The organism is Terriglobus albidus, from assembly GCF_025685425.1.
GTDB lineage: Bacteria > Acidobacteriota > Terriglobia > Terriglobales > Acidobacteriaceae > Terriglobus > Terriglobus albidus.
In genome coordinates this window covers 115344-173014 of the sequence record NZ_JAGTAS010000056.1, presented here as the reverse complement: position 1 = coordinate 173014, position 57671 = coordinate 115344, and the positions used below count along the sequence as shown (strand labels likewise).

The window sequence follows — 57671 nt, the reverse complement described above, 5'->3', positions numbered from 1 at the left end:
TACAGCCACTTCTATAACTCGCTCGGTCTGCTTTCTGCATTTACGACGGACGTTGTGACCGGTCTGCAGATTCCAGGACTGTCCGGCGGTCCGTCTTCGACATGGGGCATTCCGTTCATCAGCTTCGGAACGATCCGAAGCGGAACGACGAACTTCTGGAGTAACTTCGGCGATACGCAGGATGGACCGTATGTTGTTGATGACCCGGCCTGGCAGATCGTCGACAATGTTTCGTGGACAAAGGGCAAGCACTCCCTGCGCATGGGCATGGAGTACAGCCGCCAGCAGTTCAATCAGCTGGGTAACCAGTTCTCCCGTGGACAGTTCAACTTCGCTCCGAACACAACTGCCTTCGTGAGCACCAATTCCTCGGGATCGAATGTTTACTCTGGTGGCGATGCGTTCGCCGAATTCCTTCTCGGCAACATCCAGCAGTCTTCCGTAGCGGTCGCCGTCGCAAACGCGCAGTACCGCCGCAATGTCTGGGCTGCGTACATCGACGACACGTTCAAGTTCACCCCGAAGCTGACCCTGTCACTCGGACTTCGGTACGAACTCACTCCTCCATGGGTAGATGCCTTGAACGACCAGTTCACTGTATACGTGCCGAACGCGCCTACCTTCGGCTCGGGTACGCAGCCGCAGGCTCAGTGGCCATTCTTTGTCCGCCAAGGCAACTGCAGCGACCCATATCAGGGCCTTTCGATCTACTGGACGGACAGCACGGGCAAGGCGGGTACACGCGCTAATCCAGCGGCGCGCTGCAGCAATGGCCTACTGCCGGATGCGTTGGTCAATACGGCAAAGATGAACTGGGCGCCGCGCTTTTCACTGTCCTACTCACCGGTCAACGGCATGGTAATCCGTGCTGGCTACGGCATCTTCTACAACCAGGATGTTGGCAATGCCTACTTTGACATGGCGCGCAACATTGCAGGCCGCGTCACGGTAAACGCGAACACCAGCACTCCGGCTGGAACAGCAGACCTGTTCTGGAACAATGCCCTGCCGGGCGGTACCGGCGCGGTGGCGGCAATTCCGGGAACCACCGGCTTGTATGCTTACGCGAACGCAGTCTCACATAAGACCAGTTACACGGAACAGTTCCTGTTGAATCTGCAGCAACAGTTCGGCAAAGACTGGGTTCTGGAGGCTGGGTACCTGGGCAGCGTGAGCCGTCATCTCTATGGCTTCCTGAACATGAACCAGCCAACGCCCTACGGATATATCGGAAACGGTGCTCAGACCTCGGTAGCATCCCGTCTTCCCTTCCTGAATTACGGCGTGATCCAGCTGGTTCATGATCAGGGATCGGCCAGCTACCACGGCGGAGCAGCGAAGGTTACCCGGCGCTTCAGCAATGGTTTGAACATTATTGCTTCGTACACCTATTCCAAGTCGCTGGACAACGGTTCCGGTATTCGAAACCAGGGCAACGACCTGCTCTTCCCGCAGAACAGCTACTGCCTGCGCTGCGAGTACGGTCCATCGGCCTTCGACGTAACGCATCGGCTATCGGGCTCTATCCTCTACGATCTACCGATCGGTCCTGGAAAGCTGGTCAACGTGAAGGGCTTCATGGATGCCCTGATCGGTGGATGGCAGCTCGGAACGATCTTCACGGAGCAGACTGGTCAACCGATTACCCCGAGCGTTGGAGCGGACAACTCGTCGATCGGTAATTCGAACGGGACCTTTGACCGCCCAGATCCGACCGGAATCAGTCCTTATCTGTCCTCGTCCGCTCGTACATTCAGCGTATGGGCGAATAAGGCGGCCTTCAAAAACAACGCTCCGGGATTCTTTGGATCTGTAGCCAGAGGCAGCTACCGCGCTCCTGGTCTGATCAACACCGATGCTTCACTTCACAAGAACTTCAAGATGCCCTATAGCGAGAAGCATCAGCTCTCGATCCGGTTTGAAGCGTTCAACGTCCTGAATCACATGAACGTGGGCGCTCCGAACATGAACATCAACTCGGCCACCTTTGGCCGCGTTGGGTCGACAGGTAATATGCGCCAGCTGCAACTTGCCGCCAAATACAGCTTCTAGCACTTACCTGATTCGATCTGAGTCAACAACCCGTCGCCTCGAAGAGCTCAAGAGGATAGCCTTCGAGGCGACGATCTGCATAAACCCAAAAACTCATATAGCAAAAGAGGAGCACTATGAAGCCACAGATCCTATTGATGGCCCTGCTAGCAGGTGGCACGACACTCGCCCAGCCTCCGGCGGACTGCAAACCCTCGGCACTCAATATTCCCGGCGCGCCCTATCCGTGCATTCGTCCCGACCGCACGGTAATGTTCCGCGTGTCCGCCCCCGACGCACAGAAGGTGCAGGTAAAAACAGCTGGTGGCGTCGAGATGACCAAGAAAGAAGACGGTCTCTGGTACGCCACAACGCCCCCGTTAGTCGAGGGATTCCACTATTACATGATCTCGGTGGATGGAGCTTCGGTCTCTGATCCTTCTACACGGACGTACTTCGGTGGCGGGCAGTGGAGCAGCGCTGTCGAGGTACCGGCGCCGGATGCTGACTTCTACGCTCGCAAGGCTGTTCCGCATGGCGTGGTCCGCGAACAGGATTACTTTTCGACTGTGACGCAGCAGTGGCGCCGCGCAATGATCTACACGCCACCGGACTATGATGCCAACTCAAAGATCCGCTACCCGGTTCTCTACCTGATGCACGGGTGGGGAGAGAACGAGGTTGGCTGGACAGCGCAAGGTCACGTTGAGTTAATCATGGACAACCTGATAGCCGCCAACAAAGCAAAGCCAATGATCATCGTCATGGATAACCTCAACGCTGCCAAGCCGGGTGAAGATGCATCCATCTACAACGCCCGTTCCGTCCTCACTCAGGCGGTCCCCGTACCACCTCCGCCGCCGGGAGCTACACCCGCGCCGCGAGGCATGCCCCGTATGAGCACCACCTTTACTGAGATGATGTTCGCGGACTTAATTCCAATGGTGGAGAAAAAATACCGAGTTGCGCCCGGTCGCGAGAACCGCGCCATGGCTGGGCTCTCCATGGGAGGATTTCAGACCTTCAACACGGGGTTGACACATTTGGACGATTTCTCGTATTTGGGCGGATTCAGCGGCAATTGTGGGAGTGGAGGAAACTTCGATCCGAAGACAAGCTGCAGTGGAGCGTTTGAAAAGCCCGCAGAATTCAACAAGAAGATCAAGCTGCTCTATCTCTCAACCGGATCCATGGAAGGACCTCGCGTCAAGCAGTTTAGCGAACTGTTGAAAAAGACCGGCGTAGAGAACGTCTACTACGAGTCTCCTGGCACAGCGCATGAGTGGCTGACGTGGCGCCGCTCCTTCTATGACTTCGCGCCTCGCCTGTTCCGGTAACTCTATTAACGAAGCCTGAAAAGAGAAGAGCCTCCGGTAATCGGAGGCTCTTTCTTGTGCCGGGATAATCATCCGCACGCGCCCCCCGACTTGCCCGGCAACCGCCCAAATAAATAATCACATGAAAAATGAGTCCATCAGATTACGCATATCATCCTATATCCGAAGAAACGCTTCTAATGGTGTATTGCCGTTGAAGCCACACCGCTTAAAGACAGTACTGCCGCGATCTCGGTGATGTTTACGTCTTCTTTGAGGACGGCTAGGCAAGCTGTTGTATGTCGTTTGTTATTGCATCCACAGGGCAACAGGTAGTTGCCTTCACAACTCACAATAACCTGAGAGGAGCGCTCGCTTATGGCTGACCAACCCCACACGTCAACTCAAACGTCTACCGCGGCAACTATCGGGGTGTTTGCTTTGCTAAAAGCAAAGCCCGGTGTAACGCGCGAGCAGGTCATGGCCATCATGCCTGCTGAGATACGCGCGACGGTCCAACTTTACCTCGATGGGAAGGTTCGCGAATGGTACTCGCGAGAAGATGGTAGAGGAGCGATTTTCCTCTTAAACGCCCGAGACGTTGCGGAGGCGGATTCCATCATGGAGTCTTTGCCCCTTGCTAAAGAGAACCTTCTCGATCACGAGTACATTCCAGTCGGACCGCTGATGTCGTTACGCCTTTTAGTGGGGAACCAGGCAGCTACGCAGTAACCCCCATTCGGTGAAGAAGCGCTTGGATGACCATCCTGTCCGTAAATTCACGCGGCTCGATGGTTATATCCAAGTGTCCATAGGCTGTGAAGGAAATCAAATCGTAGCCATTCAGCAAGAGCAAATGTCTTGGCTACCCCACAGGCATGCGGACGGTAACGCATAGTTGCTGAAAAACATACGTTGCCAAGTAATGATGTGCCAACGGTCCAGGCCGGCACGCCCCCCTAATAGATGATCCAGCGCCACTGGCCGCCCTTATTACTGAGACGAATTATCTGATCATCAAACTGCGATATCATGTTCCAACTAAAATATTCGCTAGTCAGGCGAAGTAAGCGTCGCGATGTCGGCACTCGGTCAGGGAGTTTTGGGTGGTACAAAAGAAGGGCATAGGAAAGTCCCAGCGGCAGACGCCGACAATTCGTGAAGTTGCAAGAGTTGCCGGGGTTGGCGTAATGACCGTCTCACGCGTCATCAATGACCATCCGGCAGTCAAGCCAAAAACAAAGAAGAAAGTCCTCACCGCGATCCAGCAACTGGGATATGAACGGAACGAGGCGGCCGGCCTACTCAAGGGGCAAAGAGCAATGATGATCGGACTGATCGTGCCCGATCTATCAGATATCTTCTTCGCACATTGTGCGAACACTATCGAGAAGCTCGCGCGCGAAAGCGGTTATCTGACTTTGATTGTGTCATCTGGGCACGATGTCGAGTTGGAGACCCAGCAGGCTGAACTGATGGCCCGTCGAAAGCTATCGGGCTTGCTTTTGGTCACTTCTGGAACCCTCGATGTAAACCGCATTCAGCGTGTCATCGAGGGTGGGCTTCCAATCGTAGCCTTCGATCGGCCCCTGGAAGGACTTGGAACGGATGCTGTGCTGATTGAGAACCGGGCCGGGGCCGAAGAAGCGGTGGAGCATTTGATCTCTCATGGCCACAAACGGATTGCCTGCGTTGGTTTCGACAGCGAAGCCTATCCTGTTGCGGAACGCGTAAAAGGCTACCGAAGCGCAATGTCGGCGCACGGGCTTCGTCCGTACCTCTCCATGAAGGTCGACTGTTTAGAAGCTGCCATGAATTGGGTTGACAGTGCCCGCCTGAAACAAGACGCTCCCACGGCGGTGTTTTCTACCAATTACCGGACTACCGTTCATCTTTTACGAGCTTTTTCGGAGCGAAAAGTAAAGATCCCCTCCGAAGTGGCGATTATAGGATTCGATGATTTCGAACTGGCACCGGTGATCGCGCCGCCAGTTACTACCGTCGGACAGTCTGCGGTGGATCTGGCACGGCGAGCCTTCCGCCTTCTGCTGGATCGGATTGAGATTACCGGAAGCGACGTTGGCCGTTCGCCGGAGAAAATACTCTTGCCGGCTACCCTTATTGTGCGCGAGTCTTGCGGGGCTCATCCGCGCTCCAAGAAGACCGCCGAGCCGGTATAACCGCATTTTTCCGACTGCGCTGAGATCGTCTGGAAACGACTCGATTTGCTCTCGCGAAGCCTGCATCGTCCGATACTCTCTCATCGACAAAGAGCATCCGATCCATCGCTGTTGTCATGGTGAGCAAGACCGTGTCCCTCTGCCAGATTCGTTGGTTCATTTCCGCTCCTCTTCTAGTGTTCGAAAGGAGTCTCAAAGAGATGGAATGTCCCGTCAATGTTCGGAACAGTTCAGTCGCCGCCCCTTAGCCGCGATCCTTTATTATCAGATAGTTAAAAGCAGCAAATATAACGTTACGCGCACGTTATGACCCGTTAAACCAGCCGTGGGGTCGAAATAGAAATGCGTCAAACGTCGGCGGAAATCGTTAGAGGACACAACTAATAGCGGCGGTCGCCGTTTCGGCCATTCCGGACAATTCCCCGAAGGAATCTTTCATTGACTTCCTCTGTGTTGTTTTGAAGCGTAAGCTCAGCCACGCGGCGAAAGCATCGGCGGAACGCCCATTTCCGCAAGTAGTTCTTGGCGGCGCCGACTCTCACGGCCCTGTTACAGGCGTGACTTTCGCTGCTTCTTCCGTCGTTATGAAAGTGATGTCTTCCACATGATCGCCAACAAAGATTTCAGCCATATCTGCGGTCTTGTAGTACGGCGGCTTGCCAGCCATGTGATCTGAGATCACATTCCCTCCGATGCGGAGATTTTCGAACTTAATGCTGCGGACCATATGGCTCTCGTCATACCCATTGATAATCGAAAGCCCGGGACTCCCCTCTGAATAGCTAAGATCTTTTATGTATACATCTTCAATGCCCCGGCCGGGTGCTTTTGCGTACTTCCGGTTGAACGTGACGCGCACGTTCAACAACTGTCCGTTCTCGATACTCTCGACTCTCATCCCGTCCACGAATACGTGACGGATCAGGTTTCCATCTGAGGCGTTCAGAGCGAGGCAACCCTGGTAGTCGATCTGCGGCTCGTTTTGTTGAAGGACGTCGATGTTCCGGAACGTCAGGTGCTCGATGATCTCCGGATTTTCCGAATCGCCATGTGTCCCGGCCAGAATAGGGTGTGCGACGTCCGCCCACAGCGTGGAATTAGAGACAGTAATGTCATCGGTATCACCATAGTAGTTCCAACGGTGGCCGTAGATCGCGATCGCGTCATCGGAGTTGCGCATGAAGACGCCGTCCACAAGAATGTGCTTGCTGGTGAAGATGTCTATGCCATCTCCCCAACCCTTGCTGCTGAAGGACTTCATATTGCGAACAGTCACATCCGATGAATTGCCGATCAGGACCGAATAATGGTCGGGATTCATGACCGTTACACCTTCCACGAGCACATGCTTCGAATCGTCAATACGGATCCCGTCCTTGGCGTGCCAAAGAATCCCTTTTCCAAAAATGTGCACGTTGCTGACGTGGTCGCAGACGACGCTCGTTACGACAACTGCTCCTGGTGCGAGATAGAGACTTTCGCCACTCTTGAGACGCAGAACATCACCCGGATGGTGCAAACCGGGGCCGAAGTAGTGGACACCGTCGTCCGTCTTTTCCGGCACCGAGGTATTGGGCGAACCGGCGAAGAGATGCAGATTATGGTGTGTGTCTCCGTTCAACTCAATGGATAAATTTGCCGGATGAGCCAATTCGAACTCAATCCGTCGTCCCCGCACCAAAGCGTTTACACCGAGAGAAGCAGGCCGCACCCGTACTGCGTGAACCTCGTACGCCACATCGATGGAGACGCGGACTTTCCCTGTAAAGTCAAATGCTGCCATTGCTGCCCTGGCGGGGGAACGCATATCAACTTCCGGCTCATAGCAGTCGACGCGACGCCATGCTTCCTTCGATGTCTTGACCTGGATGACGTAGTTCTTGTTTTGAGGCATACCGGCAGGCACCGCCGCGGTCAGAATCTCTCCGGGAGAAGGTATGCAGAAAAATATAAAACACAAAATGATGAACAGAGGCTGATATCCCACCAAAATCTCCGGGCAGGTCGATGAGGATTGAGGCCGGCGGCAGCGTTCGGCTGCCGCCGTGATGCCATTAGAAGTTGATCCTTCCAGTAATCTGAAGGATTCGATTGCTGATGTTCCCACCCGCTGCTGTGCCCATTTGATAGGTACCAAAGTTCGCATCTCCGGCAGTGGTGTTATAGCCCGAGGATAACTGGGTAACGTGATTGGCCGCATTGAACGCGTCCAGGCGAAGTTGTGCCGCGACACGCTCGTAGATATGGAAGTTCTTGCTGATGTTTGCGTCAATGTTGACGAACTGCTGCAGCCTGATTCCGGTATAAACGATGTTCGGGACGGCGCCATAAGTCCCAATGGAAATGAAGTTCGCACCCGTGCATCCAGCCGTAACAGAGTACGCCTGCAGTGTGACGACGCCCGTATTGGGATCACGGGTTCCAACACAAGGCTTGAATGCCTGCACATACGAATTGCTGTTCGCCTGAGTGTGGTACGGATTCGGTTGACCGGGGTAGAAGCGCTGCCTCGGCAGAATGTAACCGCCGTTAGCCGTAGGGTCGATCTCGTATCCAGTGATGTTGAAAGGCAGACCAGACTGATACGTCATAATGCTACTGACCTGCCATCCACCCACGATGTAGTCCAAATACCGGTTCAGGTTCGGAAAAATCCCGCGGCCACGCTCGATCGGAAGCTGATAGACGCCTGAGATCGAAATCCTGTGAGGGATATCCGTTCCTGAAATAGTACGCGAAGGAATTCGATTGACGAAGTCAATGGATCCCGACGCTCCGCTAGTGAATCCCGCTGCGCTAATGGCTTTGGAATAGGTGTAGGTAGCATGCAGGGTCAGCCCTAACGATGTCCGATGGTTATAGGTTGCTTCCAAAGCGTTGTAGTAGAACTCGCCTCCGTTGAGAAGTGTCTCGGTCACATTGGTGAATTGCGGGAATGGCCGTGTAAAGTTGATGCGTTGAATCGTAGACGCGGTATAGTACGCCGTGCCGGCAAACGCAGGAATCCCTTTGAAGGGATTGTTGATATATCCCACGGTGCCATTGCTCGCGCCGTTCGTGCAATTGGTGCCCACGCCACCACGCTCTGGATCGCAAGCTGCCTGAGCTGCAGCGCTAATATGGTTCAGATCGTCAGAGTACGTTAAGCCATAGGTACGGTTTCCAGCGTAGGAAATTTCCAGCGTGTCCCACTTGGTCAACTGCTGTTGGACGCCCAATGCAGACATCAGGACCAGAGGCGGGCGATAGTTCGGATTGATGAAGGAGAGACCTTGTCCCGCGTTGGTTGTCAGGCAGGCACTCGCATCTCCGCCACAATTGCCGACTGAGTTTTGGAATGATGGGAACGGATTGGAAAGGTTCTGCAGCGGTGTAGCGCCCCCGTCAAACGAGCCTACATAGTTCGTTGTTGTCGCGAAGCCGGTCTGGGGGGCTGCATACTGATTTCCGGAACCGGTCTGCTGATAATACACGCCAATGCCACCGCGAACCACCAAGTTGCGATGAGCCGTGTAAGCGAATGCAGCCCTGGGACCAAACTGCGATAGCGCAGCCTCGAACGGTGCACGAGGACGTCCATTCACGCCGGCAAACGTGATTCCACCAAGGAGCGTCGAAATCGGCAGTCCGGAGAAATTGACTTGGCTGCTGATCGGGTTGGTAGAGGTGGTATCAAATGCGGATATGGTGCGATTGTGACGATCAACGGGGGCGCCGAGGCTCTCCCACCGCAAGCCGAGATTCAAGGTGAGATTTGGCCGAATCTTCCAGTCATCCTGTACAAACGCAGCGTAGTAGTGCGAGGAAAAATAGTTGTCGGGCTGAGAGCCCGCACTGCCGGAGTCCAACGTTCCCGTCAGGAGTGATGCGAGAGCGTTGCCGCTATAACCCGCCGGGGTCGAAATGTTGGTCGCACCTCCGGTCACAACTGTGTTCCACTGCTGAGTCCAGGCCTTACTCTCGTTGAACGTAAGACCGCTTCCTGCCGCATTAGACGACCTCTGGCTATATTGAATGGGACGAAGATCTGCACCAAAATGAATGGAATGGTTACCGCGCACCAGATTCACAACATCGGTGAATTGAAGCTCGTTGTCACCGCGATTGAGACCGGCGATTGAACCTAGCCCGTTATATCCGGTCAAGTTCACGAGCGGAAACCGGTTGAAATAGTTTGGATTGGCAGCGGCGATGCTGGCGGGAAGTCCAAGACCGCTCGGGTTGAAACCATTACCTGGTCCTGTACTGTCAGTCTGATTGGTCACAAGAATAGAAACTTTGACGTTGTTGACCAGATGAGGGCTAAAGGTGTGCGTCCAGGCCACAGTGCCCGACGGGTTCTTATAGCGACTGAGGTAGTGGGCAACACTTGCGGCGTAGTTCAGCCCGGGGTGAGCGGCATTTACATCGTTGCGAGGAAATGCGCCATTCGCCGTATTGTTGTCCGTCCAGAGCTTGAGCGTGACGTTCGCCGTATCTTTGTCACCGATATTCTGGTCGATCTTGATCAGATACAAACGCTGCAGAGCAGTACCAGGAGTCGTACCGAGATAGTTGTTAGAGAAATTGTTAGCTGTGGTCGGTGTAGGAGAAATATTAGGTGCTGGAAACCAGGAAAGAATCGCCTGGCCTACCGGATTCAGGCGGCCTGCGGGAATGACGTTCGCACGCCCGGTAAGGACAGGATTCCCCTGCGGCCCTGGCCCGCCTCCAGGCCCATACCCAAACTGGTAGCGGCAGGTATGAGGCTTCCCGTTCGAGTAAGTTCCATTATCGGTATTGTTCGCCGTGCAGGATGCTTCGGATGCGGGGTCATAAATGGGCTGGTTATAGGTAGCTCCATTTGCGGTCAGCAACGAACTGAAATCACCATTGATCATGGCAGGTAGAGGAACAGAAGCGGACGCATTCCCAATTCCCCTGAGGTAAAACCTCTCATACGAAATGGTGAAGAAGGTCTTCTTTTCCGGTCCCCAAAGCCTGGGAATGATGACAGGACCATCGACCTCGAAGCCGTACTGATCCTGTGATGAGGCAGGCTTGTTGTACTGCGCAGTCGGCTTCCCAGCGGCCAACGCCTGCTGAATGAAAGCGCCATTTGTCGAGGTATTGGCGTTCATGAAGGCGCGTTGAAGGATTTCGTAGACGGTGCCATGGAGCTTTTGCGTGCCCGATTTGAGGGTCATATCGATTGATCCTCCCGGAGCTCGTCCAGAAGAAGCGTCAAACGCATTGGTTGTGATGTTGAATTCTTGAACAGTTGCGGTGGGCGGCGGAAAGGCATAGTTTTGGCCGCCGGTCAGACTGTAGTTGGTGACTCCATCGATATTGAACTCGACAGTAGCGCCATGGATCAACAGCGACTGCGCGCTCTGGTTGTCGTAGCGCTGTCCCGTCGTGGTGGAGGTCACACCGGCGCTCAGGGTGGCGAGATTGAACGTGTTTCCAGTATTGACCGGAAGCTCCGCGATGCGCTTTGCTTCGATCAAGTCACCACGGTCGGCTTTGTCATAGTCCAGGACCTGAGCTGAGGAATCCACATTGATCGTTTCTGTGACTGCGCCTGGCTGCAGGCGGAAGCTCACGTCAAGAACCTGATTGGTGGTAAGCGTTAGGTTCGTCTGCTGTGATATTTGAAACCCAACGGCATTTACGCGAACCTCATACCTGCCCACGGGAAGAAACGGCACTGAATATTCGCCAGCCCCCGTTGTCTCCGTCTGCTTGTCAACACCTGTGTCCACATTGCGCACTATGACTTGTGTATGAGGAACTACCGCACCCGATGGATCAACAACCCTACCGCGTATCCCGGACGATGATTGTCCGAACGTCACGACGGTGGCTGCCAGCAATACTAACGTTCCGGCGAAGAATCTTTGGAAGGAGTTTGCCAGCCTCACCAGACCAGCACGTAAGCCTAAATTTGCATGTTTGTTATCCATATCGCGTCACTTTCCGGGCGGCAAGACTCCATCGCCCCAATGCTCCTGCACTGGCAACCTCAAATTCAATCTTTTGTATTCAAAAATGATGATCGTTATCTATATGGCAGCTGAATTTAGTCAACCCGGAGCAGGGTTGTCAATGGAAAATACGGGAGGCAATCCCGACAAGAATTCTTGTGATCGTTCCCAACGTGAGAAGACCGGGGAATCGAGCCGGTTTATCCCGGCAAAAAAATAGCGGCCTCGACATCCTCGAGTCCGCTTCGACGTGGGTTCCTGCTAGGCCGTTCTCTTCTTTTTCGCTACCTTTTGACGCGCAATACCCTTCGCTGCCAGCTTCTTCCCTGCCGGCTTCGCATCGTCCTGCTCGGGAACGAAGACAGCTTCTGCTCCTCCGGAAGATCATCCCAAGGGATGCCGACACGCTTGGTCACAGGTTCCGCAAGAGGCCAACTCAATCAGGAGTTCGATGACCGGAATTGAATTCTGAGCTTCTTCCTTCGCGATCCAAGTGGCAGCGGTAAGATCGTGCACTCGGCGATTTGTGATAAGTCGAGCATTCGCCAACTCCTGACTGGTATTCAGTGCGTTGGCGCGAGCGGCTAGATCAATCGATGAATTGCTGGACAAGATCGGTTGCGATCATTCCGCCACGGTTGTTCAGATGAATACCGTCACTCAACGAAGAGCAGCCGTCTCAACAGAACTGGCTCTCGATTGTCTTGACCAGCGAGTACAGGCAATGCGATGCAATCGTGGAATGGAATTCGTAGAAAACGATGGTCGGCTCGATCACGCTTCAATGAACGCCAGCAGATCGGAGAGGAATCGTTCTCGGTGAGTGAGAATGATGGCATGAGGGGCGCCGGGATAGACGATCAACCTGGAATTCGGAATGAGCCGCGCAGTTCGAGCGCCGGTCATCGCAAGAGGAGCACTGACATCTTTGTCTCCATGGGCAATCAGCGTGGGGCAGGAAATTTTTGCCAGATCTGGACGAACATCCGCGGCTGAGGTTGCTGCTCGCGTCGCTAAAGCAACAGGCAATGAAACGTTCATCATCATGTTCTTGATCCAGGTCCGGGTCTCCTGAGATGTATCGGGCGTGAAGAAGGGTTCCTCATTTTCTCCAATCCATCGTGGAAAGTCTTTTACGATGAGTTGGGTCTGCGCTTCAATTCCCTCTTTTGGCCATCCCTCGGGGTTATCGGCGGTTCTGGTTGAAAACGGAGTTGACGGCGCCGCCAAGACAAGTCGCGCGATGCGATGTGCTCCCCCCGTCGCGAGATAGCGGACTGCTTCGAAGGCTCCCATGGAGTGGGCCACGAGCACGGCATCTCGCAGATCGAGCTGATCCATGATCTTGGATACATCATCGACCAGAGTATCCAGGTCGTACCCCGTGTTTGGTGCGTCTGAACGGCCATGCCCCCGGCGATCTGGAGCTACACAGCGGAACCCATGCGCGGTAAGAGCCGCCATGTGGCTGCCCCAGACATTTGATTGAAAGGTCCAGGCGCTAAGGAAGATGATTGGGCGCCCCGATCCCCAATCCTGAATGAAGAGCCTCGTTCCATCACGCGCGGGTACGAATGTCTGTGGATTCGCTGCCCCTCGCTGATTACCGGAGACAGATTGGGACGGAATGGGACTCGCTTGCATGAGCGCCGCAGTACCCCACGCAGCACTTCGGATGATTTGCCGGCGATCGAGTTTGAACATTATGATCAGCTCCTTCGTTGTGAGTTTTCCTGCAACTCCGATCGTGTGATAAAACGAGAAGCCGAGCAATTACTTGTGAGGTAATTGAACCTGAGCAGGCGAACTCATACGATGGGGCACATGGCCGGTGCAGCTCAAACCGTGGGCGAAATCATGCGTTCTTGGCGCGAACTCAGACGATTCAGCCAACTCGAACTTGCTATTGAAGCTGAGATTTCTCAAAGGCATTTGAGCTTTATCGAAAGCGGACGCGCAGTTCCCTCACGGGAGATGGTTTTACATTTGGCGGAGCACCTGGACGTCCCGTTGAGGGAACGAAATGTGATGCTTCTCGCCGCGGGCTACTCGCCCATCTACGGCAATCGCTCGTTGCAGGATCCCACCTTGACTCACGCCATGGCCGCTCTCGAAAGCCTGTTAAGAGCCCATGAACCACATCCTGCGTTGATCGTGGACCGGCACTGGAACATTGTCGCTACAAATCGAGCCCTTGCGCCGTTGCTGGATGGGGTTGACCCGGAGCTGCTGAAGCCGCCTGCCAACGCACTGCGAATCAGCCTTCATCCTCGCGGGCTCGCTCCCAATATTGTTAACCTCGGTGAGTGGCGACACCATTTGCTCGATCGCCTTCGGCGCCAGTTTCGGATCTCTCGCGACCCCGCACTGGAGGTTCTTCTTAGCGAGTTGACCGGTTATCCTTCCAAATCCAGCGTGCAGTCGAATCATTCCGGCGACAATCTGGTCCATGAAGTTGCCATTCCTCTTCGAGTGAGAACGCCGAACGGAGTGCTTTCGTTCCTTAGTACTGTGACCATATTTGGAACGCCGGTGGAGATCGAACTGTCGGAGGTGACACTGGAAGCGTTTTATCCGGCAGATCAAGAGACCGCAGAAATTCTGGGAGCACTCAAATAAACAGGTTGAGTTGCTCTCTTCAATTTCGAGAACCAACCCTCGCAGCCGGCGTGCGGCACCCGTCCACCCCAAATCAGATGAACCGAGCCAGGTTACGGTAGCCAATTGCTTGGCACGATTACGCTTGCGGAGACAACGTTCTATGCATTACTTCGCGAGGGGGCCCACCTCAATGCCGGAAGCCGAGGAAAAAGATGATCCAACGGTGGCAATTACCGCCGTCTTGCGGTTGAGTCCGAGCTCTTCCCGCAGCCGAAATGTAGCTTCAACACCGGTGCAGTGAGCTGCTAATAGGTTTGCCGTCTGAAACTCTCGTAGCTTGGACGCTGTCCAGGCCAGAACTTCATCAGTAGAGGCAAACAGATGCAAGCCACCGACGACGCCATAGATGGGCCGATTGCCAAAATGCTTCTCGGCATACGTTGCGATATTCACTATTCCGGCGTGCCCGCATCCGGTAATGATCACCAAGCCTTTTGACGAATTGAGCACAACAGATGAATCTTCCGGAATGTTGTCTTCCACCAGTCCTGAAGCAGTCAAAATCTTCCCTGAACTGGTCCAGTTGTGTTCCGGGTAGATGCGAGGGATCGGTCCCGTAAACCAAACGCCAGGAATCAACTCCGCACCAGACGAGTGCACGACGAATCGGCCACCCGTGGCCTCGTACTCCTTCCGAAGGGCGATCATCTGATTACGCTCGCCGTTTTCCGAAGGGCGGCTGCTAAAGATGTCCTCTGAAGCGTGGATCACGGAGAGCGCGTTCCGATTTTCTTTCATTAGTTCGCGACGAAGCGTCAACACGCCACTAACATGATCCCAGTGATTGTGCGTCAGAATCAGCTCCTGCACTCCAGACAAATCGACGTGCAGGTCATGAGCGTTTCTAATCACGGTATCTGGATGAGCTCCGGTGTCGATAAGGATCTTATGACCATCCACGTCGAGCAGAGCGGCAAACCCCCATTCGCCTATACCGTTCGTATCGCCGACCAACATCGTGGAGAGGATAGTGACTTTGAATCCCTGGACTTGAGGCCGCGAACTCTGCGCTTCGGCTTTTCCAAGAAACCCAAAGGCCAGCGCGAGAACCGTGATTGGGATCGAGATCCAGCTTCCCCAGGCGATGATTGTCTTTCGAGTCATTGTCGTGACCGCTTTCTGGCCCATGTAGAGAACACCGGTTCAATCGCGGGAGCCATGATGATTGTTGTTACGAGCAAATATGTAACTCCAAGGAGTGAGCTACCTCAAAAACGTGTGGTGAGCGTCGTCAGCCATGCCGGCGAATGCTGAACAAGCCAGCCCTCCACCTGCCTGTCTTTGCCGGAAAGAGTAGCAATGGCAATGAGAAACATCGCAGAACCGAGTGCAAGTTTGCCGACTCTTCCGGCGTGTTGGAGTTTTCCTCGGACACTCAGCATGGCCGAGCGTGAGATATATGCGAGGATCACAATTGGGAATGCCGCGCCAAAGCTGAAGAAGGTCATGAGCAATGCAGAGTCTGCTAGATGTTTTCCTTGACTCGCCAAGACGATGGTTGCGCCAAGGGTAGGTCCGACGCACGGACTCCAGATCATCCCAAGAACAAGTCCGACGACGAACTGCCCATATAGCCCGTTTAGGTGAAGGCGCGCCAGGAGCCGATTTCCAGTGTTACCGAAACCTGAGATTACGGCTGCAAAGCGCTGCTGAAGTGTGCTCGATAGGATGATCAGGGCGAACAACGCGAGAAACACCGCGCCAAGTCGGCGTAGAAGCTCCGAGTTCAATCCAAGCGCCGCGCCTGCCCACGCAAGTGTCGTGCCGATGGTTCCGTAAGAGACCGCTAATCCAGCCGCAAGGGCGATCGGCGCGCGGCGATGTGCATTCATTGCGGAACTCAGCAGAATCGGGACAATGGGCAAAACGCACGGCGACAACGTCGAGAGTAATCCTGCTAAAAAACCGAAGCCGTAAGACGTCAGGGTCGAAACCATTTCTGTACTCCCCAGTCAGCTAGAGCATTTTTTCTGTAGGTGTAGTCCGGAGCATCCGCATCTATGATGCTTTTCCGCAATGAAAACGCCGCTGCATTCCTTCCGGGGTACCCAGCAATAGGGGAAATCCTCTAATGGGTGACGTTCAGTGTGCGACCTCGCGGCCCAACGATCCTGCAGAGGAGCACGCCAATGATCTCTTCAGGGAATCCATATACACCTGCGCTGCTGCCAGGTTAGAAACGTGGTTTTGTTCCAGAAGATCACGCAGGCCAATGTTCCTGATGTCGAGCAGATATGCTGCCATCAGCTCGTAACCAAGGTATTCACGGTTGGTTTGATACGAACAATCTTCAAATTTTCTTTGAAGATGCAGAAGGGAATCGTGACCTTTCCCGACGTAATCGGCATAGCCCTCTCTCAACCATTTAGGAAGGCTATGGTAGCGCCAAACGCCGATATAGGAAACGGTTAGGCTGTGTGTGACCTCATGAGCCATGTAGTAAACCAGAGTCCGGTCGTCCATCACCTTGAGCCCTGAATAATTGGTCAAGCGGTTCTGACGAATGTCGGACGGCCGCAGGAAGATGTTGCGATTGAGGTAAACATAAGTGAGCCCACTCGATTTGACGGCAAAGTTTGTGAAGAACGCAAATCCTGCAGCGCTTCCGCAGATAAAGATGCGTTGTTCAACGCTGCCATCGTAGGCAGGCGATGTTGCAAGTCGTGTTTGTACTTCTTTCAGAAGGAATACAGCGTTGGGCGGTATCGGGGCGGTTGAATACAGGCGAATGTTGTCGTGCCAAACGGAATATCGAAAGAACGGCTGCGGATAACAAATGACGAGAAGATAGAGGATAAGAAGTGTCACAACTGCGCCCAGAAGTGACACTCCCGGTACGAACGGCTTTGTTTGCCTCATAGCGAATAAGTTCACGGGTTGAGTTCGCTTCAATGGATCACGACGCTCAGCAAACGCTCGATACCCTGCCTGCTTGTATCACCGACCGACCGACCCGTCTCGTGCTTTCCTTTCAAGACGATCAACGTGCTCTGAACCTCCACATGGTAAGCAAGCAGGAGCGCCGCGTCGGTGTCGAAGTTAATCGTGAAGGTCGTCAGGTCCTTGTATTTGCTTTGCGCCATCAAGTCCCGGATCACAGGCGCCTGTGCAGCACAAGTCGTACACCAATCTGCGCGAATATCGAGGAGTATAGGTTTGCCTTCGGCGGCAAGCTTATTGAAATCAGCGGTGTTATAGGGCTTAATATCGCCTGCAAATGCAGCCCGGGTAAATATTGAAAAGAGAAACAGGGCTACCAACACAACCGCTCCCATGTAACGCCTGTTTCCCTTCCCTGGATTGTTAGAACGATCTCTTCTGTCTACTCCGGCGAGGACGGGTTTGATGGCGGCTGTGGCGGAGCCGCCGCTGTGCAACAGACAATCGCTACCGGAGAGAAAACCGTTTGATGCAATCATGATCGACTCCTATGCCGTTTGGTGTTGCCCTGCTACTGAGCCGCTGGAGGTTGTTGCTGGGCACTCGGACTCATCAGAGCTCTCAGTGGCATCAGGGGCCCGACAGGAATGTACTCGCTATCCATAAGCTTTTGTTTCGCAAGAGGCAGTGTTTCCATAAATTCCCGTGCCTCATCTGCGCTCTTCGCATCGACCAGGAAGATGACTCCTTTGCCATCACCACGCGAATACCACTCCCGGATTTTTCCATCGAGATAAAGTTTGACGGTCGCCCGGACCTCTAAAGGCATGACAGCCATTACCTGTTGGAAAGTGACGCCCTCTTTGGGGGACTCGATCACGAGAACAGCGGTGGTAGCAGGGACTGCCACGCTCGGCAGAGCCGTAGGAGTCGTTGATTGTGACTGCGCCAGGGAAGCTGTCGTCAGCACCCCGAGAAGAATAGTGACTATGCGTTTCATCCGTTTACCTTTCGATTCAGTGGAGATATGTGGAACGGGAAAGAGTACGATCGTACTCTTTTCGGGGCAAAAAAATTATTCCGTGAAGCTCCTTATAAAGAAATCCCTGGCTTCCCTCAGTCTCTGCTCCCGCACTTGACGATCCGAAGTGATTCGAACCATCATCATCACTCCGGCCATACTGGAGAACAAAACTCTGCATTTCGCGAGTCTTTCTTCTCGCGTAGAACCGGGGACAAACGGTAACAGCCGTTCTCGATAGGCATCTAACGATGCCTCGACCCTTCTTCTTACGGCCAATGGCTTTCGTGCGAGTTCCGGCCCCAAGGCGGAGAGGACGCAACCTGTCCCCGGCGAATTTGCATGATTCCTACTCAAATAACGTTCAATCATAGCCCGCAGAGCCTGACCTTTTGGCGCGGACTCGGCAGCTTCCACCATGCCATTTCCCATTTCCTGAAATGCGCGAGTCACCGCCTCCACGAACAGATCGTCTTTGCTGTCAAAATGACGATAGAACCCCCCTTTCGTCAGGCCAACCTTTTTCATGACGGTACCGATGCCGCTGATATCGGCACCGTGCTCGCGGAAGGAACGAGCAGCTACCGAAAGGATATTCTCGTGGTTCTTCGCTTTGTGCTCTTGGGAGTACCGCATAACGAATAGAGTACGCTCATAATCTATTAAGTCAAATCAATATGAGTGACCGGCATTCACTCAGGAAGGATATCCGGGTTGTGCCCAGTGGGCTGAGCGACTCTAAGAGGCGATCGTGAGGCCATCGTCGGAGAGAGCCATCGCACGCTGAGGGAGCAACATTAAATAAACTGCGGCGACGTGCGTGATAGTCAATAAGGGTACGAAGAGAATTGGGATGGCGTACGCAGCCCCCATCTGTCCAGCGATGGAAGGAAGATTGACCCGGACCGCATGGTAGTAGGTAAGGATGAGGTCAAGTATTCCAACCAGATTGAAGGTGACGACGAAAAACCAAAAGAGCGGGCGAATTCGTACGGTAATCAACACAAAGATGGCTAACAATCCGCTCACGAGATCCCAACTGCCGGCGACCGAAGCCAGGCTCAGAGGCAGATGGTCGCCGACGATGCCTGGAACCATCACAACAAGCCCAATGAAGCGAAAACTGTGCAACGTAGCAATTGCGCGTTGTGCAGCAATGCGGTCCATCAATTTAAGCTTCGGTAGAACATAGGTATTAAAGCAAAGCAGCCATGCAAGGTAACTCATGACAGATTGAACAGCGAAGATGATCGGAGTCGACATGATGGTTTCCTTTCAGAAATTACCTTCCATGCGGAGGGGCCTGCAGCAAACTGCTGGTCAGGAATGAATCTCCAGGACGGATGAATCAGGAAGCCACTGCATTGCGGACGATTGCACCAGCCGTCTTCCGGCTACGCAACATCAGAGAAAGCGAAATGACGTGCGTGATCATCAACAAAGGCACATAGATGACCACAATGGCATATGTCGATCCCAAGTCGCCCGACACGGCTGGTAGATTGAGCCTGACCCCGTGGTAGTAGTCAACGAGGATATCGATTGCGCCCACTACATTGAACCCGACCACCAGCGGCCAAAAGATGATACGGAACCTGACCGCAAGGAGGGCAAGGATTGCCAGCAATCCAGTTGCGAAATCTCCATATGCAGCGAAAGGCGCGAAGCCTTGCGGCAAGTTGTGGCCAACTACGCCGGGCAGGATAAACACGAGGCCGAAAAACCTAAAACTGTGGAGCGTCGCAATGACTCGCTGGGCATTTACGGGATTCATCTCCTTGAGCTTTGGATGAATATACGCGACTGTGCAAAGTAACCAGGCTACGTAACCCAGCACCAGATGCAAATTGAAAATCAATGAAGGCGACATTTCCCCTCCTTTCAAATGTCAAAACTTTTCCTGCTCACCCGTATAGAGTACAACCGTAATCTTATGATTCAATTTTTTTTTGACCGGACGAATGATCTTCGTCTGAGACGCCACAGTCGAAGGGTTTTCCTATGTGCCATGCCGAAGCGTAACGTTCCGCCCTGGTCGCAGATTTGGGAATGACGAGAATTATCGCGAATCTAAGAGGCTTAGTAACGGAGGCAACATGGCTTTTTCGCTCACTCCATCACGCGCCTGAACCGAAATACCATGCAGAGCCGTAGCATAGAGGTTCCCCAGCGAGTCCGCATCCGTACCGGGAGGCAGCTCACCCTAAACGATGCACACAGCAGAATCGGGATGTTGTTGTTTCAATTGCTCCCATCGTCTCTAACCAATGAGAAGGATCACTTCCTGAGATTGATGGTGTAGCCCTCGACCGGTTTATCGTCGGCATCAAGCAGTCTCGCGCAGAAGTCGGTGGCTCCTCCGCCGTTTACGACCGCAGCGCGGATGATATTTTCGCCCTTCTTCAGGGTGAGGCGTTTGGATACTCCGTCATCAATGACCGTCTGACGATCGCCGTAGATTCCGATAACCTCTTCACCGTTGAGCCACCAGATTGAGGCCGCGTTAGAGCCGATCGCTAGACGCACGTTATTCATCTCGACCGGAGAGTTGACGACCGTGGTCACCCAGAACAAAACATCGGAGGTCGGCTTTGCAAGCGAGCGAGCAAAATGGAAGAGGTTCAGGTTGTAGTTCTTTGTATCCAGGGCGTGCCACGTCAGGTCGGCGCCGCCGACGTTCGTCTTGTCACCGTTCTTCGGAACAACTGTCAGACCTTCGGGAAGGGCGTACTTCCTTACTTCTGCCTGGACTGCATTCTGTGTGAGCCCATTGACAGGGATGGGTTCAAGCACCATCCAGCGCTGGATGAATCCGGCTGGATTCGGAACGGCAGTGGGTGTTGACGGAGTTGTAAGCGTGGACGCAGGGATGGGACCCGTTGGAGCCGCTGCTGGGGCCTGCGCCGCGAGATGAGTTGTGTTGATCGCCAGAAATCCGGCGAGCAAGATTGCCGGTGTTACGGAATGTCTCTGAAACGGATTCATTGATTCAAACCTTTATCTGTGTAGCTTTGTTTTCGACGCAAGGAGTATTTACTGCAGGTGAACCTGCCAGTGCTGCTTGTCGCTAGAGGCGTCGAACTTCGCGAGTGTCACGCCGCCACTGCCAACCGCCGTAAGAGCCATCCCATTCTTTGCGTCCTGTGCAGACTTCGGCATGATTCTCCATGTACCGTCGGCAAGCTGGTCAAACCTCCAAAGCTGTTCGGGGACGCCGGTAAAGGCAGGCACCACGGTCAACTCATCGTTGGCCGTTGCGGCAAGGACCCGTTCAGTGCCGGCAATCATGATGGTGAAATATGGCGATCCAAGATATCCGCCGGCGCCCTTCGCAGGGCTGATCGTCCATTTCTGCTGCGCCTGCGACATGAAATTGGAGAGCCGGACGTCCACATTGCCTGACGGCCAGTTCGAGGAGACCTGAGTGGCCAGCTGCGGCTCGATGACGTGGCCTACGCCGGCAAACATGCCGCCCGGCGGCGGACCAGGCGTTTCACCCGTAGCAGGACGAGGAGCACCGCCCGCAGGTGGCGGGCCTACCGGCCTCTGGCGGACAATTCGGCCGCCGACTGGAGTTCCTTCTACCGCCATCTCAAGGGCATTTCCGACGCGTGCCGATTCAATCTCGAAGGTACCGGCCTTCATGTTGTCTCCGGCGACCGGCCAGCCATCTTTCCAGAGCAGTGGACGGATGTCCAATACGCTCGCGCCGCCCCTCTCCAGATCAGCCTCGTAGTGCAGGGAGAACTTTTGTAACCCCTCGCCGAGATCGATAAGACCGAAGTGCCCCGGCCCGATCAATCGAGACTCTGAACCAAGGAGCAGCTTGCCGCCGCCCTGAATCATGTCGATACCCATGTTGTCGAGGAAAGGCCCTGTGACCTTGCGGGACCTTCCGACGCGGATGTTGTAGCCGGAATCCGCGCCGCGGCAGCAACTTCCGTGCGTTGCCAGCAGATAATACCAACCGTCGTGATAGATCATGTCAGAGGCCTCGCAGTTGATCGCGAGATCGCGAGGCTTCTCATTCTCGTGCAGGCGGAGGCCTGTCTTAGGATCCAGTTCGACCTGGCGAATGAACCCGAAGTAGGAGCCGTAGACCAGCCATAGACGGCCGGTGTTGGGATCGAGGAAGACTCCGGGATCGATCGCGTTCGACTCTTCCACACCATCAGAACTTGCGACCACGCCGCCCTCTTCCCACTTATAGTTGGGAGATGCGGGATCGAGCGCCTTGCTCCAGATCATATTCACGGCGCCTTTGGTGACGCCGGTGTTCCGCGCGACATACATGTAATAGCGGTCACCGATGTGGATGACATCGGGAGCGAGGCCAACACGCGCTGGACGGGCGCCCTGCCGCCATGTCCATCCGTCGTCTGAGACGAGGGACCCGCCGCCAGTACCGTAGACGTAATACTTGCCGTCCGACTGAATGACAGTGGAAGGATCGTGTATGTTGACGACGCCATCCAGAGTCCAGGCACACGGTACCACTGTAAGCACAATGAGCGTGGCTACCTTGCCTGGCTGCCAAAATCTCTTCATCATCACTGTTCGCTCCTTTTACTGATTCACAATCCGACTAATTTCTTCCGAGCACACCGTTGACCATCCTCTGATACCGAGAGGATGGGCGCGCTGGAGTTCTGGAGGCCGCGCAGCGTCGGAAAATTCTGGTAGCAGACGAGCCAACGGCACGTCGCAGATTAGAAAACGTTTCCCTGCCGTTCTTGTTGCGCGGAAAATCATACCCTTGCTGCTTGATTTTCGGCAACCAAACTCGGTCACCTTTACGGGTTATAAACACACGGTGGAGCGACGTGATCGCGTGGCCCCGCCCTCATGCAAACGCGCGGCAGACCGTTGCTTGACATAAGCGAAATTGATTCGTATCTTGCTCTTGGAAAACGTTTCCTCCCATACCTGTATATGGCGGCTGTAAGCACTCCGGATGCAGCTAAGTCCTGCGTCGTGATCCGGAAGAAATACGAGCTATCGCCCTTGAACAATGCCGAAAAATCGCTGAAACAGCATGCCGATCTTCGGCGGCGCTTCTTGTTTATGCTGCCGGCAGTCTTCATTACTTACAGTCTTGCCTATCTGGATCGAGCGAACTTTGGACTGGGTGCCGCTGCGGGGCTGGCCGAGACGCTCCACATCACAGGTGCGCAGACGTCTCTCATCAGCGCCTCTTTCTTTCTCGGCTACTTTCTCTTCCAGATTCCCGGGGCAGCGTTCGCTCGAAAGCACGGCGCCGCAAAACTGGTTTTCACAGCATTGTTCTCCTGGGGTGTACTCGCCTCACTGACCGGTGTCATCCGTTCGTTCTGGCTTCTGGTTCTGGACAGGTTTCTGATCGGCGTTGCCGAGAGCATCATCTTCCCCGTCATTCTCCTTCTGCTCACCCGCTGGTTCACCAAAGGCGAGCGCTCACGCGCCAATACCTTTCTGATTCTTGGTAACCCCATCACTGTTCTGTGGATGTTTGCATTGACCGGGAAGCTCATCGACTCACTCGGGTGGCAGAAGACCTTCATTGTGGAAGGGCTACCTTCCATCATCTGGGCGTTTGTCTGGATCTTGTTCATCAAAGACTTCCCTTCGCAGACCGGCTGGCTGAAGAAAGAATCCGTAGCAACGTTGGACGCTGTACTGCTCGCGGAACAGGCCCAGGTAGCCGAAGTGAAATATGTGCGGCAGGCACTCCTCAGACCGGACGTCGTTCTGCTGGCAGTTCAATATCTGTGTTGGAGCCTCGGAATCTATGGCTTTGTACTCTGGCTTCCGACGATCGTTCGGCAAGGCTCGGGCCTGGGGATGGGTAATACGGGCCTGCTCTCGGCCATACCTTACGCTGTAGCCGCAATCCTGATGTTGGTGGCTTCTTCCATCTCTGACCGAACGATGAAGCGTGCTCCTGTTGTCTGGCCTTTCCTCATGATCTCCGGCCTTGCGATGCTTGGGTCTTATTTCACGTCGGGCAGGAGTTTCACGCTTGCGTTCGTGTGTCTTGTAATTGCGGGCGCAGGAATGTATGCACCTTATGGACCTTACTTTGCCATCATCCCCGAACGCGTTCCGAAGAACGTTACGGGGGAGGTGATGGCGATGATCAACTCTGCAGGCGCACTCGGTGGATTTGCCGGCAGCTATCTTGTCGGTTGGCTTCAGTCGGCTACGGGCGGCCCCAAGGCCGGCTTTCTTCTTATGTCGATCGCAGTCATCCTGTCCTCCCTGTTGATCCTGGCGATTCCAAAGCAGAGGCAGCAGGCTGCGTGAATCACTCCACTCACGAAATAGACAGAAACCGTTAGGCTTTACAACGCAAACGGAAGCCTGCGGATTCAGAGTTAATCGAGGCCTGAGACCTGGCCTCAGACTTCCTGTGGACTTTGCGAACGAGGCTGTTTTTGAGAGACCGGAGCTGAGCGACAAGCAATCGAAACTGCAATCCGTCGATTGCGCGAACTTCTGGATGATGTCCCCGGCGAGCGCGGACAAGCAACTGCGTAAATACGCGGTACTTCAAAGATCGGGATCTTCGGGATTTCACAACACAACAGCCGGGAATCTGCTGAGGTTGAGCCAGTTGAAAAGAATGGCGGCTCACAGAATCTTGATGCCCGGCACGCGTCTCGCCCACTACCGCCTTTTTTGAAACAAAATAACGGCGGCGATGGAGAAGAACCATCGCCGCCGTTATCTTCTGAGTCTCGGGACACTTAGAAGTTGTACCGCATGGTCAGCTCAAGCACGCGACGTCCGAACTTCACGTTCGGAACACCGTACACCCAGTCGGTTCCCGAAGTAGCAAGAACGCCTTTTGTGAAGTTCAGATTGAGGTTGTTGGGGCTGTTCTGGTCGAACGACTTCAGAGCGTGATTGAGGAAGTTCATGCCCGTGAACTTGAACTGCACGTTCTGGTGCTCAGTAATGTTGATCGTGCGGGAAAGTGAGAGGTCGTTTGTGAAGTAGGCGGGCCCGCGGAGATATGGCATGTGGTACTGCCCCTGCCCGCCCAGAGCAGTTAACACACCGTTCCCATCGAACTGGGGCGAGGCCGGCGCGTTGAAGCACTTGGCATTGATGTATGCCCCACCACTAAGACCAGCGGCCGGATTACAGACCAGACTGGGCATCAGGGTGTAATCGGGGGTGCCGAGATAATAAGTACTGTTGATGGTGTTATAGGTGCTCAGGGTATTTGAACCCTGGAACCCAAGATTCATCGAGAAGCTCTGTGGCAACGGGGCGCCACTCTGCAGAGTATCGATACCGGAGATCATCCAGCCGTTGAGTGCCGCGGCTTTGAGTTTGTTATTCCGGAAGCGGTTGCCGAGCTCGTAAGCCCATGACACGTTGAAGGCATGCGTGCGGTCCTGGCCCAGAACGCCGTAATCATTCTGGATGTTGATGGGATCGGCCGGGGTGCTGCCACCTGTGATACCCAGGGTTTTCGACAACGTGTAGTTGAGATTGAAGGTTAGGACGCCCTGTTGCTTGAGCCATGAGGCCTGCAGAGCGTTGTAGTTTGCCCAGGCGCCATGCCGAATCAGATTCATGGACGTGTAATGAGTAAGCGGACGGTAGTCCTGCAACACGGTGCCGGTAATCTTGTCGATCGCGAACCGCTTGCCATAGTCCGCGGACTCGGGATTCGGGTCCGGTTTCATGAAGGAGCCGATCGGAATCTTATTGACGTCGCTCAAATTATTGATCAGGTCCGAGCTCTGACTTCCAGAGTAGGTAAGCTCCAGGATCGACTTCCCGATCAACTGCTGAGAGACAGTGAAGTTGTAGGTGTAGGTATGCGGCTCGACGTGATCGTTGGGGTCCACTGCGGAACCGGACGTCAGACCGCCAAGTGTATTGGCGCACGCAACGTTTTTGCCGCCGTCGACTTGAGAGAGAAATGTCGGAGTTCTGAGGCTGCATTGGGTGCCGCCCTGCGCCATGCTGGTTCCTGAAGAACCACCCAGGCCGTCGCGGTAATAATAGGTGCCGAACCCTCCACGAAAAACAGTCTTGCCATTGCCGTACAGATCGAGGGCGACGCCAAAACGCGGAGCGAAGAAGATAGCGTCCAAGGAGCGTCCCGCCAAAGGAATAGAAGAATCGATCGCATGCCACCGCATGCCGGGAAGCGCCGTGCCTTTGCCAAGGTCGGCGTCGTACCAGGCTCGGGTCCAGGCGGATGCTCCGTACTTTCCGCTGGCGTCTTCCCAAGGCAGATCGTGCGATAAGCGCAGACCGAAATTAATTGTCAGCCGCTTGGTTGCCTTCCATTGATCCTGCCCGTAAAAGCCCCAGCCGGAACCCTTCATGTCGGAAAGGGTCACAGGCAGATAAGAAAAGTTGCTCGGCAGGTCTAACATGAAATCGAGGACAGGGTTGTAGGCAGAGGTAATCTGGCTTCCGCCTGGTCCGTTGTAGTCCCAGACCGGCCCATACGCGGCGGTTCCATTGGGCCCGTCCGACTGTCCCACGTTGGTTCCCCTGTCTGCTGATTGCATCCAGCTGACGCCGAACTTCAGCGTGTGCGTCTTCAGGACCACGGTGAAGTTATCGTCGATGGAAGGCTGCCACTTTCGCTCAAAATAAGAACCACGGCCCGTGTCCATCATCATCGGGATCCCCATATCGTTCGTCCACCAACCGTTCATGATGCTCGGCATGACGCTGGAGGAAGTTGGGGATGCATAGGGATAGTTCAGCGCTTTTCTGTCTACCGCCTTTGAATTCGAGAAGGTGATGGGATCGTACAGGTAGCTCAATCCGGCAATAAACTCGTTCGTCATGGTCGGGGTAAGGACTTTGACGAAGTTACCCGAGATCGTCCGGGACGTCGCCGAGGTGGCCGGACCGCCCGGAGTGTCGATCGAATCGGCGGGGATCCACCACCGCTGCACGGGTGAGCCGTAGAGCTCGTGCTGCTGATTGAAGCTGACATACAGCTTGGTATTGTCGCTGAGGTTGTAATCCGTCTTGGCGTGGAACATGTAGCCGTTGTTGGTGTTAATCAACGGCTTCACCCAGTTATAGTCGGCGGCAGAGGTAGGCGTGTGATTCGGCGCGGGAATCATCTTCATCAATGCCTGAGCCCCCGGTGCGAGATAAGCTGAGACATCGCTGTTCTTGATGCCGCCGACGTAGCCGTTCGCAGTGTCGATTGAGGTGACTGGTTGGCAGCGGTACTGACCGGCAACCCAGCCGGCGATGGCGCTGCACAACGCCGCGTTGTCAGGAAGAGTGGGATCGAAGTGGCCGGCGCGTTCGCTTAGCGTGGGTACCAACGCCTTAAGCAAACCGCCGCTTGTCTGCTCAGGGAAGCTCTGGTTGTAATACTCATACGCAGTAAAGAACACCAGCTTCTTGTGCGTAAATGGCACCGGCCCGCCAATCTGACCGCCGGGATACCAATAGCGATCGTTTGGTCGCTCCTGGATTGGCGTCTGGTGTTTGTAGATCCAGTCGTTCGAGTTCATGGAGTGATCGCGGAAATGCAGGTACGCTGCTCCATGGAATGCGCTGGAACCAGACTTGCCGACCGCCGAAACCACAACCGGACCGGTGGTGCTGTCCGCTCCATATGCTGAAGTTGTCACCTTAACTTCGGAGACCATGTCGGCGTTGATCGTCTGGTTCGCATTGCAGTTGCAGCCTGGGTCCAGGATGTGAGCGCCATCCGAGATCAAATCTGCTCCGCCGGCACGGTCGGGGGCGCCGTTCGCTGTGACACCGCGTCCCACTGCCGAAGCGATGCTCGTAATCTGGGTGTCGTAGCCGGGCTTGTTTTGCACACCGTTATAGCTGGTGTTGACGTTGAACCCGGGCAGGGTCTTCAGTAGCTCGGTAACGTCTCGGCCCTGGAGCGCAAGCTTCTTAATGTTGTTCTCGTACAGCGTGCTGGAAAGATCCCCGGAATCCACCACGATCGAAGACACGGCAACCACGGTGACTGTCGCATCGTTCGTCGCAACGGCCAGCGTAACGTTCAAATTACGGCGATCACCAGGGCCAACGTGAATCCCCGTCTGTTCGGCGCTCCGGAATCCGCGGGACTCAACCTTCACCGTGTAGTCCCCAGCTACCGTGCCAGTGAATACGAAAAACCCTTCAGCATTGGAAGTTGTAGTGCGAATATCCCCGGTTTGCGAATTGGTAAGACTGACTTGGGCTTTTGTGACAATTGCCCCAGTAGGGTCGGCCACCGTACCGACGATGCTTCCCGTCTGCTGACCGAGTGTTGTTATTGAAAGAGCGACCAAGATGGTCAATACAAGGAACGCTCCCGATATTAGTTTACGCATCTGCTGCCTCCGAATCCCTCGATAACGGCCCTGGTTGCCGTCCGTTGCGGCACTACTCAGAAAGTGAATCGAGCGAATCCTGCAAGCGGAGAACAGCGATTGTGAAGTTCCATCTCGCACAAAGTTGTTTAGAGTCTTCGAACGTCGCCATGTCTCTGAAAGGAAGACGTTTAGCCGTTTGTTACATGCAGAGCCAAGCCGTTGTTAATGGCTCAAGAGAAGGACCTATACCTCTGATTTGTTGCAGGGCGGGCTAAACCAGCACCGACTCAGAACAGAGACGATGGGACATTTTGGGGAGAATGAGGTCATTGAAGGCCGGCGCAACAGGTCACCCCGGCTTGCTCCTCAAGACGGCACACATTGTCCAATCCTGGGGTTCTCAAACTCTGGCCGCGAGGCTGACGTCCAGGTAAATAGGGATGCCTAAACGGAACCAAGCCTTTCAAAAGGCTCACAAGGCCGGTATAGACAGTCGGCCTAATGCGTAATCTTTTCAATGCGTTTAACGTTTGTAACGCGACGCTACTCGGCCCCGTCAGCCGTGCGGAAGACTCTTTATCTGATGTGGCAGCAGTTGTACTATGAATTGAATTTGATTTGGAGCACTCCCCATGGGGCAAGTTGCCGACTCAGAATCGGCCTATTCAGAATTAGAAGCGGTGCTCACCGCTCTGGCCCGCAATCCACGTTTGGCCAAGCTCTTGAAATTTGTCTCCGAACGATCTCTACAGGGACGGACCGAGGAGATAAACGAATACTCCATCGCCACGGAGGTCTTCGACAGGTCAAAAGCCACCTTCGACGGTTCCACTGATTCCATCGTTCGCGTCGAGACCTTCCGCCTGAGGAAGAGACTTAAGGAGTATTACGAGACCGAAGGAAAGGATCACGCCGTTGTCATCTCCCTGCCGGTTCGGAGTTACGTGCCGGAGTTCCACTGCCGGAATGTATCTCTTGAGGTGAGCACACCGTCGCCGATTTCCCAGACAACAGATCTCCGGAACACTCCCTTTGATAGCTCGGCTGCAGAGGGTTCTAAGAACCTTGTCGAAACTACGATCCATGTCACCGCTCACCCCCGATCAGTTGATCGGCGTAAGCGGATCTGGCTTTATGGGTTAACAGCCGCTGCGTTCGTGATCCTGCTTGGGTTCGGGGTACGTGAATTCATTCTCAGGATGAGGTCGGCCCATCCAGAGAACCTGGCGGCGGCAAGCCCCCGGAACGACACGCAGTTGGTAACTCCTCCCAATGCCGCTCATGTGCCGTTGCGCTTGCTGGCCGGCTATCAGGGGAGCCCGAAAATCGATAGCTCTGGCGCATATTGGGAAGCCGATCGTTATTTCTCCGGCGGCGCTGCATTCGAACGCCCGCATTTGCCGGTTTCACGGACGAGCGATCCTATGCTGTTCGATCAGTGGCGGACAGGCGAATTTTCCTACGATATTCCCCTCGCGCCAGGCCCCTACGAGCTACATCTCTTCTTCGTTGCATCGCCGCCTGAAGATTTCAAGACGCAATTCTTCAATGTGAGCGCCAACGGCGAGTTACTCCTGAGCAACTTCAATATCAATGCCGACGCGCTCGGGACGAATATCGCCGACGAGAAGATTTTTAAAGACATCCATCCGGACAAAGACGGCTATCTCCATCTGAAGTTTTTTATGGGGCGGTCCGCACCCTCACTGAATGCTATTGAGATTCTGCCCGGGCTACCCCACCGGCAACAGCCGGTGCGTCTGGTCATGCAGCCGACTGCAGTCAGGGACCATAGCGGAAATCTGTGGCATTCGGATAATTATTTCAGTAACGGCGCAACGAACGATCAGCCACGAACGATCAGTGGCACTCCGGACCCGAACCTTTATGCGTGGGAGCGGTATGGCCATTTCACCTACTCCATCCCGGTGGATACTCGAGGCCGTTATACGCTCGTGCTTCACTTCGCGGAACTCTACTGGACCCCAGAGACTTCAGGCTCCGTCGGCGTGGGGAGACGTGTGTTCCGGGTCTATTGCAATGGGTCAACCCTGCTGGACGACTTCGACATCTTCAAGGAAGTCGGCACCCAGCATGCCCTGACCAAGACATTCCATCACTTAAGACCTTCCCAGGAAGGAAAGCTCGACCTGACGTTCGATCCTATCGTCAATTACGCGACGATCTCCGCGATTGAAGTCATCGACGAGTCAGAGTGATGTTCGGCGAAAGCGCAACTTCATCATGGTTTGTACTCTCCCGTATTCCCAACATGGAGAGTCGCCTGAATGGGAAGCTTGTCACTTGATCCTCCGGCAAGTACCCGAATCGGTTCTTTCTCGATGCGCCAGACGTGACCAGCTTCATCCCAATAGGCCAGATCGCGCGGTTTGAGATGGAATACAACATTTCTGGTGGCTCCCGATTGGATATGGATACGCTCAAACGCCTTGAGCTCAAGCAGAGGACGTTCCACTGCCGAACCGAGATGTTGAACATAGATCTGTACCACTTCGTCGCCGGCACGATTGCCCGTATTCTTTACCCTCACACTTACACGGACTTCGCCATCGGCATTCACTTTTTTAGAGCTAAGGCTTAGATCTTCATATGCGAACGTTGTATAGCTCAGTCCGTACCCAAACGCATAAAGCGGTTTTTGCTTCGCGTACATATAGGTGCTGCCGTGCCGAATGTTGTAATCAGTCATCGGAAGTAGTTGCGCATCGCTTGCAGGCCAGGTCTGGTTCAGGCGCCCTGCCGGCGAATATTCGCCGAAGAGTACGTCGGCAAGTCCATGACCTTCCTCTTCACTGTTGTGGGTCATATGCAAAATCGCGGGTACCTTGTCCTGGCTCCAGGTAATCGCATAGGGGAAGCTGGAGCGTAGCACCTCAATGGTATGAGGGTTGGCGGAAAGGATTTGTTTCACCAGGTCCTCTTGTTCCAGGACCAGAGTTTTCCGGTCGATACCTTCTTTGCCATTGGAAGGTATGGGGCAGCGAGCCCATCCAGCATTACAGGTGGGATGATTCCCGACGACGACAATAGCCACATCGGCTTGTCTAGCCAAACTCTGTGCTTCGGCAACATCGGAACCGTCGCTCAATAGAACCCTGGCCCCTGGCGCGGCTTCTTTGATTCCCTGCGCAATGCTCACGCTATACGGTGGCGTTCCACTGTACCAGTCAAGCAGGACTTCATTGGTCCAGGGACCGATGACCGCGATGGTCTTGAGTTTCGCGCGATCCAGTGGCAGCGCGTGATTCTCGTTCTTCAGCAGGACGATCGATTCATCCGTTGCCTGGCGCACCAGTTCCCTACTGGTGGTACGACTCAATGGCGAAGGTTCGGCCTTCTGCTCGCAGCCAATCTTCCCGTAAGGATCAACGCCGGGCGGATCCAACTCTCCCAGGAGAAGATGAACACGCAGCAGGTTTCTGAGCGCCGCATCCATATCAGCCTCAGTCACCAGGCCTTCGTTAAGGGCCTTCGTGAGATTGGGTTGAAAGTCATCAAGGAACCGATTGATACCAGCTTTAACGGCGGCAGCGGAACCATGTTCTTTGTCGGGAAAGCTCTTATGATCTGTGATCAGAAGTCCCAGCGCACCGCCGTCAGTACAAATAATCCCGTCATTACCCCACTCCTTGAGCACAACATCTTTAAGAACAGGGTTGATCATCATGGGGGTACCATTCCAGGAATTGTAGGCAGCCATCACGGCACGGGATCCACCTTGTTCGAAGCCCATACGGAATGGAACGGAATAGTACTCACGGAAAAGACGTTCATCGAAATTCGAGGATGTATAGGATCGGCCATCCTCATTTTCATTCGCAAGAAAGTGTTTCATCAGAGATGCGGCCTGCCAGTGTCTGGGATCAGGCCCCTGTAGCCCATGAATGAATGCCACCGTCATTGCGCCGACAAGATAGGGATCTTCTCCCATTGACTCTTCTGTGCGGCCCCAGCGTGGATCACGGCTCAGATCAGCATTAGGCGCACGCACCACAATTCCACCGAACTCGAATGCGGGGTTCTGATAGTAGTACCGTGCCTCCTCTCCTTCGAGAGCACCGATCTTCTTCATCAGCGCCGGGTCCCATGTCGCACCCAGCCCCTTCTCCTGGGGAAAGGTGGTGGTCGGTAAAGGGGGACGACCGCGTGGGCCCCATCCGCCGGGGCCGCCGAGTGCGAGCCCGTGCAAACCTTCAGCCTCATCGGAAAGGACGAGATGCAGGCGAGGGACCTTCGCATGTCCTCCCATAAGGTCAACCTTTTCCTGCAGGGTCAGACGTTTGAGCAAGTCCGCAATCCGCGCCTCATCCCCTAACTTCGGATCGCGGAATGGATACTCGATCTGCGCGTCTGCCTTGAGTGTGGCCGATATAAGAACAGCAGAGAATAAAAGAACCCATTTTCTATACCCGCTCCGTTGCAAAACTACTCCTCTCGATTGTGTTCTTGTTTTGAAGATGCTCTTGGAATCCGGGATGGCATTGCCCTCGTTACCAACGAACGAATCCTGCAAGCTGGACAGCAGTTTGTGAAGTTCTATCTCGCACAAAATTGTTCAGAACCTTTTAACGTTGCTCATCTTCTTGAAAGCAGAAGACTTGGCCTCCGTCGCTATCTGAAGTCGTCGGGTTCGTTAAATGGTCCTGAAGCAAGGATTATTTCGGGATTGGGACGCCCATTTGGACGTGCCGATTTGTACTTCCTTTACCTCTCGATGCGGTGTGACGTTGAAGTCCACGGAATGGTACATTGGTCACCGAATGCTACATATCTTGATTGTCACCGGAGATGCCGGCGAATCGTACGAAGCGCTTTATGCGGTCCATCGGTTTCGTGAGGCAGGCTGGCGCACCACAGTTGCTGCCCCTTCTATTCGTCGCCTCAATCTCGTCATGCACGACTTCGAGCCGGGATGGGATACCTACATCGAGCGGCCCGGCTATGGTCTGGAGTCCGAGGTCTCGTTCGACCAAATTAATGTGAATGACTACGATGCCATTCTCATTTTGGGAGGCCGTGCTCCTGAGTACCTCCGCAACGATCGGCGGTTGCTCGATGTTGTCCGTGAATTCGATGCGAAGGAGAAGTGGATCTTTGCTATCTGCCATGGCATCCAGATACTCACCGCCTCAGGCCTCACGAAAGGAAAACGCATTACCTGCTATGAACACGTTCGCTTCGAAGCAGAGCAAGCTGGAGGTACGTTTATAGACCAGCAGGCCGTTCGTGATGGCCGGCTGGTCACGGGACAGACCTGGCAATCGCATCCCGAGTTTTATCGGGAGATATTTTCGTGCCTGGCTTAAGATCATCGGTTCCCAAATCGATTTAAATTCAAGAGCGCATGCGCTGCGACCGCACTTCACAGCGTTTTTCAGTCTCGTAGCGTTATTTCAAATGCAGGCTATATAAACCCCCGCGCGCTCCGATAAAGAGCATCTTTCGGTCTGCGCCACCAATAGCGAGGCTGGACGGGCGCTCAGGAATCTCTACCACTCCAATCTGCTTGCCGGTTGCGTCGTAGATATAGACCTGTCCGGCGGCAATGAAGACGTGGCCGGCCGCATCCTGCGCAATGCCCGTACCTCCCCGCTCGGCGAAGATACCTGCACTCAGCGTTCGAATGTTGTCGAGTTTGACGCGATACGTCTTGTCATCGTCTTCGCTGACCACCACCGTCTCTCCGCCGACAGCAAGCGTCCCCATTTGGCTGGCCTGCATGTAGGGCAGCCAGGTCCCACCAGCAACCAGGGTCACATCGCTCTGCGGCGCGGTGAAGTACCCACGGTGTTCATCGGTCGTAAATCCCGTGACGGCCATGTTGCTGCGCGGAGCAAAGATGTAGCCGCTATGGTTGATCTGCCTCTGCAACGAACCGATGTCGTTGTGAAAACCGCTCGTAATCGCAAGTTTGCCGCTTGTGGGTTCGATCGTTCCTTCGGCAATCTTCTGAGCTTTGCCGCCGTCAAGAGGCACAGCATAGACAGACTTGGAGTAATCCATCGCGAGCAAAAGACCGGGCTTCACCCATTGCACTACGCGAGGATCAGGTACGTCCGCTGAGACGATCTCAGCCTTCTTCGCTGTGTCGTCCCAGCGATAGATCTTTTGCATCGCCGCATCGGTGAAATAGAGCGTCCCCTTCTCATCCACCGTCAGGCCGGCGGCATTGCTGAAACCATCCGCCAGCTTTTCAAGCTTTGCATTTGCCGCAAAGACGCCTTCCGGCATCGGTACCGGAGCTCCAGGCTTCAGCTCTGGCCCGATCAGAAATGTCGTGAAATCATGGGTGCGCACCTTCACGCCGCTGCTGAAGTCCATCACTGCGTTGTCATAGGCCAGGCGGGTCATGCTGAAGACGTGCACATTCTCCAGCCGGATATCGCTGGAGCCCTTAGACTCAACCGCATTGAGTTTAGGCATCGTGTTACGCGAAACCCGGTACATAAACAGGTTAGTGAACAGAATGTGCTGTGAGTTCACCAACTCGATTGCGAAAGCCTCGGCGCCCGCGGGCTTTTCTTCTTCGGTTTGCAGCGCATAGACAGTCCAATTCTGCGCCTGGTGAAAGCGAGTCTCGAAATGCATGTGGTGCTCGCAGGACATCTGGTAAACGATGCTGGGCGTGCTCGTGTTCTCCACGACAAGACCAGCATTCGCGGTCGTATTCGCCGTCCAGATGCCACGAAAGAGACCGCCGCCGCCCTCGCCAACCCACAGGCTGGGCTGCTCGCTCTCAGAAGTTTCCTGACGCGGACCTGTGCGCGGAGAGGTCGGCGGAGCGTTGGGACTGACTAAATTGTTGGCGCGTCCACGACCTATACTGAAGTTCACATCGTCAAGAAACGACGAAGCCCCTGCACGCCACATCACACCGCCGGCGCGCGGGTTGCCAAACCCCGTACCGATGCCAATGCTCATCATCATGGCGTTGCCGCCGCGCGCGCTCTCCACCATGGGGACTTCCGCACCCGTACCGGAGAATGCCGGTTCCTGGTTCAGCAGTATCAGCATGGTGGTTACCGGATTCATGCCGATGAGCACTGTGTCTGGCTTCAGATGCAGCGTGCCCGTTAAGCGGTACATACCCTCCGGCAGGTAGAGCACGCGGTGGGTGTCGATCGCCTTCTGCAGCGCGGGCGTGTCATCCGTGCCGCCATCACCCTGAACGCCAAGCGTATGCACGTTGACCCATTCGTTCATCGCCGGAAGCTCAGGAATATCGGTCTTCGCCAACGATGCAGCAGATTTCAGCGGGATCTCGCGATGACGAAGAGCGTAGCCGGCCTCCCGTCCATCATTGCCGATCTCCAGCCCGAGGGTTAGCTGGGCTTCTCTCCAGAACCTTCCCGGCGCTTTGATCTCCGTGTAACCGGTCGCGCTTTCACCATTCTCCAGCATCTTCACCACGTTGTTGCAGGCAATGCTATCCAGCGTGATCTGGGAGTGCGCCGCCCACACATTGCCGACGACAACACCGGCGCGGCTGATGTCTTCCAGGACAAGATCGCGGCCATAGAGTTGCTCTGGCATTCCCTTGCTGATCTCGACGGCAACCGGAGTCTTCGCGATCCGGTTACGAATCAGCGTCATGCCGACCTCCTGCGTATGAATGGCGGCCTTGCGCTGGCCTTCGAGGATCGAGTCCATCAACAGGAACTGCCAGGCCGGCGAGGTCTTCACCGAGATAATGCCGTATTCTCCGCCGTAGATCTTCAGGTCACTCGCCTGGTTGCCAACATCTTCCAGGGCGGCACGACCATGTCCTATGTGAAGGTCGATGTGATTCAGAGACGAGTGTTGCGCCACATGGAAACGGATAGCGATCGCGGCCGCATTGCCATCACCAATCTCGAAGTCCACATTGCTCATGCCGCTATAGAAGGTGAATTCATTGGCATCGACCACCGGGCCGCCTCGCTGAGGACGATTCGAGGCGAACTGCACCATATAGCGGCCTGTGCCGAGGAAGTCATGGCCATCCTGGAAACCCGGCGTATTGGGAGCAAGAAACAGAACAGGACGCTCAGCCCCGTAACCGACAATACGAATGCCGGTCCAGACATAAATGGTCTTGGTCAAACGATAGCGACCGTGCGGAAGATACACGATGCCCGCTGCAGTGGTCTCCTGCACTTTATTGATGGCGGCCTGCAGCGCGTCAGAGTCATCGGAGGCGCCATCCCCCTTTACCCCAAAAGCGCCGTTCTCGAGGTAGACGGCATGCGGATCGTCAGGCCGCTGTGTGTAGACCGACTTGGCCTCCGCACCAACCGCGGCCACTATCAATGTGGCCGCACATACCCATGCCCAGACGCGCATCTTTATTTCTCCAAGATCCAATTTTGCGGTGCAAACGTTCTACGCGCGATGCCATAAACCTCACGACAGCAAGGCGACGGCGCTCCTGGGTCTCTGTTTCTGAAACCTCAAATCGCTTTCTTACATGACCATTTTGAATTTGCTGATCGTAGACTACCCCCTCCATCAGCGTCTGGCATTCATGAGTGCATCCTTGGATGCGAAGTCCTTAGCAACGCCAACAATCATGAATTCAAGCGGCTGGTTACCGCTGCTGGTAAAACTGTGTTCTTCGTTTAGCCGGACCGGAATGGCGTCTCCAGTCTGAATCGCAGCCTTCTCCGTTCCAATGCGCGCCTCACCTGCTCCAGATAGAACATAGTAGACCTCGCTCATTTGAGCTTTGGTCACCGGCCCCACCGAGCTCCCCGGCGGTATTACCAAATGATCCACGTAAGACCACACGGTTGAGAACACACTTGGAGCAAGGGCTCTGCGGTATTGGACAGTTCCGGTACCGCCTTCCATGTGCTCGATCGGCTTCAATAACGCCCGATCCAAATGCATTGTCATGAACTGAGGAATGGGATCGAGGTTTACCCCGAGACGAGGGTCTCCCAGGTTAAAGGCGTCGTAGGTCTTGCTCAATCCCACATTGATATTCAGCCATTGGACCGGCTTGTCCGTCGGATTGTAAATAGCGTGGGCATGCCCCATGACATCCGGCACTCCAGCCGGCCCTTTAACGAGAGATGTGTGGCCGTCGACGGTAAACTCCGCTTCACCATCCAGAATGACGAACATCTCTTCGCATTTGTTATGAAAATGCTGGCCGATGCCGCTCTTGGGCTGAATAACGCCGCGATGGAAGAAGATCAGGTTCGTATCGAGAGAGTTCAACCCAAGCAATGGACGGAAATCCATTGACCCCGGACCGTCATGCACCGCCGTAAGGTGGTTGGCCTTCGCCGGATCGGTGTGGCCGATGCGTTGATCGAGCGTCCGGGCGGCCTGCGCCGCGGGAGTGCTGGTTTGCGTATAGCCTGCGGACGTAATGATGAGCAAGAGCGACAACGCGAACCAAGGCCTCTTAACCATCTTTCCTCCAGGAAATTGCCGGTCTGAAATAAAAATCACAGGCTTGCCTCCTCAATGACTCCGTTATGAAATTCAATCTTGTTCCTGTCGTCACTCGACAGACGCCTCGGGTCGGTAGATCTGGGAGATAGGGGCCGTTCCGGATGGACGGTCGACCAAAAGATCGCGGAGAGAACTGCAAAACCTGCCGCTGTGGCGAAAGATGTCGTCCAGCCGAATCGCTGCGCGATCCATGGAGTCAATGAAGCGGTGACGGCGCCGCCGATTTGACCACCCATGTTGATGATGCTTGAGAAGACGCTTGAGCTTGGACCTGCAATGTCGATTGCAACAGACCAGTAAGCGCTTTGCGACAGATACAGTGCACCCGCTCCGGCAGCAAGTGTCAGACCTGCCAGTTGTGGATTATGAAGCTGAGATCCGAGCACAAGAAACAACGCCGTCAGCAACGATGCAGCCGCTGCGAGTCCACACCTTCCCACCCGAAGACCGTAGTTGCGTGTAAGTACATCGGTCAGCTTGCCTCCTAGAAGACAGAAGATTGTCATCGAAAGGAACGGAAGCATTGTGTACCGTGCGCTGGCCTTCAGATCGAAGCCGCGAACCTGGGCCATGTAGATAAAAAACCAACTGAAGTAGACCCAGGCGATATACAAGAACCCAAAGTATGCACCCATAAGAGCAAGCAGATCGGACCGATGCAGAATCTCCTTCCAGGAGATTTTGTTCGATTCTGGCTGCGGATGTCCTGAATCCGGCGAATCGCCCGGTGACACTTCGCGAATTGTCCTGAGTTCGATTTCACTGACCAACGGATGTGTTTCCGGCCGGTCTCTCGCAACCAACCACCAGAGGAGGCCTGCCAGAATGCCGACTGCCGCGCTGAACCAAAAGGCAGAACGCCAGCCGTGATGAAGGATGAACCAGGTAAGCAAAGGCGGCGTCAGGCCACTGCCCGCTCCTACTCCCGCAAAGATGAGTCCGTTGACCAAACCCCGCTCGTGGGAGGGGAACCATCGCATCACAAACTGATTTGCGGCCGGATAAATGATGGATTCTCCAACACCGAGACCAAACCGAAGGGCCACCAGGAAAAGCACAGCATGCGTGGTGGACGATGGCAACAGAGCGGTGAAGATGGTGGCGATTCCCCACCATAGAACACCGATCGCAAGGACAACCCGCGGCCCAAATCGAGCGGAAGCCCACCCGGACGGGACCTGGAAGGCTGCATAGCCGACAAGAAATGCGCTCGCCATCCACCCGAGACGCTGATTGCCGAGACCAAACTCTCGGCTAATCTGCAGTCCGGCAATCGACAGGTTTGTACGGTCTAGATAGGCAACGGCGCTCAAGACGAATAAGCCGAATGCAAGTGCCCAGCGAACCTTCGTTTTATGTCTAATGCTCATCGCTCCTACCTAACCTGCTGATGCGATTCGTAAAGCTATACGCACCATCATCGTCCGTAGAGTGGCATCGCCCCGGGCGTCTTGACTCGCAGGCGATAGATGCTCGTAGAAGCGGTGATGTACAGAGTCTTGCCACCGTCAGCCCAAGCCAGATTTGCGGCTACTTCCGGCAGCTTAATCTGTCCCAGCACTTTGCCTGCGGGCGATATCACTCGGATGCCACCTGGGCCTGAGGTCCAGAGATTGTCCGCTGAGTCAAGCTTCAGGCCGTCTGGGACATCAGGCGCACTGCCCGGATACTCAATAAATTTGGTCCCATCCGAGACGCTGCCGTCTGCGGCGACCTTGTATTTCTCGACAAACATCTCCGGGCCGGAGTTGGAGACATAAAGAGTCTTCCCATCCCTGTTGAAACCAATTCCGTTTGGCCGGCTTAAATTTCTGATGGGAGCTGTAAGCTTACCGTCGGCATATCGGAATACGCCGTTGAATCCCAACTCCTTCGCCGGGTCGCGATCCTGGCGATCGAGCCCGTAAGGTGGATCGGTAAACCATAGAGACCCATCTGGCGCGAAGACCAGGTCGTTCGGACTGTTGAATCTCTTCCCTTCGAAGCGGTCGAGGAACGTGGAGGGCTTCAGGTGCTCATCGAGGCGCACGATCCTTCGGGCTCCATGCTGGGTCACGAGCACGCTGCCATCCTTGGCGGGCGCAATGCCGTTCGATCCTTTGAACCCTCCGCCAGAAGAGGCGTTGTCGATGCCACCCGAGTGGTCCATCAAGAGGACCGATTTGCCGTCAGGCGTCAGTGCGTACATCTTGTTGCCCTTGACGTCTGAAAACCATAGGCGCCCTGAACGCCACATCGGGCCCTCAGTAAACACGAAGCCGCTCGCAACCTTCTCGATCTTTGTTCCCGGGGCAATCACGGCGTCCAAACCGGGATCGAGCCGTACTATTTCCGCTCCGCTTGCGACGCGTTTCTCCGCATCCGGAGTTTGGCTCATTACCACCCCAGACAGCGCGATGCTCGCAACACCAGCTACGATCAATCTCAAGCCCAGACACATTTCTGTTTCTCCGTTATGTAACTTCCCAAATGCGAGGCCGCGTTTGCGTTCTTGCGCGCTCACGCTAAGCATTGTCCGTCAGCAATACAAGATAGTCCCGATTGAGCACTGTATTTTCGATGAGGGGCCATACGCGTTTGTGGACGTCGGAGGCAATCCAGCGCTGCCGCAGCTCTTCGCTCCTGTACGTTAGCTGGAAGCGGTAATTAATATTCGCCGCCGGGGCCGGACGTCCTTGTACTACCTTGCGAAGCTTCACGATCTTGACATCGATATATCCTTCGAACTTCTCTGCCGCTGGTTTGAACTGGGAATGGAATTGATGCAACATCTCCTGCTCGCGCGCCGGATCGATCGCGAGATCACAGTACAAAACGATTGCTTTTTGAACTTGCTCTTTAGAAGCCTGAGCCTTCGCGATTGCGGTTGAAACAAATGGCCGGGCGATACCCACCAACGCTGAATACTTCAACAACGATCTTCTATTCATACTTCTCCTTCAGTGCTAACGCTAAAGCGATCTCTGAGGCGACAATCCTTGAACGGCCTCTCGTGATGGAGCAGTTCAGCCTACGTTGAATAACTGCTTCGATGTCATAACGGGTTCCTTTCCTTCACCGGCCCGGGGGGCTTGGTTCGGCAGGCGCCGGTAGCAATCCAAAGTAACGTGAAAGATAATCCCGGACCCTGCCGGCTTTCGCATCATCTCCCTGTGCACCACGGGAGCGCATGTCTTGAATGAGATCTCGCCATCCGTCCGGCGAGCGACGATTTGCCACCACGGTGCTGAGACCGTGACATTTGCCGCACATCGAGAGCACATCCTCTCTTCCCTCGCCTGCGGGCAAAATCGGCTCACCTGCCATACCGGGCGATGCGCTCCCAGCAGCGGCGATCTGGTTTCCCATACCTGGTGGACGCGGCGCAGCTACCGGCGCATACTGCGCAAGATCAATCGCATTCTCGCCGGCCTTCGGCAGCGCATACGCGATCAGGATCGCGTGATAGCTCAAGAAACGACCTGGCATACCGATGGTGCCGGGACCGCCATCGGGAACGACAACATATTGGCGACCGCTCTTACCTTGAAAGGTTAGGGGGGTTGAAACTGCGGGAGCTGGCAACGTGGCCGTCCAGACTTCCTTCCCTGTGTGTGAATCAAAAGCACGGAAGCGCGAATCCACTGTGGCTCCGATAAAGACCAGACCTCCTGCCGTGGCTATCGATCCACCCAGGTTAGGAGTGCCAGTAGTCTTGCCTGCCGCGCCGAAATCATCCGATACGCCAAGGGGCGAGCGCCATGCAATGTCTCCGGTATTCGCATTCACGGCAATAAGTTCGCCCCACGGCGGGCGGACGCACGGCCATCCCTTCATATCATTGAATCGCCCGTAAGCCCCTTGCAGCTTATAGCCGCCCGCGCCATCAGGAACCATCCGGCTGGTCGTGGGCATATTCGACACATTGACGAAGAAGTAGCCGAGATGAGGATCGGTGGAGACGCCACCCCAATTCCCGCCCCCTGATGTTCCCGGCGCGAAGACCGTGGTGCCTTTCGTGCTGACCGGGGTGTAAGGACCATCATTATGCATCTGCTGCTTATCCCACGATGCAGTGCAGTAATCATGAGCTTCAGGAGTAAGGGTGGTGATGTCATCCCGGCTTATTCGCATTCTCGCGAGAGGCTCCGGCTTCAGCGGAAACGGCTGAGTCGGTGAACTATGTTCGCCGGGAACATCGCTTTGAGGGATCGGACGCTCCTCGTCTCCAAATACAGGCTTGCCGGTACGCCGATCAAGAATGAATGCGATTCCCGATTTCGGCACTTCCACCAACGCGGGAATGACCTGCCCATTTCGGTGTATGTCAATCAGGCTAGGAGCTGCCGCCGCATCAAGATCTGTAATGTCGTGATGCGTCATCTGGTAAAACCATTTCAACTTTCCGGTATTGGCATCGAGTGCAATGATTGAGTTCGCATAGTAGTTATTCCCGGGGCGATCAATACCGTTGTAACTGTCGTCGGGATTCCCAATCGGAATGAACACCAGGCCGGTTGCCGGGTCCACCGTCGCACCGCCCCATGCGCTGGGCCCCGCTCGTTCTTTCCAGCCCTCCGGCCCCCACGAACCGTCTAGAGGCTCTCCTGGTTGGGGTACGGTATGGAAGCGCCAAACCTGCTTCCCGGTCCGGACATCGAAAGCCCGGGGATCACCACTCGGACCCTTGCTGCCAAACTCCTGCGTAGAGGGCGAGATGATTGCAAGATTCTTGTAGATCGCGGCAGGCGACGAGATTGTGTAAAGAGCATCCGGATACTTATCTGCAACCTCATCGCGCAGATTCACCATCCCGTCCTTGCCGAAAGAGGAAATAGGAGAGCCAGTCTTTGCGTCGAGCGCATAAAGACGGTCTGCCGTAGCGTAGATGATTCTGGCGCCGAGCGTGCCATCCCCAGGCCAATAGGCGACACCCCGATCACGTCCTGGCCTGGAGAGACCTTGGGGGACAAACCTCCACAACTCTTTTCCAGTCTCCGGATCCAGGGCGGATGCTCCTCCAGGGATGGAGAGATACATGACACCATCGACCACAATGGGACTACCCTCCCAGCCCCGGCCCTTTACCCCCGTGTCGTAGACCCAGACCGGCTTTAGCCCCTGTACATTGCCAACATTGATTTGAGTCAGTGAAGAATAACGAGCATGGCCCCAATCAATCGGACCACTCCCCATTTCTCTGCTCCGTTGTGTCAAAGCTGTCGCCGCACCGACCACGACAATAGCTCCGACGACCGCTCCTCCAATTGACCTCGTTCTCATCACTCGTCTTTCCGTCCAACCTTTTGCGTTGCTTCTGGCGACAAGCATCTCGCCCGATATAAGCCTTCTTGCCTAAGCAAGGGTGCGGCGTGGGTCAACCTTCCAGACACGCTTCGATCCCGGATCTGCCAGCGGTCCGGCAACTCTTGTTGCCCCCGCCGTCTTACCAAGAATGTCCTGGTCAATCTGATTTATGGCACTGACCTTCGGCAACGGCTGCGGGCAATTGATCGACAACTCCAGCTTGTCCGGGTCGAAGCTCACCTGCACATCGGCCACGACCGAGTTCTTGTCCCAGCCATACTTCGCTCGCCAATCCGCCAGGCTGAACCACTGCTTCTGTTCGCCCGTAAAGAACCCTTGGAACTCGTTAGGCAGCGATGCATACACGTTGCCGTCGGCCTCGTTTTTCTCCGTGAGAAACACGATTCCCGACTTGCCCAACGTCGAGAAGATGTTGTTGCTGATCTTGTTCTCTGACGCAAAACCGCTGCCTGCGCGGTCCGGGCGAACAATCGCAAAGATGCCCGAGTTCTCGCACTTGCCGATCAGGTTCTGCGCAATAACAATCTTGTCGCTCGCGTTAATGAAGATGCCCGAACCCGCGCATCCACGCTGCCCCGGAGTTCCCGGCTCAGCATTGCGCACGTCCCAGATGATGTTGTTATCAATCTGGTTAGGCTGAAGGTTCATCTCCATGTGGATCGCCGCGCTCACCGTCAGCGTGTCGGCAAAGATATTACTCGTGATACGGCAGTTCACGTCACCGCTGTCCAACCAGATCCCGTTGCCGTGACGGGTATGACGAATCACATTGCGACGGAACATCATGTTCTGCGCCCGGTGGAACTTCGCCGCAGCAGACTCCCACTCGCGTTCCGCATCGGCCCAGCAATTCCACTCGAACAAATTGCTATCAATCAGCACATCGCGCGAACCAATGCCCGCTACGCCTTCAATGCCGTTGTAGCGGAAGGTGTTATTGCGGATGATGTGAGCGCTGTTAGGCTGCTGCGAGCCTGCTGGGGCCACTCCGCCAATCTCCAGGCCAATAGCATTCGCCCACTCAAAGGTGTTGTCTTCGAATATCCAGCGTCCTCCACCATTGGTATCCACCATGGCTCCGCGCTGCGGCAGCGGAAATCCATTGCCGGCATGCGCGAAGGTGATTCCCTTCAAACGGATGTAACTGGTCCCACGGTTCGCGGGGACAAACACCTGTTCGCGAGTCGTGATCTCGATCGTGTGATCAACCGGTGTCCCGCTCGCCAAACGGATGTGGATCGACTGACCATTCGCATCGGTGTAAAACCTGTCATCCTTGGTACCACCAAGCTCCTGCATCATCGGTCCGTTGCGTGTACGCGGCGGCGTCCCGGCCATGGACGGCGGTGCTCCCGGCGGCGGCGGCCCAGGCAGGTTCGGGCTCACCAGCTCACGTTGCAGCTCCACCGGCTCCAACGGCTTGCCGTCCGCAAACACCAGACCACGGCGGCGGAAGTATGGCCCCATGTCCACGGCCTTGGTGTCCAACCAGACGCGGTCGCCGGCAACGCTGGCCAGCGCAAACGGATTGTAGGCATCCGGGAACATCGCTCCCGTGAGCTGGAATCCCCACGTAGGTGCCTGCGGAGGAGGAGGCGTGGCGCCAGGCCGGCCGAAAACGACCGGCGGGTCCTGCGTCCATCCATCCTTCACCACCTCTGATCCCTTGATGTAAACCTTCGCTCCAGGGGCAGCTTCGTAGCTGATCATCTTGTCCGGGCTCGTTCCCCCACGCGCCGGCTTTACGCACTCGCGATATGTTCCCGCGGCAATTACCACGCGTTCGCCCGGCTGCAGCACCTGCGCGGCCTTGTTGATGGTGCGGAAGGGTTTTGCCTCCGTACCGGGACCGTCATCACTGGCATGAGCAGAACCATTGTTAACGTAGTAGGTTTTGGAGAACTTCAGTGGCTGTTCCCAAGAGACGTACGTCGAGCCGTCCGGCAGCAAGTCATCACTTCCCGACGCCGGGCTCTGCCCGAATGCGGGACTGCGTAGACCAAGCATCGCCGTCGCGCCGACAGCGTACTCCAGAAATTGTCGGCGGTTTATTGAAGACTGCCGGCCATCTGCCGCATTGTTTTCCATCTCGCCGCTTCCTCCTTACAACCTCACGTCTGTTCTCATTGCACGGCCCGCCCGTTAAGACTCGTGGGTGAGAACCCACCCGCCCCGGCGTGCTTTCGCTCACACAAAAAACAGATAAATTTCGCGACCAAAACTTAAAGAATTACCGCATCCCCCGTCAACCTATAAAAACGTATTTATCTTTATTTTTTCTCCAAGAAAAACGATTGCTTATTTGGGCCTTTTGTGGGGATCAATAGCTTATAGCAGACGAAGATCGAGAGGCCCGGTCCGGCTCGGGTGCCAATGGATGGCTGCGGTTGCCACTTCAGATCGAGCGTACCGTCACCCCGGAGCGAGACCGGAACACTGCCTACGACCATTCGGAGGGAAGCGCCGGAAAGAGATCGACTTCGGTGTGGTCGTGGTACCAGCGTGACGTGGGCGGCAGGCCGGCTGCGGCTATCCCTAAAAATTGATTGCGACTATTTGTTGCACTTGGGTCTTGATTTCAAGAAGGCTTCTATACCTCTGCGCGAAATGTCTTGCCCAATTCCTGTCCCAGTCCAAAATAGTGCCGAAAGTTATAGATGAGAGGTTGCCACTTTGCAGGATCAACGTAGTGATCCTCTACGACGAAATCCGCCCGAACGTGTACGCGTAATATCTCAACTTCGACGGACGCCGCACCGCCTAATTTGTGGAGACGCGGGTCACCCTGGAGTTCATGGAGTGAACGCACGATTGCTTCGAGGTGTACCGGGCATTCTCTTACCCGAGGTGCTGAAACGACTTCGCTTGGCAGAGGGGCGAAGGAGCCAGCGCCAAACTTGTCTTTTTCGAAGCGGAACTTATTCCGCTTGTCTTCAGGCACTGGATTTTGCCCTGTAAGCGAAGCGAGTGCTTCCACCTGCGGCCACATATCGGGCGACGGTATGTTAACGACGCACTCTCGTCGTAATTCGAGGTTCTCAAGAGTCTTGGTGTCCATGAGAAGCCCAAGTGTCATCGTCCATCCCAGTGCCCAGAAGGATGAAATCGGCGCGAGATTAGGAGTGCGGTCCTCATTGACTGAGCTGATGAGTGCAACCGGATTCCCGAAGTACAGAATCTTTGGTGCAATCGTTTTGAACTCAGAATCATTTTCAACAGATCGCATGTAATCCTCCACTCAAGAAGAGTCGCTTTGTAAGGATCGTAGTTCCACGTGGCCGCGAGATCTTCCGGCTGCCAGGGCGCGGTAGTCCGTGCAAATAGAGATGAGCGCCGAACTCGCGTGAGTTGTCCTCAGAACTTCTCTGGGATGAGACTTTGTAGATCTACCCACAAGTACATTCGCTTTGGCGCAATGCACCCGACTACACGCACTTTCTTCAGACTGCTCGCAAAGACCTCAATCCAGTTGGACCTCCCGCCAGGGCTGTTCGTCAAAAGCATGTGTCTATCTCTTCCGCTGCGCCCCTAGGATGGCAGCGTAGTCGAGGACAAGAACAGAGGGAACGATGGCTCACGAAGAGCGAACGTTATGTTTGCCTTCTGGTCGCTGGCTAAGCAACTCGGGAGATTACAGATGAAATTTGGCGTGTGGTTCTATGGCCTGGGAACTGCTATTACGGGCATTCTGGATATTGCATGGCATGCATTTGATGCATCTCATCAGCCCATCCAATCCCTAGGGAGAAATCTTCGCGGTCAGCACATATTAGCCGACGTTGTGGGCATCTGGATGGTCGCAGCAGGTCTTGCAGTCCTATCACGCCGAACTGCAAGGGCCGGCGCCATAGCTTCCGCTATCGCTTACTTAATTTTTGTAGCCATGTGGCTGCTTAGGTATTACGCCGGAATTCATGCGCTCGGTTGGCGATTCGATGTCCTGGCAGGGGTTTCTTTTGGGGTCGCACAACAGGTGATGTTGGTCGCCGCGGCAGCAATGCTTTACGTATCCCTTGCCTCGACAGATTCCGCGTTGCAAGCGAGGACCGCAGTCGCGGCGCGCTGGATGTTGGGATTGCCTCCTCTTGTCTTTGGCGTACTCCATCTCATTGGCATTCGCGTCTTCGCGAACATCGTCCCACATTGGATGGGGTTGGGATATTTTTGGGCAGCAACAACCGGAATCGCCTTCATTCTGGCAGGAATTGCGATTTGTTCAGGAATCAAAGCCATTCTGGCTGCCAGGCTTCTCGCGTTGATGCTGCTGCTGTTCGAGGGCTTTGTAGAAATTCCTCCTACTTTTATTCGTCTTGGCAATCAGGCGACATGGGGTGCCGCCGTCTACAACCTGTCTGCGATCGGAGCATGTTTGATATTTGCCGAGATTCTCGCAAGCCGTGTAGATCGAAGACAAATTGGCTCCGCCGAGAATCCCAATGTGCCTGGAAGAACCACGTATATTGCAGCAGCGAACTGAATTGGAACGCGGACCTTCAGTTAAGCGGGGAGCCATGGATACTAAAGAAATCACGTTTTGGTTGAAGCTGTCACGGCGCAATATTCGAATATTGTTGGTTTTCGCACTCATCTCGGTAGGCATGGCGTGGGCCGCCGATTCGGCGCAATACCCCGACAATTTTCGTCGCTGGGTCCATGTGGGAACCGGCGTAATTCTACCTGGCGGCGTCTTCCCCGAGAACGAACAAGGAATGCATCATATTTTTGCAAACCAGAAAGCAGTCGACGGATATGTATCTGGCAACTTCCCTGATGGAGCAGTAATCGTATACGAGTTACGTGAAGCTCAACAGAAGAATGGGGTCATCATCGAGGGCGAGCGCCGAAGAGTTGACGTGATGATCAAAGATGCGAGCCTCTACAAGAGTACTGGGGGCTGGAAATTCGAAAGATTCATGGGCAATCAACAGCTCCAGGATGCTGTCCACGACTCCGGATCATCCTGCTTTCAATGTCATATCAACGCCAAGGCCCATGGTTTCGTGTTCAGTCAGAATCGTTGAGATCTGATGGAAAGTGCTCGAGTGCTCTCTGCGGAACATAGACTGATAGCCTCAGCCACTTCCGCTATTTCTCTGCACAGCGCTCGTCAACCGCTCAACAGCGAGCACGCACGTTTGGAACGGGACTTGATGACCTACGACGATCTCTGCCTCTCATCGACTATTAACTATTGGGCGCGAGACCGCGTACTCGGCGCCATCGCTATGATCAGACCCGAGCAATTCATATCCCCTGGGCAACAGCTTCAGTTCAGTGCGTGATCTGTCGCGCACATCTGTGCTGCCGAGAGCATCTGGATCAATCATTTGGGAGGCGAAGCATTTCAGGTCTTTCAGAAGGCGGAGCGCATTCCCGATCTCGACACCGCCCGTAAGGAATGGACTGCACTGGAGCGCGAGATGCGTGTACAACTCGCCAAATTGGGACGGGAGGTCCGTCTGGATTCACAGTAGAATGAATCCTCTCTCCGCACCGGTGTAGAGATGTTTATGTTCAGCGCCGTTCGGACCATCACTCATCTAACTGCCGAGACGAGAGTTGTAATGGCTGACCATCAGAAAAAGAAACCTGTTCAGCGCGAAGGGAAGAACCATCAGGAACTTGTGAAGTACTCTCGCCCGCCCGGGTTGGACGGTCTGGAGGTGATGAGTGCCCGATGGGTGAAACATTCCTTCGCCCCTCACATGCATGATTTCTATGCCATTAGCCTGAATTATGCAGGTCGTGGTACTTTCGACTGCCGTGGTCAGATCCACGATGCCTCACCTGGCACCTGCAATCTCATCGCACCGGGAGAACTCCATACCGGTCGCGCAGTTTCCCATCACGGATGGGAATACCGCAATCTGTATATTGAGCCCGCTCTGATGAAGAACCTTTTCGTAGGCCTCGACCGGAGAGGTCCTCTTGAGCCTCGGTTCGATTCTCCGTTGGTATCTGATCAGATTCTGGTTTCGCATTTAGTAAGTGTTTTCGAAAGCTTGATCGAATCCACCTCATTACTGCAAATCGAGTCGCTGCTGTTGTCGGTCGTTGCACGATTGATCTCAAGTCATTTCGTTCCACATCAAGTTTCCTGCAAGATCGGGCGCGAAAGTGCAGCGATCCGGCGAGTCAGAGAATGGCTAGACGCGTATTCTGACCAAAATATATCTATCAACACTCTGGCCGAGATGGCGAACCTAAGCCCCTACTATTTAGTCCGCACATTTCACAAGCAAGTCGGGGTTGCCCCTCACAGATATCAGACGATTCAAAGGGTCCACCGCGCCAAGAAGCTTCTGGCTTCCGGTCGACCGATCGCAGAAACTGCTTCTGAGGCGGGCTTTTGCGATCAGAGCCATCTCAATCGCTGCTTTAAGCAATCCTTCGGAATCGCACCCGGAAAGTATGTTAAGGCGGGGACGATCTGATCTATCAGCGACCCTGTCTCAAACGAGCCGCCAGCGCAGAACCTACCTGCCGAACAACCTCCAGAATGAGATTCACATGTCTTCTCTGGAGCCGATGATTCACGCTGCATGCCCGAAGGACGGTACTCCCATTGATTTTGGTTCCGGAAAGGAATATGCGACCGTCTTGTTCCAGCGCGCTGAGTAGGTCCCTGTTTAATCGATCGAGGAATTCCCTGTCCTGATGAACCGATTGATCTACAGTCCGATATTGGAAACACACTACAGACAGTGGCACAGGGGAAAAGCGCATGAAATCTTCGGCGTTATCGATCTGGTTCGCAAAATCGCGCATGAGCTCGATATTGCTTTCGATTGCCGCCCGAAGTCTGTTTGCACCGTAAGCCTTGAACGTCATCCATACCTTCAATGCACGAAATCCCCTCGAGAGTTGAGTGCTATAGTCCTTGAAATCGAATTGCCCGTCCGCATTAAAGCCGATGGATTTCTTTTCCTGCAGATAATCAGCTTCGATGCCTAGGGTTTCGGGAAGCACTTCGGAATCCCGGACGAGAATACAGGCCGCCTCCACAGGGACATAGAGCCACTTATGAGGATTGATCACCAAAGAATCTGCCCGGTCCAAACCGCGGAATAGCGCACCGGCAGCTTTAGTCTGCGCTGCTGGGCCGCCGTACGCCCCATCGACATGGAACCATAGATTCTGCTCGTGGCAAAAGTCTGCCAGGTCATTCAGCTGATCGACGGCACCAGTATTCGTTGTGCCGGCGTTACCGATCACACAGATCGGTATACAGCCGTTTCGCCGATCTTCCGTAACCCTTTCCATTAGCGCCTGTCGATTGATTGTGAAATCTTCTCCGACTGGGATCTTCCTAAGGGCGGTGCGCCCCATGCCCAGAAGGCCCATTGCCTTTTCAATGGAAGCGTGTCCTTCTGTCGAAACATAAACGGTCGCGACGGGTGACCGATACATGCCTTCGGAAGCCACATCAAATCCAAGTTTCCGTTTTCGAGCGATTGCCAGTGCGATGAGGTTCCCGGCCGAACCTCCGCTCAGAAGACAACCTCCAGCCCCTTTTGGATAGCCAACGAAGTCTGCGATCCAGCGAATCACCTGTCGCTCCACTTCCGAGGCCGCTGGCGAAAAATGCCATTTCGCGCAAATCTGATTTGCGGCAGCGGCCAGCATCTCGCCCATAATCGCCGCCTGGTTACCACTCCCGTTGATATACCCGAAGAACCGAGGCGACAGGCAGAGCGTGGAATTTGCAATGATGCTGTTCTCGATTTGATCAAGTATCGATTCAATGGGCTGCGCTTCCTCTGGAAGCGATTCACTAAATAGAGAGGCAATTTCGGAAGGAGATTTCGACATTGTAATGGGCGCGTGTTCCAGTTGTTCGAACAGACGAATGACGATTTCCATTGCCTTTGTGAACTCCCCACGCAGCCTGGGAGTGGGCGTATCAAGGGAGGGTTCACGGTCAGCAACGAGTGGGATATTTTGAGGGGAATATGTGTTCATAATGATTACATTGAGGGGAGAGCAGCAGGATCGTCTTGGACAAAATTGCCCTCCTGTTCTACATATGCGTCAGCATCGCTCGAATCACCGCTCACCCGGCGCACGGTGCTCTATCATTGCTCCAGTGTCTACAAGCTTAGCTTCTGGAGGTCCATACTTGACCTTTCAAGCACGCAGAAGTGAGTGAATGAATAGGCGCGTTTCAAGGCCGGTAGTGTACCGAGAATCGCCAACGAAACATTTGGTTTTGGTAGACAGCCAATGTCGAGGTCGCACGGCGTGGATCGGGGCAGAAAGCGGATCAATGATGCATCCGGAGCACATATCGGTTCGAAGGCGCAGTGTGAAGTCGCTATGGACGGCCGTCTGTGTTTTGGTCGCCTCCATCATCGGTTGTCATCACGCTTGGAAAGGAAATCGAGTGCTAACTGAACAAGAGACCGCTCATGCGATAACGAAACTCCGTGGAGCATACGAAGCATTCAACCGGGGCGATATTGATTCAGCTGTCCAAATGTTGGACGCTCACGTTGAATGGACAGAGCCCAAAGAATTTCCGGGCGGTGGAACTTACCATGGGATCGACGGAGCCAAAAAGTATCTCGCGCAATCCCGCGCCGGCGCCGCTGAAGTAATTAGCGAGCCTGAGAGATTTATTCCGGTAGACGATCGTATTGTGGTGTTCGTCCATGCAAAAGTGCTACCGAAGGAGAGCGATACCTGGCAGGACATCAGACTTGCCGACGTGTATACATTTGAAGGCGGAAGAGTTACGAAAATGCGCGCCTTCGCGAACAGAGAGGATGCGCTGAACTGGGCTCAGGGCAATCGCCGCTGACGCAACCAGGCGCCTGCCAGAAACAGCGGCAACTCTGCTTCTTTAGTTCTTCGAACGCTGTGGGAGAAATTTCCTGCGTAGGAAGTGGAATGATGACGTTTTTGGACTATGCCGTGTAGCTCAGATGCTTGTCCTTAGAAGCGAAGCGTGTAGATGTGTCCTCCGACTATATTGAGGCGCACGACCTGACCATTAATCTGTGATGTAAGTACGGGCTTATCGTCGATGACAATTTTGCGGGGATCCATAGCTTGTGGCAGGCGGAGATCGACTGGCCCGGTGCGGTTCGCGTGCCAATGGATGGTTGTGCCCTGCGGTTGCCACTGCAAATCGAGCGTACCGTCACCCCGGAGGCGCAGGCCGGTAACGCTGCCCTGCGACCATTCGGAGGGAAGCGCCGGGAAAAGATCGACTTCGGTGTGGTCGGGGTACCAGCGCGACTGTACCAGAGCTTCGAGCATACCGTTAGCGGCCCCGAGGTTACCGTCAATCTGGAAGACGCCCGGAGGATGGGTATCCATCATGTTCGGAAACGTCGATTGGCGGAAGAGGACCTGCATACTCTCATAGGCCTTTTCCCCTTCGCCGAGGCGATCCCAATAATTAACGACCCACGCGCGCGACCATCCCGTCTGGCCGCCGCCGTGCTCCAGTCTCGCCTGCAATGTATTTTGCGTAGCGCGGGCAAGGTCAGGTGTATGCCACCGGTCAATCTGCGTGCCGGGAAACAGCGCCCAGAGGTGCGAGATATGGCGATGTCCGGGCTCCGCGTCATCGTAGTCGAGCGGCCATTCCTGCAGATTGCCACGCTTGCCGACCTGCAACGGAAGCAGCCTGGATTCTGCGACCCGAACACGGTTCAGAAAAACGGGATCTTCGTGCAGAATATCTCCCGCCTGCAGCGTACGCGTGAAGAGCTCCCGCACGATTTGGAGATCCATCGTCGGGCCCATCGTAATGGAGTGCGCTGTGCCATCGGCCATCCTGTACTTGTTCTCTGGTGACAATGATGGGCCGGTGACCAGATGGCCGGTACCGTCGTCGACGAGGTAATCCAGGAAAAAGAGTGAGGCGTCGTGCAGCAGAGGCCATGCCCGTGTACGGAGGAAATCGCGGTCGAGCGAGAAGGCATAGTGGTCCCAGGCATGCAACGTCAGCCAGGCTCCGCCCATCGGCCAGATCCCATAAGGAACACCATCGATGGGATGGGCATCCCCCCATATGTCCGTGTTGTGGTGGATGACGAAACCTTGTGCTCCGTAATATTTCCGTGCGACCTCCGTGCCGGTGCCGCTGCCGGGGCTGCGCACCATCTCGACGAGATCAAAAAGCGGTTGGTGCAGATCACCGAGGTTCCCTGGCTCCGCAAGCCAGTAGTTCATCTCGGTATTGATGTTGATGGTGAACTTGGAGCCCCACGGGTTGCCAATGCCCGCAGCCCAGAGACCTTGCAGGTTGGCCGGAAGGCCGCCGGGCCGACTCGATCCGACCAGTAGATAGCGTGCGAACTGGAAGTACAGCGACTGCAGACCGAGGTCGTTGCCTCCGGCTGCGACACGGCGTAACCGCTCGTTCGTAGGTAGCGCTTCGAGAGCAGCATCGGCCGCACCGAGAGTGAAATGCATGCGCTGCATGTAACGGCTAACATCGCGTGTGGCGGCTTCGCGGAGTTGCTCATAGCTCTTCTTTGCAGCGCGATCAAGCGTGGCCTTGTCCTGCAGGGCTGGATCGCCTCCTGCAAAGCGGCCGCCTTTGAAGTCAGTCGCAGCGCTGATAAGAATAGTTACTTGATTGGCCTTAATCACCTGCAGCGAGTTGCCATCCTGCAAGGATTGACCACCATCTGTGAGGAGACGCACTTGAGCATGGAAGCCAGTCTGGTCGTGGTGGTTCGCAGAGGGTTGAAGTGTAAGGTTACGAGCGTCCAGCGCGACGGTTGTGAAATCCGCAGGACGGTCCATGCTGAGTTTGAAGGAAATGGCGCCTGGATGATTCGCCGTAAGATGCACTACGATCACCTGGTCGGGCGCCGAGGCGAATGTTTCCTTCTGATACTTCGTATGGTCTTGTGTATAGGAGCTGCGCACGACACCTGTCTCGAGATCGAGCGAGCGTCGATCATTATCCACCGGCGAATTGGACGTGGAACGAAGGTAAAGATCCCCCAAGGTTGAATAACCTGGCATGCCGCGTGGCGTCGATAGCATGGTCTGTTCCAGAAGCTTCTCTGCCTGACTGATCTTCGCGCTATCCGTTCCTCGGGACTCCAGCAAAAGTCGACGCGCCTCCAAGAATCCTTCGTGAGCGCGCGGGTTTAGCAGATCCGCACGTGAGCCTTGCCACAATGTACTTTCGTTGAGTTGCAAATGTTCGTCTTGCGGGCGCGTGCTCTTGCCGTCCATCAATGGCAGGTTTTTCTTAGCATCCTGCAGGTCGCCGTTGTTCGTCCCGTCGTTCGCCCCACCGAAAACCATTGCACCCAAACGGCCATTGCCAACGGGCAGCGCCTCGTCCCAAATAATGGCGGGGCGATCGTACCAGAGGACATCGCCTTGAACGGCCCTCTGGGCCTGCGCTCCATAAAGGAGAGTGCTGATAGCTGTGAGGACGACTGCATTGCGGACGTTCATTCTGGCTCTTACTCCTACAACTGACGGCGGTGAAGCTGATTCGGGAAAACAGACTAGGATCAGGGCGCCTATCGTCTTCCCAAACTAAGGCGCCTGGCTAGAGTACGTATTCGATGCACCGGGAGTTGGTAAATCGCTTACAACCGGAGACCCAATGGGATGCCCCTTTTTTAATGGTGAGGTGAAAGTTATTCCAGTGCCCGCAACGAACGTGCCCGGTTCGTAAAGGTGAGCCAATGGAGTCTCAATCGTAATGCTGGCATTGCCCCTTCTACCGACTGACCGGACAACCGCGGCCTCAGTATTAGCTCCGCTGCCAATCATGATGGTCTGCCCCGTCGTAAAACCTGCCGTACTAAGGACGGGGATCACCGTCGAACCGGCCGTCGTAGCTGCAGTAGAGGAGGTAGCTCCTGAAGTTCCTACATTCGCAATCGTTGCTGTTTCCCGCTCCGTGCCGGAACCGATCATCACGGTTCGACCAGCCGTAAAACCTGCCGTGCCTATCACCTTAATATTGCTTGTTTCAGCCTCGGATGCGGCTGCAACATTGGTTGCCGCCTGAGAAGCAAAGTCTATGCAATTACTGTCAGAATCGGCGCCATCCGGAAAACGGCCTACACTCGTACCGCCTCCTCCAACCATTGCAGGAGCTACGACGATACATCCTCCCTGACTCTGATCTCCCTCAAGTGTGGCGAGCTCCGGACTGGTAATGGTACCGTTGCCGCTTGAATTGCTCTGCCGCGTTCCATAGACCAGCGCATCAACGACAATCTTGCCGGTTGGATCTTCAAGCGCGAGTGAACCGGCGTTGTTTGCGAACGGGCCTGCGGGGTTTTGAGCTACAGTCGGGTTCGACAGTGAAGTCCCAAACCACTGGTCCGGCATTGGGGATCCCTGATAGCCGGCCGAACTGGTTGCGATACCGGCGATATAGGCGCCGTAGGGATGGCTACGAGAGAGAGGACGATCTAGTGTGACCCCAGTGCCCAGAGCCTGGACCGCATCTCCACTCATATGGGTAAACTTCGTCGCCGGCTCAAACGTGATTCCTGTCCCAGGATCTGCGACATCGACTCCAGTCATATGGTCGAAACGTAAAGGCGAGGTGAGAATGATGTCCGTGTCGCCGTTGGCCTGCGCCGAACCGATCGAGGACACCTTTACGATTTCCTTAAGCGAACCAGTGCTCACTGTAAGCATGTCGCCGACGGAGATATTGGATGCTGCCACAACCTTGATATCGGTTGCCCGAGAGGAGGCAGCGCCGGCAAGGACAGTCTGGGTCGATGCCTTTCCGACGGACTTGACCGTAACCTCCTCATAGTTGCCTCCGATGTCGATGCCAACGCGCTGTCCAGCTTCGAAGCCGCTGGTATTGGCGATCGGCAGATTGGTTGAGCCCGCGGGGATGGTGAGCCACGGTCCTGTAGACACCGGAATAAAAATGGTCGTCATAGCATGAGCGGCTTGGCCGATGCCCACGACAGTTCGTTTCTCTCCGTCTATATCGATAGCTTCTCCGGCAGCCAACCCCTTTGTAGTACGCACATAAATCGTCTTCGTACTCGCGATTGCCGGCGCGGCCAACCCGGTGCTGGAAAGACCGAGCAGATAAAAACCGTGCGGGGCAATCCTGGTGCTCGATGGGACGGACGCCAATTCGACAGTCGCCCACTGTCCAGGAGTATGGAGGATTCTCCAATGAGAAACGTCTATCGGCTCGTCCGTTGGGTTGTAAAGCTCAATGAACTGATCAGAATCGTTCAGACTTGTACCGAACCGCACCTCATTGATCTTGATTGGATACACGTTACGCACGCGCGCGGATATAACGTCAGGCGCCATGGCGTTAAGCCACATCGCTTTCGCGGTAAGGAAGCCGGCTTCAGGCTTAGCAGGAGAGGTAACGAGGAATGCCGCTCTAACGCTTGCTCCCGGGGGAATAGCCTCAGGGAAAATCTTTGCGGATGCTGTGCTCTCAGAAACGACAGAATTCCAGCCTTTACCGGGCAGGGAAAGACTTAGCTGCAAGCCTCTCACTGTACCGCCGGTCGTATTGGTAAAGGACACTAGAACCTGGTGCCTCGACTTCGGAGTAAATGTCATTACTCGCGACAGACCTAGAGACGGTAGATCATATTTCGCAGCAACAATGTTCGCCTGCACCTCATCCGTCGTGGCTTGCGTGGGAAATCCGCGGGTCATGACGCCCTCATAAAAAGTGCCGGCGGAACCGTTGCCATTGTCGCCGCCGGTGCCGAGCAAAATGCCCCCCTGCTTACGCATCGGCGCATAACCTCCGCTGATACCGGGCAGAGGACGAGGACCACTGTAGAACGTGACAAGGTTTCCCTTTTGGGCATCACCGCCGCGCAAGTCCCAATGATCTCCGGTATCGCCATCCATAACGGCTGTGACAAACCGCCATGAATGGATGCTAGGATCAGCCTCATTCAATTTAGCGTTACGTCCTGAAAAAAGGCCTGCTTCCATGTCAGACATAATCCATGGCCCCTTGCCTTCGCCACGGCCCCAGACGGTAGAAGTGCCAAAGTAGGTCGTCTCCATAGTGCCGGTACCAACCGCGCGGCCATTCGTGGAAGAGTTGCCATAGTCGAAACAACATCCGCTGTCAAAGTGAGTGCCATCGATCACGTAATAGATTCCCTCGGCCTGATCATTGATCGCAATACCGCTTGCGTTGTTGTTGCGGAACCCCATGCCCGGCATGATGTAAACACCATAGGCTTTGCGCCCGTGAATGGTGATAGGCGCCATATCTGCGATGGGCTGAGTGTCAAAAGCACCTTTGGCCGGACCTTTGAAAGTCCCCGGGGGCGCCTGGTAAAGATGATTTCCTTTGCCAGACTGGTCGTAAATCACGTTGATAACGCAAAGCATGTTTGAACAAAAAGCATCTTGAGCGGCTGCGTCGGCATATCCGTCCATCAAGCCGACTTCGAATGTTTTCCCATCTGACTGGCGTTTAACTTGGTAGAGTAGCCCCTTATAGGAAGCATAGAGAGCACGAGTCGTACTATGTGCCGCGACACACGGAGTACCAGCCGCCGCATAGATGTCGCATGGGCCCTTCGGCTGCGATACGCTCCCGGTCG

At 54.9% G+C, this 57671-nt stretch carries 40 protein-coding genes and 1 pseudogene (2 of these 41 cut by a window edge); 15 read left to right on the top strand and 26 right to left on the bottom strand.

The genetic code is table 11. The features are described 5' to 3' along the window. From OHL21_RS15355 to OHL21_RS15340, 4 genes are all read left to right on the top strand, one after another. Nucleotides 1–2052 carry the 3' portion of a TonB-dependent receptor gene (locus tag OHL21_RS15355; RefSeq protein WP_263418159.1) on the top strand. Its footprint begins 1389 nt before the window's first position, so the window shows 2052 of its 3441 coding nt (coding positions 1390–3441); its start codon lies off the left edge, out of view; it ends in the stop codon at nucleotides 2050–2052. Between the two features lie 116 nt (nucleotides 2053–2168). Beyond that, a complete protein-coding gene (locus OHL21_RS15350; RefSeq protein WP_263418158.1) occupies nucleotides 2169–3368 on the top strand; it encodes an alpha/beta hydrolase-fold protein in 1200 nt (399 codons plus the stop codon). A gap of 357 nt (nucleotides 3369–3725) precedes the next feature. Continuing rightward, entirely contained in the window at nucleotides 3726–4079 is a 354-nt protein-coding gene (locus tag OHL21_RS15345; protein WP_263418157.1) for a hypothetical protein, read from the top strand. Between the two features lie 374 nt (nucleotides 4080–4453). Then, on the top strand, nucleotides 4454–5527 hold the full coding sequence (locus OHL21_RS15340) for a LacI family DNA-binding transcriptional regulator (RefSeq protein ID WP_263418156.1): 1074 nt from the start codon (nucleotides 4454–4456) through the stop codon (nucleotides 5525–5527). A 538-nt stretch (nucleotides 5528–6065) separates the two neighbouring features. Here the strand turns inward: OHL21_RS15340 and OHL21_RS15335 are convergent. Continuing rightward, on the bottom strand, nucleotides 6066–7421 hold the full coding sequence (locus tag OHL21_RS15335) for a glycosyl hydrolase family 28 protein (RefSeq protein ID WP_263418155.1): 1356 nt from the start codon (nucleotides 7419–7421) through the stop codon (nucleotides 6066–6068). A 160-nt stretch (nucleotides 7422–7581) separates the two neighbouring features. Then, nucleotides 7582–11472, bottom strand: a complete 3891-nt coding sequence (locus OHL21_RS15330) for a TonB-dependent receptor (RefSeq protein ID WP_263418154.1) — start codon at nucleotides 11470–11472, stop codon at nucleotides 7582–7584. Between OHL21_RS15330 and OHL21_RS15325 the strand changes: the two genes are divergently transcribed. Beyond that, complete coding sequence (locus tag OHL21_RS15325) at nucleotides 11369–11713, top strand: hypothetical protein (protein WP_263418358.1); 345 nt, start codon at nucleotides 11369–11371, stop codon at nucleotides 11711–11713. The two genes, OHL21_RS15330 and OHL21_RS15325, sit on opposite strands and share 104 nt — an antisense overlap. A gap of 554 nt (nucleotides 11714–12267) precedes the next feature. On the opposite strand, the gene OHL21_RS15320 is transcribed toward OHL21_RS15325, so the two are convergent. Then, a complete protein-coding gene (locus OHL21_RS15320) occupies nucleotides 12268–13197 on the bottom strand; it encodes an alpha/beta fold hydrolase (RefSeq protein WP_263418153.1) in 930 nt (309 codons plus the stop codon). A 111-nt stretch (nucleotides 13198–13308) separates the two neighbouring features. Between OHL21_RS15320 and OHL21_RS24525 the strand changes: the two are divergent. Both OHL21_RS24525 and OHL21_RS15315 read left to right on the top strand, forming a co-directional pair. Beyond that, nucleotides 13309–13506 (top strand): annotated as a pseudogene (locus tag OHL21_RS24525) (helix-turn-helix domain-containing protein); the annotation flags it as partial. A gap of 15 nt (nucleotides 13507–13521) precedes the next feature. After that, nucleotides 13522–14112: an MmyB family transcriptional regulator gene (locus OHL21_RS15315; protein WP_263418152.1), complete on the top strand. Its 591-nt coding sequence runs from the start codon at nucleotides 13522–13524 to the stop codon at nucleotides 14110–14112. A 147-nt stretch (nucleotides 14113–14259) separates the two neighbouring features. On the opposite strand, the gene OHL21_RS15310 is transcribed toward OHL21_RS15315, so the two are convergent. The 10 genes from OHL21_RS15310 to OHL21_RS15265 form a co-directional block, all read right to left on the bottom strand. Further along, nucleotides 14260–15258, bottom strand: a complete 999-nt coding sequence (locus OHL21_RS15310) for an MBL fold metallo-hydrolase (RefSeq protein ID WP_263418151.1) — start codon at nucleotides 15256–15258, stop codon at nucleotides 14260–14262. A 104-nt stretch (nucleotides 15259–15362) separates the two neighbouring features. Then, nucleotides 15363–16091 (bottom strand): cytochrome c biogenesis CcdA family protein, encoded by a 729-nt coding sequence (locus OHL21_RS15305; RefSeq protein WP_263418150.1) that lies wholly within the window; start codon nucleotides 16089–16091, stop codon nucleotides 15363–15365. A gap of 145 nt (nucleotides 16092–16236) precedes the next feature. Further along, nucleotides 16237–16962, bottom strand: coding sequence for a hypothetical protein (locus tag OHL21_RS15300; RefSeq protein ID WP_263418149.1), 726 nt, complete (start codon nucleotides 16960–16962; stop codon nucleotides 16237–16239). A gap of 80 nt (nucleotides 16963–17042) precedes the next feature. Further along, complete coding sequence (locus OHL21_RS15295; protein WP_263418148.1) at nucleotides 17043–17573, bottom strand: thioredoxin family protein; 531 nt, start codon at nucleotides 17571–17573, stop codon at nucleotides 17043–17045. A gap of 32 nt (nucleotides 17574–17605) precedes the next feature. Next, nucleotides 17606–18034, bottom strand: a complete 429-nt coding sequence (locus tag OHL21_RS15290) for a hypothetical protein (protein WP_263418147.1) — start codon at nucleotides 18032–18034, stop codon at nucleotides 17606–17608. 75 nt (nucleotides 18035–18109) lie between these two features. Beyond that, nucleotides 18110–18691 (bottom strand): TetR/AcrR family transcriptional regulator, encoded by a 582-nt coding sequence (locus tag OHL21_RS15285; protein ID WP_263418146.1) that lies wholly within the window; start codon nucleotides 18689–18691, stop codon nucleotides 18110–18112. A 102-nt stretch (nucleotides 18692–18793) separates the two neighbouring features. Continuing rightward, nucleotides 18794–19318, bottom strand: coding sequence for a hypothetical protein (locus tag OHL21_RS15280; RefSeq protein WP_263418145.1), 525 nt, complete (start codon nucleotides 19316–19318; stop codon nucleotides 18794–18796). 85 nt (nucleotides 19319–19403) lie between these two features. Continuing rightward, a complete protein-coding gene (locus OHL21_RS15275; RefSeq protein WP_263418144.1) occupies nucleotides 19404–19925 on the bottom strand; it encodes a hypothetical protein in 522 nt (173 codons plus the stop codon). 407 nt (nucleotides 19926–20332) lie between these two features. Then, nucleotides 20333–21040, bottom strand: a complete 708-nt coding sequence (locus OHL21_RS15270) for a hypothetical protein (protein WP_263418143.1) — start codon at nucleotides 21038–21040, stop codon at nucleotides 20333–20335. Between the two features lie 48 nt (nucleotides 21041–21088). Then, the gene (locus OHL21_RS15265; RefSeq protein ID WP_263418142.1) at nucleotides 21089–22606 is read right to left on the bottom strand and encodes a family 43 glycosylhydrolase; all 1518 of its coding nucleotides are present in this window, start codon (nucleotides 22604–22606) and stop codon (nucleotides 21089–21091) included. A 453-nt stretch (nucleotides 22607–23059) separates the two neighbouring features. On the opposite strand from OHL21_RS15265, the gene OHL21_RS15260 reads away from it, so the two are divergent. Next, nucleotides 23060–24337, top strand: a complete 1278-nt coding sequence (locus OHL21_RS15260) for an MFS transporter (RefSeq protein ID WP_263418141.1) — start codon at nucleotides 23060–23062, stop codon at nucleotides 24335–24337. Between the two features lie 443 nt (nucleotides 24338–24780). Here OHL21_RS15260 and OHL21_RS15255 read toward each other — a convergent pair whose 3' ends face one another. After that, complete coding sequence (locus OHL21_RS15255) at nucleotides 24781–28368, bottom strand: TonB-dependent receptor (RefSeq protein ID WP_263418140.1); 3588 nt, start codon at nucleotides 28366–28368, stop codon at nucleotides 24781–24783. Nucleotides 28369–28982: 614 nt separating this feature from the next. Here OHL21_RS15255 and OHL21_RS15250 point away from each other — a divergent pair. Next, nucleotides 28983–30569 (top strand): malectin, encoded by a 1587-nt coding sequence (locus OHL21_RS15250; protein WP_263418139.1) that lies wholly within the window; start codon nucleotides 28983–28985, stop codon nucleotides 30567–30569. Nucleotides 30570–30592: 23 nt separating this feature from the next. Here OHL21_RS15250 and OHL21_RS15245 read toward each other — a convergent pair whose 3' ends face one another. Then, the gene (locus OHL21_RS15245) at nucleotides 30593–32794 is read right to left on the bottom strand and encodes a glycoside hydrolase family 3 C-terminal domain-containing protein (protein WP_263418138.1); all 2202 of its coding nucleotides are present in this window, start codon (nucleotides 32792–32794) and stop codon (nucleotides 30593–30595) included. 349 nt (nucleotides 32795–33143) lie between these two features. Here OHL21_RS15245 and OHL21_RS15240 point away from each other — a divergent pair, with 349 nt between their 5' ends. After that, complete coding sequence (locus OHL21_RS15240) at nucleotides 33144–33677, top strand: DJ-1/PfpI family protein (protein WP_263418137.1); 534 nt, start codon at nucleotides 33144–33146, stop codon at nucleotides 33675–33677. A gap of 82 nt (nucleotides 33678–33759) precedes the next feature. On the opposite strand, the gene OHL21_RS15235 is transcribed toward OHL21_RS15240, so the two are convergent. The 8 genes from OHL21_RS15235 to OHL21_RS15200 form a co-directional block, all read right to left on the bottom strand. Next, complete coding sequence (locus tag OHL21_RS15235; RefSeq protein WP_263418136.1) at nucleotides 33760–36693, bottom strand: glycosyl hydrolase family 28-related protein; 2934 nt, start codon at nucleotides 36691–36693, stop codon at nucleotides 33760–33762. A gap of 165 nt (nucleotides 36694–36858) precedes the next feature. Further along, entirely contained in the window at nucleotides 36859–37770 is a 912-nt protein-coding gene (locus OHL21_RS15230; protein WP_263418135.1) for a cupin domain-containing protein, read from the bottom strand. 35 nt (nucleotides 37771–37805) lie between these two features. After that, complete coding sequence (locus tag OHL21_RS15225) at nucleotides 37806–39182, bottom strand: MFS transporter (protein WP_263418134.1); 1377 nt, start codon at nucleotides 39180–39182, stop codon at nucleotides 37806–37808. Between the two features lie 47 nt (nucleotides 39183–39229). Beyond that, the gene (locus OHL21_RS15220; protein WP_263418133.1) at nucleotides 39230–40189 is read right to left on the bottom strand and encodes an SMP-30/gluconolactonase/LRE family protein; all 960 of its coding nucleotides are present in this window, start codon (nucleotides 40187–40189) and stop codon (nucleotides 39230–39232) included. 127 nt (nucleotides 40190–40316) lie between these two features. Next, entirely contained in the window at nucleotides 40317–40706 is a 390-nt protein-coding gene (locus OHL21_RS15215) for a hypothetical protein (protein WP_263418132.1), read from the bottom strand. A gap of 160 nt (nucleotides 40707–40866) precedes the next feature. Beyond that, the gene (locus OHL21_RS15210) at nucleotides 40867–43074 is read right to left on the bottom strand and encodes an outer membrane protein assembly factor BamB family protein (protein ID WP_263418131.1); all 2208 of its coding nucleotides are present in this window, start codon (nucleotides 43072–43074) and stop codon (nucleotides 40867–40869) included. Between the two features lie 72 nt (nucleotides 43075–43146). Next, a complete protein-coding gene (locus OHL21_RS15205) occupies nucleotides 43147–45207 on the bottom strand; it encodes a right-handed parallel beta-helix repeat-containing protein (RefSeq protein WP_263418130.1) in 2061 nt (686 codons plus the stop codon). A gap of 502 nt (nucleotides 45208–45709) precedes the next feature. Further along, nucleotides 45710–46345: a flavin reductase family protein gene (locus OHL21_RS15200; RefSeq protein WP_263418129.1), complete on the bottom strand. Its 636-nt coding sequence runs from the start codon at nucleotides 46343–46345 to the stop codon at nucleotides 45710–45712. Between the two features lie 366 nt (nucleotides 46346–46711). On the opposite strand from OHL21_RS15200, the gene OHL21_RS15195 reads away from it, so the two are divergent. The 4 genes from OHL21_RS15195 (at nucleotide 46712) to OHL21_RS15180 (ending at nucleotide 49553) form a co-directional block, all read left to right on the top strand. Then, nucleotides 46712–47596 (top strand): hypothetical protein, encoded by an 885-nt coding sequence (locus OHL21_RS15195; protein WP_263418128.1) that lies wholly within the window; start codon nucleotides 46712–46714, stop codon nucleotides 47594–47596. Nucleotides 47597–47630: 34 nt separating this feature from the next. Continuing rightward, complete coding sequence (locus tag OHL21_RS15190; RefSeq protein ID WP_263418127.1) at nucleotides 47631–48140, top strand: cytochrome P460 family protein; 510 nt, start codon at nucleotides 47631–47633, stop codon at nucleotides 48138–48140. 306 nt (nucleotides 48141–48446) lie between these two features. Then, a complete protein-coding gene (locus OHL21_RS15185) occupies nucleotides 48447–48593 on the top strand; it encodes a hypothetical protein (protein WP_263418126.1) in 147 nt (48 codons plus the stop codon). Between the two features lie 90 nt (nucleotides 48594–48683). Then, nucleotides 48684–49553, top strand: a complete 870-nt coding sequence (locus OHL21_RS15180) for a helix-turn-helix domain-containing protein (protein ID WP_263418125.1) — start codon at nucleotides 48684–48686, stop codon at nucleotides 49551–49553. A 4-nt stretch (nucleotides 49554–49557) separates the two neighbouring features. Here the strand turns inward: OHL21_RS15180 and OHL21_RS15175 are convergent, their stop codons facing one another. Then, complete coding sequence (locus OHL21_RS15175) at nucleotides 49558–50982, bottom strand: pyridoxal phosphate-dependent decarboxylase family protein (protein ID WP_263418124.1); 1425 nt, start codon at nucleotides 50980–50982, stop codon at nucleotides 49558–49560. A gap of 442 nt (nucleotides 50983–51424) precedes the next feature. Between OHL21_RS15175 and OHL21_RS15170 the strand changes: the two genes are divergently transcribed. Continuing rightward, entirely contained in the window at nucleotides 51425–51919 is a 495-nt protein-coding gene (locus OHL21_RS15170) for a nuclear transport factor 2 family protein (protein WP_263418123.1), read from the top strand. 134 nt (nucleotides 51920–52053) lie between these two features. Here OHL21_RS15170 and OHL21_RS15165 read toward each other — a convergent pair whose 3' ends face one another. Then, nucleotides 52054–54549, bottom strand: coding sequence for a glycoside hydrolase family 95 protein (locus OHL21_RS15165; protein WP_263418122.1), 2496 nt, complete (start codon nucleotides 54547–54549; stop codon nucleotides 52054–52056). Between the two features lie 84 nt (nucleotides 54550–54633). After that, on the bottom strand, nucleotides 54634–57671 hold the 3' portion of the coding sequence (locus OHL21_RS15160) for an arabinofuranosidase catalytic domain-containing protein (RefSeq protein ID WP_263418121.1). 88 nt of this gene lie beyond the right edge of the window; the window shows 3038 of its 3126 coding nt (coding positions 89–3126); the start codon falls outside the window, past its right edge — the gene reads right to left on this strand; it ends in the stop codon at nucleotides 54634–54636.

Bases quoted from the DNA above. Each gene is read 5' to 3' on its own strand.
- OHL21_RS15350 (WP_263418158.1), top strand. From the start codon at position 2,169: ATGAAGCCACAGATCCTATTGATGGCCCTGCTAGCAGGTGGCACGACA.
- OHL21_RS15345 (WP_263418157.1), top strand. From the start codon at position 3,726: ATGGCTGACCAACCCCACACGTCAACTCAAACGTCTACCGCGGCAACT.
- OHL21_RS15335 (WP_263418155.1), bottom strand. From the start codon at position 7,421: ATGCCTCAAAACAAGAACTACGTCATCCAGGTCAAGACATCGAAGGAA.
- OHL21_RS15330 (WP_263418154.1), bottom strand. From the start codon at position 11,472: ATGGATAACAAACATGCAAATTTAGGCTTACGTGCTGGTCTGGTGAGG.
- OHL21_RS15320 (WP_263418153.1), bottom strand. From the start codon at position 13,197: ATGTTCAAACTCGATCGCCGGCAAATCATCCGAAGTGCTGCGTGGGGT.
- OHL21_RS15315 (WP_263418152.1), top strand. From the start codon at position 13,522: ATGCTTCTCGCCGCGGGCTACTCGCCCATCTACGGCAATCGCTCGTTG.
- OHL21_RS15310 (WP_263418151.1), bottom strand. From the start codon at position 15,258: ATGACTCGAAAGACAATCATCGCCTGGGGAAGCTGGATCTCGATCCCA.
- OHL21_RS15305 (WP_263418150.1), bottom strand. From the start codon at position 16,091: ATGGTTTCGACCCTGACGTCTTACGGCTTCGGTTTTTTAGCAGGATTA.
- OHL21_RS15295 (WP_263418148.1), bottom strand. From the start codon at position 17,573: ATGATTGCATCAAACGGTTTTCTCTCCGGTAGCGATTGTCTGTTGCAC.
- OHL21_RS15290 (WP_263418147.1), bottom strand. From the start codon at position 18,034: ATGAAACGCATAGTCACTATTCTTCTCGGGGTGCTGACGACAGCTTCC.
- OHL21_RS15285 (WP_263418146.1), bottom strand. From the start codon at position 18,691: ATGCGGTACTCCCAAGAGCACAAAGCGAAGAACCACGAGAATATCCTT.
- OHL21_RS15280 (WP_263418145.1), bottom strand. From the start codon at position 19,318: ATGTCGACTCCGATCATCTTCGCTGTTCAATCTGTCATGAGTTACCTT.
- OHL21_RS15275 (WP_263418144.1), bottom strand. From the start codon at position 19,925: ATGTCGCCTTCATTGATTTTCAATTTGCATCTGGTGCTGGGTTACGTA.
- OHL21_RS15270 (WP_263418143.1), bottom strand. From the start codon at position 21,040: ATGAATCCGTTTCAGAGACATTCCGTAACACCGGCAATCTTGCTCGCC.
- OHL21_RS15265 (WP_263418142.1), bottom strand. From the start codon at position 22,606: ATGATGAAGAGATTTTGGCAGCCAGGCAAGGTAGCCACGCTCATTGTG.
- OHL21_RS15255 (WP_263418140.1), bottom strand. From the start codon at position 28,368: ATGCGTAAACTAATATCGGGAGCGTTCCTTGTATTGACCATCTTGGTC.
- OHL21_RS15250 (WP_263418139.1), top strand. From the start codon at position 28,983: ATGGGGCAAGTTGCCGACTCAGAATCGGCCTATTCAGAATTAGAAGCG.
- OHL21_RS15235 (WP_263418136.1), bottom strand. From the start codon at position 36,693: ATGCGCGTCTGGGCATGGGTATGTGCGGCCACATTGATAGTGGCCGCG.
- OHL21_RS15230 (WP_263418135.1), bottom strand. From the start codon at position 37,770: ATGGTTAAGAGGCCTTGGTTCGCGTTGTCGCTCTTGCTCATCATTACG.
- OHL21_RS15225 (WP_263418134.1), bottom strand. From the start codon at position 39,182: ATGAGCATTAGACATAAAACGAAGGTTCGCTGGGCACTTGCATTCGGC.
- OHL21_RS15220 (WP_263418133.1), bottom strand. From the start codon at position 40,189: ATGAGCCAAACTCCGGATGCGGAGAAACGCGTCGCAAGCGGAGCGGAA.
- OHL21_RS15210 (WP_263418131.1), bottom strand. From the start codon at position 43,074: ATGAGAACGAGGTCAATTGGAGGAGCGGTCGTCGGAGCTATTGTCGTG.
- OHL21_RS15205 (WP_263418130.1), bottom strand. From the start codon at position 45,207: ATGGAAAACAATGCGGCAGATGGCCGGCAGTCTTCAATAAACCGCCGA.
- OHL21_RS15200 (WP_263418129.1), bottom strand. From the start codon at position 46,345: ATGCGATCTGTTGAAAATGATTCTGAGTTCAAAACGATTGCACCAAAG.
- OHL21_RS15195 (WP_263418128.1), top strand. From the start codon at position 46,712: ATGTTTGCCTTCTGGTCGCTGGCTAAGCAACTCGGGAGATTACAGATG.
- OHL21_RS15190 (WP_263418127.1), top strand. From the start codon at position 47,631: ATGGATACTAAAGAAATCACGTTTTGGTTGAAGCTGTCACGGCGCAAT.
- OHL21_RS15180 (WP_263418125.1), top strand. From the start codon at position 48,684: ATGGCTGACCATCAGAAAAAGAAACCTGTTCAGCGCGAAGGGAAGAAC.
- OHL21_RS15175 (WP_263418124.1), bottom strand. From the start codon at position 50,982: ATGGAAATCGTCATTCGTCTGTTCGAACAACTGGAACACGCGCCCATT.
- OHL21_RS15165 (WP_263418122.1), bottom strand. From the start codon at position 54,549: ATGAACGTCCGCAATGCAGTCGTCCTCACAGCTATCAGCACTCTCCTT.